A 57671-nucleotide genomic window follows, 5' to 3' on the forward strand; every position below is an offset into this window, starting at 1 on the left:
ATTCATCACGTCAATATCGTGTGCGGCCTTTTGTAAGAGCAAGCCTGTCGTTCGGCTGCGGTCAGCGTGCCAGTCCTTGAAGTAGTAGTCGCCGCCGTTTCCCACGAAGTGCCGGCACCAGATTGCACGGACCTCGCCGATCAAACCATCACGAATAACCTGGCGAAGGATTCGGACAACGGCCATGTGGCGCATATTGTGTCCAACGTACAGCGGGGTCTTTGTGCGGAATGCGGTCTCAAGCACGCGATCGGCACCTTCAATGGTGATGGCGATGGGCTTTTCCAAGTAGACTCCAACCCCGGCTTCTAGCAGCTGGCATGTGATGTCTTCATGAGTGTCATCGGAGCTGGTGACAATTGCTGCATCAATTCCCAGGTCAAGAAGCTCTTCCAGACTTTCTACCCACGGATGGTCACCAAGGATTGCGCGAGCGCGCTCGCGCATTGCGGGGTTGGGATCACACCCGCCTACTAGTTCAGCAGGTACCGAGGAAAGCTGACAGTTTTCGGCAATGGAGCATCGCGCTCCCAATCCAATGATTCCGATGCGCAGTGGTGTGGACATGAAGGCTCCATTCACACAGTCTTCTTCGACTCCCCCATTATGCGCCCCGAAACTACGGCACATAAAAGGATCCGGCCGCCTGCAGTCCACACTCTGCAAACGACCGGAAGTCTTCCGCGCCCCTCTAGGCCTTGTAGGCTCGATGAAGCGCAACAATGCCACCCGTGAGGTAACGATACTGCACATCGCTCCACCCGGCCTCGGCAATCAAGGCTGCAACTTCGGGGGCACCCGGCCAGTCAAGGATCGACTCCGCCAAGTAGTCATAGGCAACATCATCCGAGGAAGCAAACCGGGCAACCAGCGGCATCAGGTACTGGAGGTGCAGCGAGTAGCCCGCGCGCAGGAGCGCCGATGTCGGCGTCGAAAACTCGCAGACAAGCAAACGCCCACCCGGACGCGTCACGCGAGACATCTCTTCCAAGGCGCGCTTCGGATCGGGAACATTTCGCAGTCCGTAGGAAATTGTGACCGCGTCAAAAGTATTGTCCGCAAAGGGAAGGTTCATGGCATCGCCCTGAACGAAATCAACCTCTGGGTGGCGAGCGCGTCCCACTTCAATCATTCCAGCCGAGAGGTCACATGCGACAACGCGAGCACCACTGCGCGCGATCGCTACCGATGAGGCGCCGGTCCCAGCGGCCAGGTCCAAAATATAGTCGGAGGGCCTGGGTTTGAGTGCCGCGGTCAGCGCCTTCATCCACACAAAATTCATCCCGCCACTGAGCAGAGCGTTCATCACGTCGTAGCGCTGGGAGACGTCGTCAAACATCGCAGCTACTTCGTCTTGAGATTTCCCAAGATCGGCGCGGCGCGGCTGAGAGGAAGTGTGTGCACTCATGTGTCTATTTTCCCATTTGTGCGTGTTTTAGGCACACTCAATCGCTCATGGACGTGCAGGGAATTAGCATTGACTCATGCCCTCTCGACATTTCTCGACGATCCCGACGCTGTATTGCTGGGTTGATCTTATTGACCCTTCCAGCGAGCATGGGCGCGCGCCAATCTTCTCTTTGCTTCCCTCCTCCGGGGTATGCGCGTGGATCCGCGACGAGGCCATGGTCGGTTGGGGGAAAGCCTGGGCCTGGAAGCGCGGGAAAGATCGCCCTCCTCTGGTCGAGGCCGGGGAAAATGCTGCGATCACCGAGGCCGCTCGCGTGTGGGATCTCCTGCATGAAAAAGCCCAAGTTCATTGGGGCGAGGGCGCGCGCGACGCTTGGGGAAAGAACCTCCCCACTCTTCCTTTTGCATTTGTATCCTGCGCTTTTGAAGACGATGGTGAGCGCACGATCATCGTTCCGGAATTGACAATCATCACCTCCGGTTCGCAGCGCTTTGTCATCGCTGCTTCAACAGATTCTCGCGTGAAACCCGAATTTGCGCCGCCGATCCGCCAGCACGCTCTTCCTGCGCACCTTGAGTGCGGCCCCGGCGCAATGGGCGAGGAACAGTGGCGCAAGGCTGTTGACGAGGTGATCGATGCGCTGCGCAATGAAGAGGCCGCAAAAGTTGTGATGGCACGCGACCTCACCATCAGCAGCGACAGTGAAATTAATGAGGCCGCCCTCGTTGAGAGTCTTCATGAGCGCTACCCGCAAACCTGGACTTTTTCCGTTGACGGATTGATCGGTGCAACACCGGAAATGTTGGTTTCCTTGAAAGACGGGCACCTTCACTCGCGGGTCCTAGCAGGAAGCTGTCTTCCCGAAGATGCGGAAAAGCTCCCGCTGTCTCTGAAAGATCGCTCCGAACATCTTTTCGCCCTTGAATCGGTTGTCGCAGCTCTTCTGCCCGTTGCCCAGGATGTACGCGCACCCGCGCGTCCCGAGGTCCTCGTGCTCCCCAATATCGCTCACTTGTGTTCTGATGTTGATGCGTCTTTCCCCGAAGGCTCTGTTCTTGATGCTGTCGCGCAATTGCATCCCACAGCTGCGGTGTGCGGCACTCCCCTCGATGATGCTCTCGATCTGATTCATGCTCACGAGCGCATCGAAAGGGGTCGTTACTCGGGACCGGTGGGATGGATTGACGGCGCCGGTAATGGCGAGTTTGGGATTGCGCTTCGTTGCGGTCAGCTTGAAGATCACGGCCGCACCTTGCGAGTCTTCGCCGGCTGCGGAATCATGCCGGATTCGCTGTCGAGCAGCGAATTTGAAGAGACTCAGACCAAGATGCGGCCGATTCTTGAGGTTTTGGGCGTCTAGCCTAGTTCTCCGATTGGAGTTTCACTTGGACGGTGTTTTGAACACCGTCACGCACGTAGGTGACCTTGACTTCTTGGCCGCCCATGTAACGTCGAACGTATCCAACCAGAGATTGTGCCGATGAAACAGTGTTGTCATCAACAGCAGTAATGACGTCACCAGCCCTCAATCCCGCGGCTTCCGCGCCCGAGCCCTGAGTCACTGCTGAGATCTGTGCCCCCGCGCGCGTCTCGTTTCCAACTCGTGCAGCGCCCGTCGTAATGGAAACTCCCAGCCTGGCGTGGTCGACCGCGCCATTTTGGATGAGCTGATTGACAACGGAAACGACCAGGTCCGAAGGAATCGCGAAACCCAGACCAATCGATCCCGCTTGAGAACTCGACGATGAGGACAGTGAGGCGATCGAGGAGTTGATTCCGATCACTTGCCCGTGCTCATTGAAGAGAGGACCGCCCGAGTTACCGGGGTTGATCGAGGCGTCAACCTGAATTGCGTTCGTCGTCACCGCCTGATTGTTTTGCTGTTGAAGCTGATTGAAGGGGTCTTTCGAATTGCCCTGGTCATTCGATTCGGAGGCCTGCACCTGGACGGGACGATTGAGCGCCGAGATAATTCCCGTCGTCACGGTATTTGACAGGCCCAGGGGTGAACCGATTGCCATGACGGGCTGACCGACCTTGAGGTCAGAGGACTGGCCAAATTGCGCTGCGACCAGATCCGAAGGCGGGTTGACCAGGCGAATCACTGCGAGGTCTGTACTTTGATCAGTTCCAACGATTTTTGCCTCGTAGATTCGCCCGTCCGTCAGGGTCACTTGGATCCTTCCGCTTCCGTCGACGACCGAGGAGATGACGTGGTAGTTGGTCACGATGTTGCCGGAGGAGTCAACAATCGCGCCTGAGCCGATGCCGGAAGAGTTTTGCCCAGAGACGTTGATTGTCACGACCGCGGGAGACACGGTTGCCGAAACCGCTTCCCAATCGACTGCAGTTCCAGCAGAGTTTGCTTGTGCTGGCGCGGAAGTCTGGCTGACCAGGGGGGTGGTAACAGAGGAACGCAGATTCTGGCCAAGTACCAGGGTTCCGCCGGTTGCCATTCCGATACTGCAGACCATGGCAAGGAAGAGGGCTCCCCACCCCGGGCCGCGCTTGACCGGAACGGGCGCAAGGGCAACCGGTGCCGCCTCTACAGTTTCTGCGCCAGTTTCCTCTGCCGAGGCGACCGGCGCACTCTGCGCAAAGCTTGCGTTGCCAGCAGCCGGAGTTGCAGGAGCCGGAAGGACAGGGCTAGGAGTTTCCGAGGCGCTTTGCTCGGGTGTTTCATTCATCTGCGGTTGGAAGCGTGCGCCGTCTTCGGGTGTGTTTTCGTCAGTATTCATCGCCAACCCATTTCAATCGTTATCAATTTGTTACATTAGCATGCTACAAGGATCGCAGATGCGCAATATCTTTCGTCGGTCGCGAAATAGGAAGATGAAGAATCTCTAGTCCTTCAACTTGCGAAGCGAGGATCTCTCGAAGCTTGGCAAGTGATGAAATAGTGCGGGTTTTTACGCCGTATGACTTGGCAAGTGCGGGGATATCTGCGCGCTGTGAGACCCCGAAATAGCGCTCGTACACTCCCGCAGATGCTGTACGCCCGTGCTCGAGGCTTTCAAAGATTGAGCCACCGGAATCATCAAGAACGATTACTCGAAGAGGCGGAAACTCTTCACCGCGAGGCAGCCCCAAACCAGAGGCGTCGTGCAAGAAAGTCAGGTCCCCCATCACCGCAGTCACCCCAGAGTAATCTGCACCTTCAAGGCGCGCGCACGCGCTCGCCCATCCAAGAGCGGTCGAGGTATTGCCATCGATTCCCGCCAGCCCTCGATTCGACCAGACCTGAGTAGGGCCGCTGGCGTTTTCGTGGCGGTACGCGATGAGGTCAGCGATACGAACCGGGTTGGAAGCCCCGAGAAAAACCCTTGGACACAGCTGCCACACCATATCCATCACTCCGAGCGCGCTCGGGGTATCCCCATAAGAGGCAATCATTTCCTCGATTCCCGCGCGGACTTCTTTCACGCGTTCACGCAGCGTCTCGAGTAGCAGAAGTTGGCGGGCCTCGTCCACACAATCATTGTCATGAAGAGCTGGCACAACACATGATGCGCTTCCGTGTAGATCGGGCCACTCACCGTAGGAAGCAACAACCACAACTCGTTTACCCGAGGCGCACACAGCCTGAACCGGACGCGACAAGGTCGGACGCCCCGTCACAATGATCTGCTCAAAGCGTCCCGTGACCTCTTCATGGCCAAGAAGCGTCTGCTGGAAAGGAATACGCACATCTTCAGGAACGCCGGTCACCATTGGCTCGGCAAAAACCGGAACCCGCGAGCGAGCGGCCCACTCAAGCACTGTTTCCTCAGCTCCCTGTCCCGCAATGACTACGCTCGCTCGCGCTGGATCAAGAATGTTCTCACTGAGGGGATCGCGAAGAAATTGCGCGGGATAGACCGATACCGCCGAGCGCCGGTTCCCTTCATGGGCCTCGCACACACTCTCGGTCTGGAAATCTTCGGGAACCAGCGGATCACGGAATTCACAATTGATATGAACGGGGCCAGGAGTACCGCTCGGCGCGCCTGCGCTTGCCGCAAGCGCGCGGCAAATGCGATCAGGAATACTCCCCAGTTCTTCTCTCGCGGTCGAGAAGTTCCACTCCCCCACGACGTGAGGCGAGAAAAGTCCCTGCTGCGTCATAGTTTGCGAGGCCCCAACTCCGTGCAGGTCGACGGGGCGATCGGCGCTTATGGCCAGCAGCGGGACGCAGGAGTAGTGGGCCTCGACAATCGCGGGATAGAGCTCAGCAACTGCACTCCCCGAGGTCGTGATGACGCACGCACGCGCGGGGCCTCGTCGCTGCGAAGCACTCGCATCAAGGTTCAATCCCAAGGCGAAGAAGGCGGCGGAGCGTTCGTCAAGTCTGACGTGAACGCGAATCGGACTCTTGGCCTGGGCTTCCAGGCGCGCAAGAGCATAGGCGAAAGGAGCATTGCGCGATCCGGGACAGTACACGAAGTCGCGAACTCCACCTGCGATCAGGGAGTCAATAATGCCTTGCGCTAGAGCTTGTGATGGGAACATGTCTTTTCTTCTATTGATAGTGCGCCATTTCAGCAAGGCGCTCAGCCCAGGACTGAGTGAGGGAGCTGTCAGTTGGTGCTTCGCTCAGCAAAGCCTCATTCAAGCAAAGCTCGGATGGAATCATGCACCCGTCCTGGATGAGCGCGGGGGTGAGCGCAGTGTCCGCTGCTAGCAGATTAGCGGTCCCCAGCCCGCACGCGCGTGGTTCCTGATCCAGAGCACATGCCACTCGCGCCGCGTAATCCAAGCCGAAGCTGGTCTCGAGTGCCGAAGAGATCACCAGTGGCATGGGGAGTTCCTCAACCAGGCGAGTAACCGCACGACCTCCACCCAGGGGTGCCACCTTGATGACAGCCACATCCGCTGCCTCGAGACGCGCAACTTTGAGGGGGTCCTCCGCGCGACGAATCGATTCATCTGCAGCGATGGGAACGTCTTGTTTTCGACGCAGCCATGCGAGGTCTTCAACTGCCATGCAGGGTTGTTCAACGTACTCGAGTCCGCCCACTGCCTCTGCTGCACGATTCAAACGCGCGATCCACGTCAGAGCACTCTCCCGGTCCCATGCCCCATTGGCATCGACACGCACCCGCGCGGATGACCCGTGTCCTTCGGCTAGCGCCTCGGCGACTGCCTCAACGCGCCTGCAATCACGCTCAAGGTCGGAACGCGCATCGGCAACCTTTACTTTCGCACTCATCCACTGGGGTGCGTCGAGTATCCTCTGGCGTGCAGCAGCGGCCTCGATCACGGGAATCGTCACATTGAGTGGGATCTTTGATCGACGAGGCCGCATCTGGGCAATGCGCGCAGCTTCCAATGCGCTGGCAAGCCAAGCAGCAGATTCCTGGGGGTCGTAGTCCCAAAACGGGGCGCACTCTCCCCATCCCTCTTCGCCATGGAAGAGAAGGCCTTCGCGTACATCAATCCCTCGAAAACGCACACGCATGGGGATTGAATAGACGAGTACCCGATCAATCCCCTCGAGTACGCGTCGCGTATCGGAAGGTAGTTGCTCAAGAGAGAGTTCGTGGAGACGGAGCGGCGAAGCATCCGCATGCGTCTTCTCCACTATGTGATCCCTTATCTCTCAACGACTATTGCTGAACGCGGAGCTAGGACCACGTGTCCTGTGCATTCACTTCCGCTGAGAAGATCTTTGCCCACAATCCCGCTCAGTTCAACTGCACGATCGGAATGGTTGAGGAGGAAGAGGAAACCCTCGCGTTCCTGTGCCTCAACTCCTCGAGGAAGATCGGGGAACACGGGGAGGAGCCGCGCGTAGCTCGCCCACATGCGCACGAGGACCGATCGCGAGAGTGCATCGAAGTCGGCTGCGGCATACCACACTGACCCCTGACCAACTCGGTTTCGGCTCAGTGCACACGCTCCCGCGAGGTCTACTCCACCGCCTCGGCCATCAAAGTAGGCCACGCGCTCGACTCCGGCCGAGGAATTTCCTTCACCGAGGCCTCGCCACTCATGTTCGCCGGCGGGCACGATCTTTTCGGCCCAGCGTCCCGAGCGCAGGTCTTTGGCAGCATCTCCAACCAGCTCGATGGTTCGCATGAGAGCCTCGTTGTCGGTATCGATTCCGCACCAGTTCAGGGCAGCGGGAGTTTCTACGGCACCGGAAATCCTGTAAGCAGTGCTCTCGCGAGCATCGTAAGTGCGCCCCTGAGAGGGACCGGTCAAGGTCGAGTGCTCGACAACCTTCACTCCGGCAAGGTCTGCAAGAGAGCCCAAGTATCCGCCCAAAATAGCGCCGCATTGGCTGTCGACAACTGCGCTTGGGGAGGTGATGACTACCTGCGCGCCGCGCTCGGCAGCAACGCGCAAAGCCTGCGCCATGTGGGGGTAGTCGATGAAGACTGCCGGCACGATGATGAGATCGTAGGAGGTGAAGTCGTTATCGACACCCACGACATCGGTCGCGATTCCCGCTTCCCACAGGCTTTGGTGCCAGGACTTAGCGGGCGCGAAGTTCCCCCACGAATCTGTGGGATTTTCAGAACTAATCGGACCGATCGCATAGTGGCGTGCCCACTCGCTCTCCCAGTCAATGACAACTGCAGCGCGGGCACTCATGCGAGTCCCCGTAATAGGCGCCAAAGACTTTAGAGCTTGACCGGTGCTCACAACATCCGTCCAGATCGGCGAATCTTCGCCAGAGTGGGGCACCATCCCAGCATGGAAGGTTTCCGACCCCTTGGCGGATTGGCGCCATTGGAATTGGAGGATTCCATCCGCTCCGTGAGCGAGCCTTGCGATGGTCCACAAAAGGAACTGTCCGGGGCGCTTGGGAGAGTTTTGGGGTCGCCACTGCACCGCGCCGGGGCTCTGTTCCATCAGCAGCCAGGGAGTACCATTGCCGAGGCCGCGCATGACGTCACCCTGCCATGCGATGTCGTGTGCAGCCTGAGGATCTGCGGGGTCCGGGTAGGAATCATCAGCGATGATGTCACACAGTGGCGCCCACTTGCGGTAGTCGAGAAGCGGGAAGGTTCCCATAAAATTCGTCGTGATTGGTCGGTCCGAATAGCGACGAATCACTTCTCGTTCACGTTCCATCTGGGAACGCAGAGCGTAGTCACTAAAGCGACGCCAATCCAGCATGTGCCCGGGGTTGTAGAAGGTGGGCATTGCACGGGGAGGCTGAATTTCTTGGATATCCCTATAGGTTTGGGACCAAAATGCAGTTCCCCAGGCCCGATTGATCGCCTGAAGATCCCCGTATTTCTCCACGAGCCAGCGTCGAAATGCCGCAGCGGACTCATCATCGAAGCTCTCTGCCGTGTGACAGGCGTATTCGTTCGAAATATGCCACATGACGACGCCGGGATGGTCGCCAAAACGGCGCGCCATGGCCTCGGTCAACTCGCAAGCTTTGCGGCAAAAAAGCTCGCTTGAGGGGTTGTACTGCTGGCGCGAGCCGAATCCTAAACGCACGCCTCGAGAATCAACGGGAAGGGTTTGGGGGTAGCGCTGAGCCATCCACACCGGAGGGGAAGCGGTCCCATTGGCCAGATCCACGCCAATTCCAGCGCTGTGGAGCTGATCAATGAGATCCGCCAACCACTCCAGATCGTAGTGCCCTTCTTCGGGTTCAAGAGATGCCCAGGAAAAGATTCCTAGAGATATCAGATTGACTCCGGCCTCGACCATGCGTTCGATGTCGCGCAGGTTGGTGTCGCGGTCCCACTGTTCAGGGTTCCAATCGCCGCCGTAGGCAATCGTATCCATTAACCTATCCTTCCCAGCACCTCGTGGTGGCTCGACAGCGGGACTGACTATCCCTTCACAGAACCGGCAGCCAGGCCCGATTGCCAGTACTTCTGCAAACCAAGGAATAGCACGATGAGTGGCAAAACACCCAAGAGCGCGCCCAGCATGACTGCGCCCTTTTGAGGAGTAAAGTAACTCATCATTCCGTACAAGCCCAGAGTGACGGGCTTGAGTTCGGCAGTGGATACCATCATCAAGGGCAAGAGGAAGTTGTTCCAGGTTGCCACGAAGATGAAGAGGAAGATCGTCACCATTGCCGGCGCCAGTAGACGCAAGACAATCGTGAAAAAGACTCGAGCTTCTGAGGCCCCATCGATGCGCGCGGCCTCGATGAGCTCTGTCGGAACCGAAGAATCCGCATAGACCCGGCCAAGGAACACACCGAAGGGAGACACGCAGCTGGGGATCAGGATTGCCCAGACCGTATCGGTCAGACCCAAGTTATGGAAGACCACGTACAGGGGAATCGTGAGCAGGGCGACCGGCATGAGCAGGCCTGCCATGATCATGGCCATGGAGACATTTCGCCCCGGGAAAACGAATTTCGCCATTGCATAACCCGCTGCGACCGAAATCAAAGTTCCGATGATCCCTGCTGCTGTTGAATAGAAGAGGGAGTTGAGCACCCAGCGCCAGAACAGGCCCTGAGTCCACCCCATCAGCTTCGTGTAGTTGTCTCCCAATTCAAAGTGACCAAACCAGAAGCCGTTGGTGGAAACAAGATCGGCATTCGACTTCGTTGAGGAGAACATCACCCAGATGATCGGCAGAACGAAGTAGAGCATGGTGAAGGTCAGAGCAACGATCGTAACGATTCGAGCGGCCTTCGAGGGTGCGAGTGAACGCGGGGGCATTCCCTCGAGAGAGGGGGTGTACTGACGTCCGTCGGGCAGTGTGTGCGTGGTGGTACTCATCGGACGGTCTTCCTTTGCAAGAGTGCGTAGATCACGGCAAGTCCGCCCGCAACCAGCGCCATAACGATTGAGATTGCCGAGGCCGGACCATCACCACCGGGTGAGATCTGACCAAACATGGTGTTGTAGGCCATCATCATGGGCGTGTAAGCATTCCCCATCCACCTATTGGATGAGTACATGACCGCGGGCTCGTTGAAGAGCTGAATCGTGCCGATGATTGAGAGCAGCACTGCCAGCAGTGCTGCGGAAGAGACCATGGGGATCTTGATGCTTCGAACGATCTGCCAAGAGGAAGCACCATCCAAGCGCGCGGCCTCGTAAAGCTCGTGGGGAATTGCCTGGAGCGCGGCCAAGAAAATCAGCATGTTGTAGCCGGTGTAGGTCCACGTGGTCATATTTGCCATCGAGGCCAGAATGGGGGCTCCCGGTGCCATAAAGTCGATGTGAAGCCCCAGGGAATCGAAGAACTTCACGATGGGCGAGAGTTCAGGGGTGTAGATGTACAACCAGACCATCGCGGCAACAATGCCGGGGATTGCGAAAGGCAAGAAGTAGGTCAGGCGGAAAAATCCTGCGCGGCGGACTAAGAAGGAATCCAGAACAAGGGCGAGGACAAGAGCTGAGATGATCATGAAGGGGATCTGGAAGGCCGCGTAGATCACGACTCGTCCCATGCCCGTCCAGAAGTCGGCCGAAGTGATGACCATGGCGAAGTTATCGAAGCCGACGAATTGATTTTCAAGTTCGCCGCCGCCATAGAGGCCACCGCCGCTTGCAACCTGACGGAAGAAGGATTGGTAGATTGCAACGCAGATCGGAACGGCAAAAACCAAGAGGAACATGATGAAGAAGGGGGCCATAAACGCCCACCCGGTACGCGCATCGTGCCGCTCTCTAATGCGCCGGTTTTGAGTCTGGGACTGCATCTATCAATCACCTTCGATTGTTCGCAGAATTATTGGGTTATATGACGAAGAATACGTAAAGGGGTGTGGTTTCTCCGCGGAGAAACCACACCCCTCCGCGATCAATGATTACTCGGCGACGGGGAGGTTTCCGTCCTTGAGCGACTTCACGGACTGCTCCTGAGCAGCCTTGAAGATGTCGATCACCTTTCCGGAACCGTCACCAGCTGCGGTAGCGGCCTTGGTCATCGGAGCACCAACGCTCGAGAAGAAGGGGATGTACGGGAAGTCAGGTGCCAGGTTGGCGTTTGCCTTCGACAGTTCAGCGAAGACATCCTGTCCGCCGTAGAACTCCTTGACCGATTCCGGGGTCTTCATGGTGCCGGTCGTGGTTGCAACGACGAGGCCCTGGGAAACCAGAGCGTCGACCTGGGTGTTCAGCCAGTTGTTGAACTCCATTGCACCCTTGGGGTTCGCGCAGCCCTTCATGACTGCAACGCCGGAACCACCGTCGGGGCCGGTGAGGGCGCCCTTGCCGAAATCAGGGAGCTGAGTAACTGCCCATTCGCCCTTGTTATCGGTCTTCGCCAGGTCACCGGAGATGAGCGGTGCTTCCCAAGCGGCACCGATCGTGCCGATCAGGGTCTTGTCGGTCAGGGCCTTGGTGAAGGAATCTCCCCAACGCTCGGTGACGAAGGTGGTCTTGTCATCGAGCATCGACTGCCAGAAATCTGCAACGGTCTTGGCGGAAGCATCATCGATCTTGACGGTCCACTTGTCGTTTGCAGCCTTGTACCAGACGCCGCCAGCTGCAGCTGCCTGTGCAGACAGGCCGTACTGTGCTTCATCGGTCTCGAAGGCAGAGATGTACTTGCCCTTTGCAGCTGCGGTCTTGGCAGCGGCCTTGAACTCGTCGAGGTTGGTAGGAACCTTGATTCCCAGCTTGTCGAACTCTGCCTTGTTGTAGTAGTAAACAAGCGGGCCGGTGTCCTGGGGCAGGCCGAAGTACTTGCCACCAACGCCTACCTGCGAGAATGCGCCGGCAGAGTAGTTGGCCTTGTACTGGTTGGCGTACTCGGTGACGTCTTCGAGCAGGCCCTTGGTGAACATTTCGGGGATTTCTGCGTAGCCCAGCTGCGCCAAGCAAGGTCCGGAGCCGGCCTTGACGTCAGTTTCAAGCTTCTTGATCATTTCGTTGGCCTTGCCATCGAACTTGACCGCCTGAACCTGAGTGTCAGGGTGTTCCTTGTTCCACTGTTCAACCAGCGACGAGACCTTTGTCATGCCTTCACCGTCGGGCAGACGGTGCAGGTAGGTAATGGTCGCTGCCTTATCAGCAGATGCCGAAGAGCTTGCGGTGGTATCCGTCTTCGTGCCCGAACCCGAGCACGCAGTCAGACCCATCGCAGCGACTGACATGAGCGCGACGACGCTCATGGAACGGCGTGACATGTGCATATTGTTCCCTCTCCATCGTGGGATGTATGTAAAGTTGACACCTTATGTCAGCTTCATCCATTGCTCTCTTATGCTAACTCACAGATAAGTTGTCTGACACATTTTTATCCTGTGGCTATGCAATTAGTTGATTACGATTTGATAACTAAAGAAGCTGACCTTTTCCCCAGTCAACCCAGCGTCCTTCACCTGCAGCCAATTCAACGAGGATTTGTCCGCCCTGGCCAGAAATCTCACTCGAACGCGGGGCATCTGCATCGTTATAGACGAATGCGAGCGCTGATTCTGGATACCAGGCAACTTCAATATCCGGGTTCGATGAGGACAGAACACTCTCCCATTGATCCTCAGCATGGGCTGCCCACATGATCGCGCGGTGAAGCAAACGACTATTCACAGTCGACCATGTCAGACCCGCAAGATACACACCGCGTCCTGCGCAGAAGTCATGAGCCGAGGCACGAACACTGCCACGATCCATCACCAAAACGTGAGTTGCCGAGTCGGTAACGACAACATCACCGGGATCTTCACCAAAGATGTAGTCCCCATCCAGGTCAGCGGTGATGAAGTGCTCACTCACCGGCTCCTCGTAGTGGTCCTTGGACAGCGACCACGAAATCTCCTGATCAACGCCCAAAACGTCAGAGAGCGCGAAGACGCTTCCACGGCAGATTCCTCCGCGATCAGCATTTCCCTGCGTCCCTACCGAGGCCGTGGGCTGGCCAACGCCGATGAAACCGCCACCGCGAGCAACGAAACGTCGCAGAGTGTCTTGGAGGCGAAGATCTTCCCAGACCTGCCCGCCTGAGAAAGAAGTGTTGGCAGCGCCCGCATTAATGACGACATCCACGTCTTCGAGTGCCTCCATTCCCCCTTCAATCACCTCGTCGAAGGACATGAAACGGACATCGAAGGGCAGGCCCGCAAGTGCCTCAATCACCCCGAGGTAGGTGTGAATCTGCTTGTACCACAGGGCGTGGGCGACCATGTGGGTCTGCCAGGTGCGCAATTTACCCCACGCATTCAAAACGGCAACGCGCACGGGTGCACATGCAGGCTTCTCCCCGCCCGTGGCCTCGTGAAGGGAACGGAACTCCGCAAGGATTTCCTCCACGCGGTCAATGAACTCGGGGAACTTGAGCGCCAAGGATAGGTAACCGCCGTAGCCCATGCGGTCCAGGGGGCTGCGGACGATTGCGCGGCGAGCGGTGCGCCACGATTCGTTGGCCTCGCCCAGGGGATCACCGCCCTCACGGAAGACATCGGGGAAGAAGTAGGGAAGGAAACGCCCCTCGGTGTAGCGCACACCGGGGATATCCGAGATCATGCGGCAGGTCGCAGCCGAGCCGACGGATCCGACAACCGCATCCATCTTGATCGAGGGGAAGTAGGGGCCGTAGGGCTCCATGCCGATCCAGTTGTCCCCGAGGAACATCATGGCCTCGCGGCCTTCCTCGTGAACCTTTCGAACCAGCTCACCCGCCTTCTCGGCGACTCGCTTGGAGGTGAAATCGATCCAGTCTTTGAAGACCGGAGTGGGAGTGCGGAAGGGGCAGTTGTACCAGCCGCCGTCAACAAAGTCCTCAGGAGTCAGCGCGTAGCCGTATTCCTTTTCGAATTCTTCCATCGCCGGGATCGAGACCGAGGCGGAGTAGCCAAACCAATCGACATAGCGTTCGCGGCCTCGGGAATCAAAGGCCAAAGTGAAGTGATAGAAGAAGGTTGTAAAACGAACCACGTCCACCTGGGGGTTGGCTTTAAGCCAGATCGCTAAGGCTTCCTTGACGTGCTCCCAGGTGCGCGGGAAGGCCACATCGAAGGGACGTTCTTTAACGCGTCCTTCCTCAAGTGCCCAGTCGTTCGTCAAATAGTTGTACATCTGGGTCGAATCCCAAACTTGCACTGCGAAGAAGCTCACGGTGTAGACGTGGAAAGGCTCGGGGGAATGAATCGTGACTACAGCGCTTCCGGCGTTCTTGGGCAGGTCCCCAACGATCGGGATGGGGTCAACGATCGGCTTGGCCGGAACATCTTCAACGCTCCACTGTGAAGGATCAACAACCTCGCCACTGGTTCGGTCAATCACCTGCCACCAACGTGATGTATCACACTGAGTATCCGGACGGAACTGAGCCTGGAACCAGCCCTCCATCACGTCAATACTCAAAGGGCCACTTTCCGGCGCCGTATGGGCATTCGAGGACAAATATTGGTGAATGCGTTCGCCTTCACTCTGGTCTGCCCACTCTTCGTCGCCGCGAGCAGGGAAGTATGTGCTGTAAACCTTGGCAAAGGCGCGATCAACCCATTCGGGCAATTCGGTTCCATCTGAATTACGGACAGCGTCGGCGCCGAGCCGCTCAACGAGGGCGCGAACCTCTGCGTCAATTCCTCGTTCGATAGGGAGAGTCAGTCGGCCCGGTCGCGTCGTTTTGTCAGTCATTGTCACTCCATTGTGTTGATATCTAGCCGCTTTGCGCGCAGGGAACAACTTTGCGGACTTTTTCAGCCAGTCCCAAGTTATCTCCTTCTTGGTACGATATTACAAGCACACCGACGTGGTGATGCACATCCTCTACACACTGGAGACACCGATGTCCCTTACGTCAGAAGAAATCAACAGCCAGCCCGAGCTGTGGCGTCGAGTTTGTGAAGTTCCCACCGATGCTCTTCCCAAAGATGGCGAATCAATTGCGGTGATCGGATGCGGAACCTCATGGTTCATCGCCCAGGCCTACACCGTTGCTCGTGAGCGCCAGGGCAAGGGACTCTCGGATGCCTTCACTGCAACCGAATTCCCCTGGGATCGCTCCTACGATCGAGTCGTCTGTCTGTCTCGTTCAGGCACGACAACTGAAATCATCGACATTCTGCGCGGATTGAAAGAACGCGGTGTTCCCAATGTCTTGATCACCGCTGTGGGCAATGGCCCCGCAACCCCCTACGCAGATGTTGAGGTTGTTCTGGACTTCGCCGATGAAGAATCCGTCGTCCAGACTCGTTTCGCCACCACCGCTTTGGCCTACTTCCGCCACAGCTTGGGAGACGATATCGCAAGCGCCGCAGATGACGCTCAGCGCGCACTTGAGTGCGAAATCCCCCAGCGCTGGGTGGACGCCGAGCAGATCACCTTCCTGGGCACCGCGTGGACCATTGGTCTGGCCAACGAGGCGGGCCTCAAGCTGCGCGAAGCTTCGCAGTCCTGGACCGAGGTTTACCCGGCTATGGAATACCGCCACGGTCCCATTTCGATCGCACAGCCCGGTCGCCTCACCTGGGTTTTCGGCCCGGTTCCGGAAGGAATGGCCGATCAGGTTGCTGCAACCGGCGCCGAATTGGTGACCTTCGACGGTGATCCTATGGCTCACCTGGTTGTTGCCCAGCGCCTGGCAGTTGCTCGCGCCGAGGCTCGAGGCCTTAACCCCGATACTCCGCGCCACCTGACCCGCTCGGTGATCCTCAAGTGAGCACTGCGGACCAGCAGCTGGCCATCGGAATCGATGTTGGCGGCACCACCATTAAGGGGGTGCTCGCCGACACCCAAGGAAATATCATTGCCACTTCCGAGGCCGTCGCTACTCCGCGCACCGGTGCCGAAGACGTCGTTGCCGCAGCCGCGCGACTGGCCCGCACCCTGCGCGAGGACTCGCCCGAGGCGCCAGTAGGCGTATGCGTTCCGGGGATTATCAACGAAGAACAAGGAATCGGTATTTTTTCCGCCAACTTGGGGTGGAAAGATGCCCCGCTGGGCGACATGCTCTCCCAGGCCTTGGATTCTTTCGTTCCCCTGGGACATGACGTGCGTTCGGGCGCTTTAGCCGAGGCGCTGTGGGGAGTTCGGTGTTCCTCATGCCTCTACGTTGCGGTGGGGACAGGAATCGCCTCGGGACTTGTCATCAACTCCCATCTGGCGCCTGGCGCCCCATGGGCAGGAGAAATCGGTCAGATCCCTGTCCCCCACCCGGACAATCCTTCAGAAATTGTCCCCCTCGAGCACGTTGCCTCAGCTTCGGGAATTGCACGGCGCGCAATCGAAGCCGGGATCCTTCCCCAGGGCTCGGGCGCGCGCGAGGTCGAAGAACTCGCCAACTCCCATGAGGATTCGTCTCGCCTCGCCCAAGAGATTCTTTCGACCTCGATGAGCCTTCTGGGTGAAGTTCTGGCAACGGTATGTCACCAAGTCGGGGCAATTCCCATCGTCCTTGGCGGCGGGCTGTGCCGCGGCGGCTCTCTTGTCTACGATCCGCTGCGCAACGCTCTGGACAAGGGCTGCACCGTGATGCCCGCTCCCCCGGTTCTCACCGCGGCACTTGGCTCTTCCTCGCAGGCGCTGGGCGCCGCGGCGCTTGCCTTCCAAAGCCACGGAATCGAGGTCGAATCATGATCTGGACTTTCACACCGAATCCGGCCCTGGACATTACGTGGCAGGCCCCCGATCAGACTCGCGGTCAAGTTCATCGCATCACCGAGTATTCCCAGCGTCCGGGAGGCAAGGGACTGAATGTCTCTCGCGTTTTGGAGCAGCTTGGGGTACCCAACCATGCGACGGGCTTCCTCGGCGGGACCACGGGACAAGCCATCGCCTCGTTAATGGAAGAAATGACCACCCAGGTCACGACGCACTGGGTCGACGTTCCCGTTCAAACGCGTCGTTCAATCGCCATGATCGACGGCGAGGCGACGGTGTACAACGAGTCAGGTTTCTCGCTCCCTCCTCATTCTTGGGAAGAGATGCGCGAGCTTTTGAAGGCTTCTTTAAGCGCGTCGGATGTTCTGGTTGTTTCCGGTTCTCTTCCCGGAAACACAAGTTTTGAGTCTCTTGAGCCAATTCTTGAGTCTGCCCGCGAGCGCGGATGCCGGATCATCTTGGACACCTCTGGGCCGTCTTTGGTTCAGTGCGCACGCTGGGCTGATGTTTTAAAGCCCAACCACCACGAGCTCCTTGATGCGACTGGCGCGTCTTCCATTGAGGAAGGGGCACGTACCTTGCTCGAGCTTGGCCCCACATGGGTGTGTGTCTCACGTGGAGAAGAAGGGATGGACCTTTTCTCCGCCCACAGCCACTGGCATGCCGAGGCGGGCGTTGTCCTTGAAGGAAATCCGACCGGTGCGGGCGATGCTTGCGTTGCCTCCTTGGCGCGTTCGCTTGCTCAGGCCGGGGATGACCTTGAGTCCATCATTTCCACCGCAATTGCCGAGGCCGTCGCTACCTCGGCCGCCGCAGTGACTATGCCGGTCGCCGGAGAAATCGATTGTCCGCTTCGCGAGGAATTACTCGCACGTATTACCCCCATTCGTTTGTCTTAAATTCACAAGAAAGTAGGTCACAATGCTTGCTGATACCGCTGTACTCGCACGCGAGTGCGCCGCGCGCAAGGTTGGCCTTGCCGCTTTCAATGTGGTCCTTCTCGACCACGCCGAGGCCTTCGTTCAGGCCGCTGAAAACACCGATCTGCCGCTGGTCCTGCAGCTGTCACAAAACGCAGTGAAGTACCACGGCGGCCGTCTGCGCCCCCTCGGGCGGGCTCTCCTTGAACTCGCAGAAGCCTCGTCCGCGCAGGTTTCAGTGCACCTGGACCACGCAGAAGACACCAACCTCTGCCGCGAAGCGATCGAACTGGGATTCACCTCGATCATGTACGACGGCTCTAAGCTCCCCGATGCACAAAACCGTGAAACCACCGCTGAAATTACGGCTTTTGCGCACGAGCACGGCGTGAGCGTCGAAGCGGAACTCGGCGAGGTGGGCGGCAAGAACGGCGTCCACGATCCTTCTGCACGCACCGATCCCCATGACGCGGCACAGTTTGTTGCCGACACCGGAGTGGATCTTCTTGCTGTCGCAGTGGGCTCCTCACACGCCATGGCAACTCGTGAGGCGGTCCTCGATAACGACCTGATTTCCGCAATTCACCAGGCAGTTCCGGTTCCTCTGGTACTTCACGGTTCTTCGGGCGTACCCGACGAAGGCATGGTTCAGGCCATTCGTGCAGGGATGACAAAGATCAACGTCTCCACACACTTGAATGTTGTCTTCACCGCTGGAGTTCGCGAGATCCTCAACGAGAATCCATCCTTGGTTGATCCGCGCAAGTACGTTGGCCCGGCAACTCGTTTGGTTCAAGAAGAAGTTGAGCGCCTCATGCGCTTGTACGCCCAGGTCTAATAACTGAGCGCTTTTCCTCGCCGCCCAACGTTTGGAATGCGCGTGCGGGTGACGACGATGCCCTCCCCAAATCGGGGAGGGCATCACCTTGTTGCTACTTGATGTACCAGCCGCGGCCTCGCCACAGCCCCTCAAGACCTGCGAGACGCTCGAGGAAGTCCTCCCAGCTTCCACGGGGACCACCAGCCCAGGCGACCTCAGCAAGGCCCGCTAAGCGCGGCAGGAGCATTTCCCACACATCTTTTTCGCGACGGAGGGTCTCACTCCACAGACAGGCCTCGACGCCTTCGATCCCTTCACGACCCACGCCTTCGCAGATCTTCTCTGGATCCCAATCCCACGCATTCTTCAGAGGAAGAATACCGGCCCAGGTGATACCGAGCTTTTGTTCGGGGTATTCCTTCATATCAAAGTAGGCCTTGGGGCCGGGAGACATGATTGCACGCACGCCGCGCGCAACTGCGCGAGCGATAGAGTCACCCTCGAGGTCATCATGCCAGACCTGCACGAGGTCTCCTTCGCCCAAGAGATCCGCTGCTTCCTCCCACGCGAGAGCGCGCTTGCCCAGAGCATGGATGCGTTCGATCTGGCTGCCAACGATGATCGGGTAATCGCCTTCTGCGGTCGAGAAGGACTCATCCCCACCGATGTGGATTCCCGCGGGAGAGAAGGGAGCAAGGGTCTGGACGATTGCTTCGAGGAATGCTTGCGTCGCCGGGGCCTTGGTAGACAGCGTTGAAAAGCCCACTTCTGTGCCCTCATAGAGCGGGGGGCATAGACCGTCAGGGTTGAGACCTTCAATAGCGTGAAGCGCTGCATTGACGTGCCCGGGGATATCGATCTCGGGAATGATCGCGATCATCCGCGAGCGCGCTTCTTCGACCAGCGTTTGGTAGTCCTCGAGGCTGTAGTATCCGCCTTCTTCCCCGCCAACCGCACAATCAGAGGAACGCTCGATGAGCTCAGGGAACTGCGGAATCTCAATACGCCAGCCCTGATCATCACTGAGGTGCAGATGCAAAATATTCAGTCCCAGCTCGCTCATCGCATCCATGACGCGAACGATTGTAGGAACACCGAAGAAATGGCGAGAGACATCAATATGCAGGCCGCGGTGCCTGTATGCCGGGTAGTCAAAAATTTTCACAGCGACGGGCTCGCGGTGATGATTGGCGATCGCCAAAGTGTTGAGCCTTCTCAGGCCTCGTGAAAGCCCAAGTTCGCTGATCGCACTCACCTGCGCCGCGCCGTTGGAAAGGTCCAAGAGGTAGGCCTCGCTGCGCTGCCAGCCTGCCGGGAGCTCGCAGGGGGAGACTGCGGCCTCGAATTCTTCTTCGGTACACAAGACGACTGAAGGGCTGATCTCTGCCCATGTTGCATCGGAGGGATGAGGTTGTGCTTCTTCAATGAAGACTGGAAGAGGGACAAGTCCGGGAATTGCGGACAAAGAGGAGGACATCAATGGACTCCTTTAGGCGGACGCATAATATGTGAACCCCCCTATCCTAAAACGTGCCGGGACCAAGTGGTAGCAGGTCGGTATTCTTGGCTGTATGAGTGCACTGGATTTTGTTTCTGATACTTTCGACGCCCAGCGCTGGCGCGAGGTTGAGGGCTTCGAGCTCACCGATATGACCTACCATCGTGGGATTTCCCGAGGCCCTATCGACGGTGCCCCCAAAGGCGAGGATCTGCCCGTCGTTCGCATCGCTTTTGACCGTCCTGAAATTCGCAATGCATTCCGTCCTCATACGGTTGACGAACTCTACCGGTGCCTTGATCATGCGCGAATGACCGGTGACGTCGCTGCCGTCATTCTGACGGGCAATGGCCCCTCCCCTCGCGACGGCGGTTATTCGTTTTGTTCGGGTGGCGACCAGCGCATCCGCGGCAAGGATGGCTACCGCTATGAAGTTGAGGGAAGCGAGGCCTCGGCGCAGGTAGAAAAGAGAAGGGAACAGATTGATCCCGCGCGGGCGGGGCGACTCCACATCCTCGAGGTTCAACGCCTGATTCGAACGATGCCCAAGGTCGTTATTGCCGCTATCCCCGGGTGGGCAGCGGGAGGTGGACACAGCCTCAATGTCGTCTGCGATCTCTCTCTTGCCTCGCGTGAGCATGCAGCCTTCATGCAGACCGATGCAAATGTTGGCTCTTTCGATGCCGGATACGGTTCAGCGCTCCTTGCACGCCAAGTGGGAGATAAACGCGCTCGCGAGATCTTCTTCCTTGCTCGCCGCTACGATGCGGATACGGCCGCGCAATGGGGCGTCGTCAACGAAGCGGTTCCCCATGCGCAGCTGGAAGAAACTGCACTCGAGTGGGCTCGCATCATTGCAACAAAATCTCCTCAGGCCATCCGAATGTTGAAGTTCGCTTTTAATCTGGCAGATGACGGGTTGGCGGGACAGCAGGTCTTTGCAGGGGAGGCAACGCGGATGGCCTACATGACTGACGAGGCTCAGGAAGGCCGAGATGCTTTCATTGAGCACCGCGAGCCAGATTGGTCCCCCTATCCTTACTATTTCTAATAAGACTAATCTTTCAGTACCTCTTCAGGGTCTACGAATCTAAGACAGGGGTTGCGATCCATGACATTTTTAGCTGAATTTCAGGGAAAATTACAGCTCTGATACACTTGTGTATCCCAAAACCTTGACAAACCCTATAAACTAGTACTGCCGTTAACATAAAGTGCGTGTTAGTGGTGCACACTCCCATCGTGCATTCCACTTAGAACGAAAGGGCCTATGTGAGAATTCACTTAGGAACGCGATCCTCCCACAGGGCGCCGTCGTATCGACAGGCTCCCCGGGTTTCGCGCGCCCTGATTCTCCTCACATCGGCAGCAATCGGTTCATCTTTCACGATCATGTCCCTGCCGTGGGCACCAGCCCTGGCAGATGTAGATCTCTTCCCCTCAACAACCGTCTCAGTAGCTCCTGGCAATGGGCATATGAACGCAGACAAGACCGACGAGGTCTATGCTGCTGCCCCTTCAGCTGATTCAACAGAGCCGGCAAAGACTTCGCATACTGCTTCCGTTGGGGTTCCTTCCGACGCCATCGTCTTAGACGGGGACTCCGAACTCGGGAGGCGATTCGCGCGTACTCCCTACGAAAAGGCAGAGATCGTTGTCGAAGGCGCTGAGTTCGCACCCGAAGAAAAGCTCCCAAACCAGACTCCCGCAGTGACTTTGGACGAGCTCGACCCCGAGCCGACCCCGCAGGGCGATCCTTCTATTGGTGATTTCACCGGTCACGAAGGCCAGACTTGGGCCGAATCCCATGCAATTCCGTCGGCTAATGCGACCTCCATCAAAGAAATCGACGAGCTGAATTCGATCCCCACGATCGACTCCAGCCTTTCGACTCCGGAAATTCTCGTCGCTTCGGGTGAGATCCGGACAATGACTTTTGAACTCAGCAATGTCGGTAACGACGTGCGCGAGCTCGAAATTGAAGGCGTTTTCTCCAGTAAGGCGCCGGGCGCCCAGACCTTGACCTGGACCCTCGAATGCACGACGGATGGCGGAGCCACCTGCCCGAACTTCACGGATGAGCGTTCCGCTGCTTTTACCTCCGATAAGGAAGTTCCTCTCTTCCACTCGGTGGTCAATATGCCTCAGGATTCGAAGATTTCTATCGTCGCACGCATTCGCCAGAGCGCACCCAGTTGCTCGCCAGATTCGTCTAGCGAAACAACGACTAAGTTCCACTGGAAGCGCCTGAGCAATGATGAATCGCGCTGGACCGAGCTGGAACTCAGTGGTCAGCTGAGCTGCCCCGCGCCCATCCCTTCAACGACGCCGACTCCGTCTCCCTCTGCGTCTGTAAGCACTTCGGCGCCCACACCAACCCCAACTGCTACGCCAACGAAGAAGGCAAGTCCCACCGCCTCCCCGAATACGCGAGTTCCAGCAACCGTTTCTCCGACTCACCAGAATCCGGGGCGTGTGATCGTCCAGCCCAGGCCTCGTCCGAATGCGGACCACCGTACTCCGGCCCCCGCCCGCGTCGTTCGAGTGTATTCACCGCAGTCGCCGAACCGTCCTAGCGCTCAGAATTCTTCACGAAACAACGGGACGGCTGCGAACCGCTCGCAATCTCCCCAGCAGAACAGCAATCGTGCGGCTCAGCGCAGTACGAATGCTCCGATTGCACCGATCAGTCCCGCAACTGTGGCCCCTTCGGCTTCTGCCGCGTCTACTTCCGCTGACGCAGGCGCAGTAAATCCCCCGTCCAGCTACGCATTCAACGCTGATGGACGCCGTGGCGGCCTTATGAGCGATGTTGAAGCCAACAGTGCTGTCGCGGTTGCCGCGCTTCTTGTCACTGCTGCGGCTGGGGCTCTTGCTACTTTCCACAAGGGAAAGTAACCCAGAAACTTTTCCTCATCCGATCCAGGGGATAAAAACTGCCGTCCACACCTCACCAGAGGCATGGACGGCACTGTTTTATCAGTTGTAGAGTCTCAGCGACGGTGGAACTTCGATCGCATCACGCGCGCGAGTGCGATCTCAGCAAATGCATCGACAAGCATGGCCCCACCAAAAACTCCCGCAAAGATCTTCCATCCAGAGCGAGGCTTGGGGGTTTTCACTGTCGAGACAAGCATGGACGCACCGACAGCCGCCTCCAAGGTGGCAAGCGTTGAGATGATCCATGGGCGCTCAGAAACGACTGCCATATAGGCCTTTTGAATCGCCGTCTGCGCATCCTCAGTGCTGGTCATCATGATGTCAACACTTCGTCCGATCGCATTTGAAATTCCGCGAGCGGCATGCAGGACCGCACCCTCAACATCGCTTGCTTCGATGGTCCCCGAGAGGAACTCGGCGACGCCATGAGGAAGAGCGAGAGCTTGGACGACCCCAGTGATTGCCTCCGCGCCGCGGAGTTCTTGAGCTGCCAGCAGTGCATCAACATCGGCTCCAGGAACGTGGGCCGCAATCTCGCGCAATGCGGGACGGTCCCCTACCAGGTCGACGACGGCCGGATCAACGGCCTCGACAGAGGAAGAACCAACAACGATGCGAACCGTCATTCCCCAGTTATAGGTGAGCACATGCTCGAGGTGGTCGTCGGTAACGAGGTAGAGATGCAAATCGCCGTCGGTCATGGTCAGAGAGACCAAGGGGAGGTCACCGAAGTTCCATCCGGACTTCTCTTCCGGAATCTCAGCGAGGAGAGCGCGATAACCGTCCTCGAGCTCGATGTCAGCAACGTCAACACCTTCAAGGGCTGCAAGCAAAGGCACTGACGAAGCGGGGGTGCGGCCGATCTCGACAATGCGGACCGGAGTTTCAGTGTCCTCGACCTGGTCGGGAAGGAAATCAGCGAGCGGGCTCTCATTCTGAGACAGTGCGTCAGCGTGTTCAGATCCCAAACGAACTTCGGCGTTGAAGCGCTGGGCAAGATCCTGGGCAAGCTCGGTGACCGTAAGACCCGGCACAGCCTCGGTTGATCCTTCAGTAATAGTCGCAACGCAGCCATCTGCCACTGCGACGTTGAGTCCTAGGAGTTGGGGGGTGGCTTCAAACCATTCAAGCTGGACCAGAACATCCTTCTCGCGAAGTGCCTGGGCAACCTCGGCGGGATCAAGCTGGGAAGCGATCATCATGCCCTCAACGCGGGTCCATGGTGCATCAGTCATCTTTGTCTTCCTTCCGTCAGACCCTCGGTGGTCCTTCGACTTGGTTCAAGTCTAGCGTCTCTATTCTTCGAAATTGACTGTGGCTCTACAAATTGGGATGGACGCGTCTTGAACACAAAATTTGAGTCGCCGCATTCAAAATAAAAAGCAAGGTGGGGGCACCCTTGAGGTACCCCCACCAGATGTGCTTGCTCAGAAGCGATCAGCGCATCTTGGTGCCGACCGAGCCGAGGCGCTCAGCAGCTTCAACGACGCGTGCAGCCATGCCGGCTTCCGCTTCCTTGCCCCATGCGCGGGGGTCGTACTTCTTCTTGTTGCCGACCTCACCGTCAATCTTGAGGACGCCTTCGTAGTTGGTCATCATCCAGTCGACGACCGGGCGGGTGAAGGCGTACTGGGTGTCGGTGTCAACGTTCATCTTGATAACGCCGTTGGCAACTGCCAGTGCGATCTCTTCGTCGGTCGAGCCAGAGCCACCGTGCATGACCAAGTCGAAGGGACGGTGATCCAGACCGTAGTGAGCGGCGACCTCTTCCTGGATGGTGCCCAGGAGTTCGGGACGCAGCTTGACGTGGCCGGGCTTGTAAGCACCGTGCACGTTGCCGAAGGTCAGAGCGGTGATGTAACGGCCGTTCTCGCCCAGGCCCAGAGCCTCAACGGTCTTGATGGCATCTGCGGTCGAGGTGTAGAGCTTCTCGTTGATTTCGCCAACGACGCCGTCTTCTTCGCCACCCACGGCGCCAACCTCGATCTCGAGGACGGTGTGGGAGTCAACTGCGAGCTGGAGCAGGCGCTTGGCGATTTCCAGGTTCTCATCGAGGGCGATAGCGGAGCCATCCCACATGTGGGACTGGAACCAGGGCAGACGACCTGCCTTAACTTCCTCGGCCTCCATGTGCATGAGCTGCTCGGTCCAAGAATCCAGGTTCTGCTTTGCGCAGTGGTCGGTGTGCAGTGCGATGGTGACGTCGTAGTTCTTTGCGACCTCACGCGCGTAGGCAGCCATTGCCAGAGAGCCGGCGATACGGTCCTTGACGGTGGAACCTGACCAGTATTCAGCGCCACCCACGGAAACCTGGATGATGCCATCGGATTCGGCATCAGCGAAACCGCGAAGTGCAGCGCTCAGAGTCTGAGAAGAGGTCACGTTAATTGCCGGGTACGCGAACTTTCCGTCACGCGCACGGTTGAGCATTTCGTTGTAAACCTCAGGGGTTGCGATGGGCACAGGAGCCTCCTAATTGATGACAACATCTGTCAGGAATTATTCTCCCACATTTGTGCCGGAAGATCACCGGACTATTGGCCCCATCGCGTGATCTTTTCGTGACATATTCCCCAGTCAGAAAGAAGTCACGCGGATTTGCGGCTCAGTAGTGCGACATGACCGGAGTTCCAATCTCCGACCATTGATAGACCCAGCGTGCTTCGTCAACGGGCATATTGATGCAGCCGTGCGAGCCTCCCGGGCCACTCCAGCCAAAGGAGCTCTGCCAAGGAGCACCATGGAAAGCGTAAGAACCGGTCCAATAGGTCACCCACGGGACACCCTTGGCACAGTAGGGCCAATCCGGAGTACAGCCCATGTCTTGTGCTTGGTACTTGAGGTAAACGTTGTACAGACCCGTCACGGTCTCATGGCCAGGAGAACCCGGAACAATTGCGACTGGACCATGAACCACCGTCGCACCTTCATAGGCAGTTACAGAGTTGTTTCCGAGGTTAATCTCGAGCCACTTCTCTCCCGGTGCTGCTTGATACACCAGCTTTTCTGCGCCATCTGCGATCAGTTTGCGCTCATAAGTCGCAGGAGTCGTGTCGTAGCTGAACTCGCCTTTAAATTCGCGATTCGCCTTGAGCGATTCAATAACAGAAGACGAGAGGGCATCAAGGTCCTTCACCTTGCGACCATCAACAGCCTTCTTCGGGGTTTGGACAATATCGCCAGCGGAATTCACGTTGTGACGACCATTCACAGGCTCGCGATTGGTGCTTTCCCCCTGAGTGCGAACCCACTCACGTACGCGCTCATCGTCAATCGTCGGCTGATTCAAGGTGCCGTTTTCGGCGGCCGAGATCTTGACCCAGCCAACGCGAGCCTTCGCGTCGGCCTGGATCACGTCCTCACCATCGGAGATCTCAACGGGGATCTGCGCCAGCTTATTTGCGCTATCGGCAATCCCCTGCGCCGTGCGGTCGTCAACGACGGGAGACAGATTCGAGGCCGTAAGTTCGAGGTCTCCCCCACGCAGCATGCGAGCGGCCTCGCCAAGGGCTGAACGAAGTTCTTCGTAGGCAACTCCACGGCCGGCCTGCGAAGAGGTTGCCACGAAGGATTCCTGGTCCTCCGCGGGATGCACGCTGGCATCAACGACCGGTGTCCCCAGGGAAGAGGCAACCTTATTCGACAGCTCCCTGAGCTTGACGTCGTCGACTGTGACTGCAGCGGGGACGTCGTGATGAACTGCAAGCGCCTTGAAACGTTCCAAGATGCTCTTATTCGGAGCAAGAGCTTGCTCAGCGCTCCCCTGAGAATCAACGGTCATGCCCATGTCAGCAAGCGCAAGTTCAGTGGAGTGCCCTTCAACCTTGAGGTTGACCTTCATCCCGGCGGCTCGCTCATCGACCATGGAGACAATTTCATCGCGAGTCATTCCGGAAACGGATTGTCCAGCGACGGTCACATTGGGCAGCGCACGCGCCGAGTAGTGCACTGCATAAGCGACAGCCACTGCGATCAGCGCAACGAAGAAAAACCCCAGCGAGACGCCGAGGATCAGAGGCTTGCGCGATCGGGAAGAAGTATGTTCAATCATCGTCCCTATCCTACCGATTTCACATTGTTTTCGCGATAAACTCACAGCTTCACGCCCACAAATTCTTCCCGCGCATAGCTGATTGTTTCCTGGTACCCTATTTCCGCTGGTCAGGGGGTACCGTTAAAGAAGGCGGTACCGGGGAGGTAAAAAGTGAGTGACCTTCGTCTTCTTGTTGTTCCGGGGGGCACTTCCCCGGCATCTGTAGCAATGGCGCACGCTTCTTTGCACAAGCTCGTTGAGCTGCACGAAGAGCGCGAGGTCGACCCCAACCACCCAGCACCACGCACCGTTGTCGTCATCCGCGATCCCGCCCAAGTGCCACCTTCAAGCCTGCGCGCGGCGGCGACTACGCCTCGTGAAGCATTCCCACCCGAGCTCTATCCCGAACTCGCCGACCGCATCGACGATCCCAACCTCTTTGACGGGATCGATCTTGTCCTCGCTTCCTCAGGATCCTCTGGCGAACCCCAGTTGGTCGGGCTCTCCATCGAGGCACTCTTGGCCTCGGTCAAGGCCTCGCATTCCGCACTGGGAGGTCCCGGACGCTGGATCCTCGCTCTTGCCTCGCACCACATTGCGGGCGCTCAGGTCCTCATGCGCGCGGCAGCCACAGAGATTTCTCCTCAAATCGTGGACTGCACCCACGGATTCAACCCGCAGGATCTGCTTCCGGCCATTGCAGGTGCTACCTCCGACCCCGAACTTCCGGGCTATCTCTCCTTGGTCCCCACCCAGCTGGCAACATGCCTCGATGCTGGAGGCGAGGTCCTCGCGGCCATGGCGAAACTTCACGCCATTCTCATCGGCGGTTCCCGCTTAGATCCAACTTTGCGCGCCCGCGCAGAAGAAGCGGGCCTCCACATCGTTGAATCCTTTGGAATGACGGAAACCTGCGGCGGCTGCGTCTACGATGGTGTTCCCCTCCCCGGAGTCCTAGTCCGCACGCTCGAATGGGATGGAGCCACCCGCATCGCCATCGCGGGTCCCGTGCTATTGACTCGCTATCTAGCCCAGGACACTCCCTTCCACGACGAACTCGGCACACGCTGGTTCATCAGCGGAGATACCGGAATGATTGACGCGGGTGGACGCCTGAAAGTCATGGGGCGCGCAGACGATGTGATCATCTCCGGAGGCCTCAACATCCCGCCTATTCGGGTTGATGATGCTCTCAAGAACGTGTCCGGAGTTAAGGACGCGTGGTCGGTGGGACTTGATGATGAGAAGTGGGGCCAAGTCCTCTCCTGTCTGGTCGTCCCCGAGGCGCAGACTTCTTTCCCACCCGACCCAGACTTCGTTGAGCATTGGGGCCACAAGATCCGCGAGGAGGTCGCGAACCAGATCGGTCGCCCGCAAGCACCTCGCCGCGTCATTTTCGTTCCCGAGATCCCCCAGCTCTCATCGGGCAAGGTGAACCGTCTTGCAGCGCGCGCCCTTGCCGAGTCTCTGACCGGCAGCGATTCAGAGTGGCGCCGATGAGTCAGGCAAGGCCGGGCGGGGCGACTCTTGCGGACTGGATTGAAGGGGCCAGGCTGCGTACTCTTCCCGCAGCCGCTGCCCCCGTCATTGTGGGTGTGGCCGCCGCCTACGCTCTGGGCAGCTTCCACCCGCTCCGCTCTTTCCTCGCACTCAGCGTCGCACTGCTCCTCCAAATTGGAGTCAACTACTCCAACGATTACTCCGACGGGATCCGTGGGACGGATGACCAGCGCAGCGGTCCCCAGCGCCTCACCGGGTCGGGGCTTGCTCGGCCTCGAACTGTTTTAAGCGCAGCACTGGGATGCTTCGCGGCGGCCGGCGTACTCGGATTGATCTTGGTCGCACTTAGCGCAGCGTGGCCCCTCATTGCAGCCGGTATCGCAGCCGTTGCCGCAGCCTGGTTCTACACCGGAGGCAAGCACCCCTACGGCTACATGGGCATCGGGCTATCCGAACTCTTCGTCTTCGTCTTTTTCGGCCTCATGGCAACGGTCGGGACGACTTGGACGCACACCCCTCAAGCTCCCTGGTGGCTGTGGCTCATGGCCTCATGCTTGGGATTACTCTCGGTTGCCATGCTCATGGTCAACAATATCCGCGATATCCCAACAGATAGCGTGAGCGGGAAGAAGACTCTTGCCGTGCGTTTGGGACAGCGAGCCTCGCGCTGGATCTTTGCACTGTGTCTTCTCTTCCCCATCACAGTTTTTGCCGCTCTCCCCCAAGCCGTCGGTACTCCTGTGATTGTGTGCATTCTCGCCTCGATTACGTGGATTTTGGCGATTACTCAGCCTGCGTATCTGGTCCTCAGCGGCCTGCGTGGGAAGGGACTCATCATGGTCCTTAAACACACGGGTTTCTTGACCTTGGGCTGGGCCATCTTCGTGAGCGCCCTTTTGGTCTCCAGTACATTTGCGTGACCGCCTGCTTTACACTCGACGTATGGTTCGCGTTCTTTTTGTTATCGCCTGGTTTGCTGCATCCGTTTATGCAATTTCGGACTGGGCGACAACTCCTGCGGACCGTATGCCCTTGAATTTGCCGCGAATGACCTGGCTCATCATCTTGGTCGTGACGGTTCCATTCCTCTCGTTGGGTGCGCTTGCGTGGATCATCCTCAAGGCTGTCGCGAATGCGGAACAGCGTCAGGAACAGGCCTCTCCGAAAGCCCCCGCAGCGCCCGATGATGATCCCGAGTTCCTTTTCCGCCTCGAACGCGATCTTCAGATGAAACGCAAGCGCGAAGAAGAGAAGAAGAAAACAGAAAACCCCTCCACCGCAGACGATGGAGAGGATTCTGATCCAGGTAAGGACGAAGACCCGACGCCTAGCGCTTGAGCTGAGCCTCAGATACTCCCGGAACCATGTCCGAGGCCTGGGAGAGCAGGTGCGCAGCGGGCTCCGTGTAGGTCATTCCGACCAGCACATCGTCGTCGAAAATCAGTGATGTCAAGGACGCAAGAGAGCACTGGCGCGACAGCGGCGAGTGCCCCAGAGGCTGGTGGCGGATCAGACGCTGAAGCGAAACGATCGGCATCTGGTGCGAAACCAGCAAGGCCTCGTGGCCGCGAGCTTCTCGCAGTGCACGGGCGACCGCGCGGGTCATGCGCTGTGCAGCGTGGGCGTATGATTCTCCCCACGATGGACGCAGAGGATTGACGTAGTAGCGCCAGTATTGCGGTCGCGCTAAAATCCATCGATTTGCATTTACCGCGACGCCCTCGAAAACGGATTCTGCTTCGATCAGGCGGTGATCGTGTTCGATTTCGAGATCGTAGGCCGAGGCCGTGGGTGCAGCTGAGAGTTGTGCGCGCAGCAGGGGCGAGGCGACAACGTGAGTGATATCCGCGTTGGTATCCACCAAGTAGTCGGCGACGGCCTCGGCCATTTGGTGACCGAGGTCGGTAAGGCCATAGCCGGGAAGGCGGCCGTACAAAATACCGTCTGGGTTATCGACTTCTCCGTGGCGCATCACATGGATGACGGTCTTCATTTCACAAGCCTTTCGTGGCTCCCATCATCGACACGCGGGCAAAACGCGAGAAGAGGAGGGAATGGAGGAGATATGCCGAAGGGCCCCACCTGTGGAGGGACCCTTCAAGAAGATCACTTCTTGTTGCGACGCTGGTGACGCGTCTTGCGCAGCAGCTTGCGGTGCTTCTTCTTCGCCATGCGCTTGCGGCGCTTCTTAATGACGGAGCCCATGGGGTTCCTCCCTCGAGTGTGTAGGTGCGGCAGAGGTGACTACCGCCTGACGTCAGGTGCCAAAAGGCACAGCAGGTTTATATTACCCGTTAATCCCCGCAACGCGTTCATCGATGTGATCAGTCAGACCGGCACGGATCAGCTGTCCCACAGCTGATTCGGGCACGCGGAAGCTCTTACCGACGCGAATTGCCGGCATCTCTCCACTGTGAATCAAACGATAAACAGTCATCTTCGAGACGCGCATAATGTCCGCCACCTCAGATACCGTCATAAAACGCGGGGCAGAGTGCTGATCCATTGATGACTCCCAGACGTGCAAAGATTATTTCCGTCCTATGATACGTGATTCACTCCCCCAAAATGCAACTTTCTCCACTTCAATTTCATTCAATTACTTCAGCCACCTGTGTCACGTTATTCACAAACGTTTCAGGCGTTAGACTTTTGGGGCACTAGGATGAGTGTTAACGAGTGAAAACGGGAGGTGACATGGCTCGTTCTAATCGGCGTCAAGGCGCGCGTCGCGGGATACCCCGTCGACATTCTCCTAGCTCCCATGCTCGGGCTCTTGAGCACCGTTCGAGTGACTATTCGACCGCGCCACTTGCTTCCGAAGATCGTCCCTCTCCCGCCGTTGTTTACCCGCGTGGAGTGAGTCCTCGGGTTCTTGAAGACTCGGGACCATGGATGCGCTTCCGCGTATGGTTTGCTCGTCAGGCTCGTTATTCTCCCGCTCGGCTGGCATTGATCGTCTTCGTCATGCTCATTGCCTTTATTACTTCGCTTCTTGCGCTCCCCATTGCAACGGCCTCAACGGAACGCGCACCCTTCATCGATATTCTCTTCACGGCAATTTCTGCCGTCTGCGTCACCGGCTTAACTGTTGTCGATACCGCAACATATTGGTCACCCTTTGGCCAGTCAGTCATCGCATTGGGTATTTTCATTGGCGGCTTGGGGGTCGTCACCCTCGCAACTATTTTGGGCTACGCAGTATCACGCCAGCTCGGCCTTACCCAGCGCATGCTCGCAACAGTTGAAACAAAATCAAGTGGCATGGGGCAACTGACAGCGCTCCTCAAAGCTGTCATCTTTACCTCCTTAAGCGCACAGATCCTTCTCACCTTCGTTTTCCTCCCGCGCTTCATCACTCTTGGCCACGACACACTTGTGGAATCTTTCTTCCACGCGATGTTCATGGCAATTTCGGTTTTCAACAACGCTGGTTTTGTGATCCTTAGTGGCGGCCTCACCCCCTACCACAATGACTGGTGGATGCTCGGACCGATTATTCTGGGAACCTTCGTGGGCGCTATCGGTTTCCCGGTAATCCTTGATCTTTCACAGCATTGGCGCACCCCGTCGAAGTGGGCGCTCCACACGAAGCTCACACTTTCGACCTACATTCTTCTCACCTTCGTCGGGACCATTACCCTTGCGATCACCGAGTGGACAAACCCCTCAACTCTGGGTGACCTCGATGTTTCCTCGAAGCTTCTTAACGCGCTTTTGGGTGGAGTGAACGCTCGCTCATCCGGGCTCTCCGCACTCGATGTCGGTCAGATGCGCCCCCAGACCCACTTCATCCAAGACATCCTCATGATGATCGGTGGCGGCTCCGTGTCGACTGCAGGTGGCATCAAAGTGACAACCTTCGTGGTTCTTTTGCTCGCTGCTGTTGCAGAGGCACGAGGAGATCGCGACATCGAGGTCTTCGGCCGTCGCATTTCCCACGGCGTTCTTCGTCTCGCGGTTGCGGTCACTCTCATGGGTTCGCTCCTCGTCGGTCTCTCGACGGTCATTCTGCTCTCGCTGACCGGCTACACCTTGGATGTCGTCCTCTTTGAATCGATATCTGCCTTTGCGACAGTGGGACTTTCAACGGGGATCACTCCCGCGCTCCCAGCACTAGCGAAGTACGTACTAGCCGCGCTCATGTTTGCCGGACGCACCGGAACAATGACGCTTGCTGCTGCTCTTGCTCTGCGCGATCGGCCTCGTGCCATTCGCTTCCCCGCAGAAGCTCCCCTCATCGGCTAGGCCCAGCCCGGCCTCGTTGCCTATTGCCTCCAACCAAAAACACGCGCGCGTGGGAGAATACGACTATGGCAGAAGATAAGGACCTCTCATCGGGAACCCTGGTTATCGGCTTGGGACGCTTTGGCTCAGCCGTCGCGCTGACCCTAGAAAAGCTCGGATACGAGGTATTGGCGGTCGAAAAAGACTCTCGCCGCGTCCAGCAGTTTTCCGGTCGCATTCCCGTTGTCGAGGCCGACGCATCCTCAATGGAAGCACTCAACCAGTTGGGTGCGCGCGACTTTCATTCGGCAGTCGTGGGTATCGGTTCCTCTCTGGAAGCTTCCGTTCTCATCACGGCAAACCTTGTCGACCTGGGCATGACCAATATCTGGGCGAAGGCAATCTCGCGCGAGCACAGCCGTATCTTGCGTCGCATCGGCGCACACCACGTTGTTGCCCCCGAATTCGATGCCGGTCAGCGCACCGCTCACCTCGTGGGTGGACGCATGATCGACTACATCGAAATGGATAAGGACGGCTTCGCAATCATGAAGCTGCGTCCCCCTAAAGAAGTTTGTGGCTTCACCCTAAGCGAGCTTGATTTGCGAGGCCGTTACGGCGTGAACGTGCTGGGCATCCTTCGTCCCGGCGCGCCTTTCGAATATGCGGATTCCACGACGCGCATTAATCGAGAAGACGTCATCGTTGTCTCGGGTGATACGCGTCTGCTGGAGTACTTCGCCAATCGTCCGTGATCTATTGCGCCTAGTAATTTTTCTGTCTGCGTCCACAACTGGACGCAGATGCACCCGGCGTGGTTTAGCGTAGGGACATGGCTAAAGAGAAAAGCGTTTACCGGTGCAGCGAATGCGGGTGGACCTCACCCAAATGGGTCGGACAGTGCCGCGAGTGCCACCAGTGGAACTCGATGGAAGAATCCGGTCCCACTGTCCAGGCTCCCGGAACAACTCTTGCCACCACCCCGCGCCAGCCTGCACTGCCCATCAATGACATCAGTGCAGAGAAAGCACGCAGCAAAGCCACCGGTATCGGGGAATTTGACCGCGTCCTCGGAGGCGGGATTGTCCCCGGGGCCGTCATCCTCCTTGCCGGAGAGCCGGGTGTTGGCAAGTCGACGCTTCTCTTAGAGGTTGCCTCGACCTGCGCCGGTGCGGCCCCGGTCCTCTACATCACGGGGGAAGAATCCGCCTCGCAGGTTAGAGGCCGCGCGGAACGCATCGGCGCACTCCACCCTCAGCTTTTCCTTGCCGATGAGACATCACTATCCACGGCGCTTGGCCACATCGAAGCAACGAACCCTTCCCTTGTCATTGTTGACTCTGTCCAAACGCTGCAATCGGATCAGCTCGATGGCGGTGCGGGAAGCGTGGCTCAGGTAAGGACTGTTGCCAGCGCGTTGATCCGCGTTGCCAAGGAACGCTCCATCCCGATCCTTTTGGTTGGTCATGTCACCAAGGATGGCGGAATCGCGGGTCCTCGTTTGTTAGAGCACCTTGTCGACGTCGTCTGCCAATTCGAGGGGGACCGTCACACGCGGTTGAGGCTGTTGCGGGCCGTTAAGAACCGCTACGGTCCCACCGATGAAGTGGGCTGTTTCGAGCTCAGCGACACCGGAATTATCGGGCTGACAGATCCTTCTGGCTTATTCCTCTCACAGTCACAATCTGCCGTTCCAGGCTCTTGCGTCACTGTCACTTTGGAGGGGCGCCGCCCCCTCCCCACTGAAATCCAAGCTCTCGTAGCCCATACCTCGGCTGGGTCCCCACGTCGAACAACGGTTGGCGTTGACCACTCGCGCGTGGCCATGATCTTGGCAGTCCTGCAGGCGCGGCTCGGAATTGATACTTCTGATTGCGATGTCTACGCCTCGACGGTCGGAGGAGCTCGAATCAGCGAACCCGCTGCGGATCTTGCTACTGCTATCGGCATTGTCTCGGCGGTCAGGGGGACTCCCACTCGCAGCGCGCTCATTGCTTTCGGCGAAGTTGGTTTGACGGGTGAAGTACGCGCCTGTACCGGAGTGAAACGACGCGTTCAAGAAGCTGCCCGCTTAGGATTCACAACCGCGATCATTCCTGCACAAGGATGCGAAGAGGCCATGGGAGTGGATGGCATTACTGTCTTACCCATTTCTGATCTGGCAAGTGCACTACGGGCCGCAATCCGCTGAGTTTCTTCGCTCATTGCAAGAATCCGTCTAATACACTTAGAGCAGGGATCACGCATTGAAAGGCTGGATTCATGACATCAGATGCCGCACTCTTGCGCAGCGCATTACAGGACATTGCGCCCGGAACTGCGCTAAGAGAGGGTCTCGAACGCATTCAGCGCTCCCACACGGGCGCACTGATCGTCCTCGGCTTTTCTCCTGAACTCCAAGAGCTGTGCTCAGGCGGCTTCGATTTGGACGTGGAATTCACCGCATCTCGCCTGCGTGAATTGTGCAAGATGGACGGCGCAGTCATCATCGACCCAACGAATTGGCGAATCCGCAAGGCAAATGTCCAGCTTTTCCCCGACCAGTCCATTCCGACCGATGAATCGGGAATGCGTCACCGTACTGCACAACGCACCGCCTATCAAACGCACCTTCCTGTTCTTTCGGTTTCCGCGTCCATGCGTTTGATCTCGATCTACGTCGGTAAATACCACCACATTGTCGAAGAACCCGAAGCTTTGCTCTCGCGTGCAAATCTCGCGGTCGACACCTTGGATCGTTACAGCCAGCGTCTCGATGAAGTTTTGCAGACGCTCACAATTCTCGAAATGCGTGATTCAGCGACCATTCGCGATGTCGCAACCGTCATGCAGCGCATGGAAATGATCCGCCGCATCACGTCTGAAATTAACGAGTACCTTGAAGAACTCGGTTCGGAAGGACGTCTTCTCGCCCTGCAGGTTGATGATCTGGTTCGCGGAGCCGGGTCGGAGCGCGCTCTGGTCCTGCGTGATTACATCAGGGATTCTTCGGCCGTGGCGACCGCCGAAGCCGCTTTGTCTGAGCTTGCCAGTGACCGTCTTGTCGATCTTGCGGCTATCGCAAACGTTCTGGGGCTTGGCGTCTACGACCCTTCCGATCTGGACCGCATGATCCAACCCCGAGGCGTCCGGGCTCTCTCCTTGGTCCCCCGTCTCCCGTGGAATGTCATCAAGGAAATCACCAGCCACTGGGAGAATCTTGCGGATCTTCGCGAAGCCAGCGTCGAAGACCTTCAACAAATCGAAGGTATTGGCCCCTACCGCGCGAAGCTCATCCGTGAAACTCTTGAGAATCAGTTCTCAATGGCGGCAACGGGAATCGTCGGCTGGTAAAACGCAGCTGCTTATTCGTGTTCGCCCTGCTGCGACTCTCCCTGCGACTGCGCTGATTCGGAAGGCGCAGGCGTCGCCTCGGTAGTGGCTGGCGCGGGCTGCGTAATTGTGAAGACTCTCTCGTCTCCAACGGTCTTCCCATCGAGCATCAATTGCACACGATAGGTACCAGCAGGAGCGGGATCGGTCGCACCATCAGAGTTCCCATCGCGAGGAGTGCACCCCGAGTAGAGTCCTCCATCCCAGCTCAAACCGCCATTCCAGGTGTCCCCCGGTACCAAAAGCAAAGTGGCACTCGTGCGATCACGCTGGCATTTTGATCCGTCGTAAACAGTCTCATCGCCGCTGAGAATCTTCAGATCGATCTGTCCGAATTCAAAGGAGCAAGCAACCCCTGCTCGGTTTTCGATCGCAACAGAAACATTTTGCGTTTGCCCAACCAAAGTGCCTGATACAGATGGACGAACCGTTAGATCCGCCGGTGCACACGCAGGGATCCGGACGCGTCCATCGGCATCAACGATGCCATCACTGCTTGCAGTTTCTCCGTCTTTCAACGAGGCCGCGCCCGTCGCTGTTGCTGTAGGGGTAGGCTGCGCACTGGTGGGCTGTGGTTGGGGCTCCGTCTCTTTGGACTTCGTCAAGGCCGAAACTCCCTTTGCGATCCCCCAAATAAGAAGCGCAACAATGAGAAGTAAACCCAGTCCCGTGACGATTCTTCTCACCCACAGCGAGGTCGGAACCTGCGCAGGCCGGGCAGCACTTCGTTTCTTCCCCTGCTGGGAAGGAAAGCGACCCGAGGGACGCACGGGCCTCGACGAGGATCGTCCAGAACGCTGTGCCATTAGATCGCCCCCTGCGACTTTCCACTACCGGCACCCACGCGGCTCGAAGCCCCAAGTGTTCCCTTGGCTCCGTGTGCTCGTTGTTCGCCTTCCTTGGCGTCATCCTTCGGATCGATGACACACCAGCGTTCAACAATGATCCCGGCGATCCCCCACGCACAGGCACCGAGTGCACAAATCAGGCCGCAAATTGCCGCATAAACGCTGGCTTGAGCTTCCCAACGCGTAAAGAAAGCAAGAGACATCCCGACCATAATTGCGCTACTGAGGATTCCCACCAGAGCGCTCGCGCGTGCAAACATTGCGATTCTCAAGGCTGCAACGGCATCAATCCACGTGGTCTTATGAGCACGGAAGCGACGAACCTGCAGGCCAAGCCACACGAGGATTCCTGCAACAACAACGAAAACCAACGCGAGTGCGGGGTGAATGATCCACGGGCCTTGTCCCAAGCGAATCGCAACAGCAGTGGCTGCAGCTGCAAGCGCCGAGGCAGCAGCTGCCTCGGCGACAAGAAGAACAATACTCAGCGGTTTCATGAGTCCTCAGGGCGACGACGGAAGACAGGAATCTGGCCGGTCACACTGGGACGGATCGTCACATTGCGACGAACACTTGAGGAGGGAGTCTGTGGTCCCGTTTCCTGTGCCGGCCCCTGATCGATGGTATCGGCAAGTTTGGGATCCAGCACGTGGCTGTAGCGCGGGGGAAGACTGGGTTGAGGGGTCGGAGTCGCCTCGCGAGGGGTCAGTGCGCTGGAGTCATCGACCACGCGAACGTCCTCGGAGAAAGTCCAGCCCGGAAGTGCGCGCGTTGCAGGGGTGCGCCGCGAGGCCGCAGCGTCCTGTGCTTGAGCGTCTCCTTGAGCCTTGGTTTTCTCTTGCGCCGAGGCCTGCTCGGGTCGGCGGGAGAAAAGTGAGCTTCGGCGGGGCTGCTGGGCGTCGGCCTCGGAAACGGGGGAGGTCTGCTGAGCGGCCTTCGATGCTGAATCCTGGGATTCGGGCGCGCGGTGCGAGGGCTTAGCGCGGTGCGATTGCGCGGCCAAACGATCCGTGCGAGCACGGAAAGGACGCGGGGAATTAGCCGTGGAAATACCGGTTCCTTCTTCGGTCACAGGACGCCAGCGAGGACGGCGCTTCCTGCGGCTCAAGGGAACTTCAGCAGTAATCGGCGAGGTCGAGGGAGAAGGCTCTTCCTGCGGATCCGCGCTTTGAATCGTAGGAGGTTCAGGGGCGACCTCAAGGGAGGCGCTCGGGATCTCCGACTCACGGCTCTGCACGCGCTCGAAGAGGGGGCGGCGCACCACCGTGGACTGTTCGACATGAGCCGTGGGAATGGGGCGACGAGGCGCCAAAGAGACCATTCCTTCAGTGAGCTGGGTCGAAGCGGAGCTATCTGTCTGACCGGAAAGACGAGAAGGCTTCAGCGGTGGAACGTTCAGCGGTGCGGGTGCCGGGAGCTGGCGGCTTGCGAGCTGAATGGGCGCTTCATTCGATGAAGCTATGCTGGGCGGAACGAGTGAATCAGCTTCATGCGACGGGCGATCACCGGTTGTGGGCTCAAAAGACGCTGCAGTCGTGGGGGCCGACGTTACCGAAGGCTGCGAGACTGCAGGCTTTGACAGCTCAACGTGGCGAGACTCGACCGAATCCACCGGGGAACTCCAACGGTTCCACAGCTGTTTCCAGACGAAATCCGTCCCTTCATCGTCGGGAGCCAGATCGGAACGAGAGGCCTCGGGAAGCATGTCCAAACGGCTGGGACGTGCTGAGATACCATTCGTCTCAAGCTTGAGAGGACGAAGCTTTTCGGCCTGTTCCAGACGGGGCAGACGCAATTTTTCGAGCAATTCGTCTGAATCAGCGATGACCGACTCAGGGTCTTCCATCCAGTCGGCAACCGCGTCGAGAATTCCACCTCGGTCGGGAGCCTGGGCAATGAGATCTGCAAGAGGGCCGTATCCGGAAAGCTCCGCATGTTCGTCTGCCATGAGCCACGGGGAAAGGACAAAGGCTCGCTCGTGTGCTCGAGGATGAGGCAGCGTCAGGCGCGGATCATCCGAGGTCATTCCCTTGATATCGATGACGTCGATGTCGATGGTGCGCGCGCCCCACACCTCATGGCGCACGCGTCCCAGGCGCGCCTCGAGTTCGTGGATGCGATCAAGAAGATCCAGGGGAGCAAGAGAAATTGTTCCCAGAGCAACGCCATTCCAATAATCCGGCTGGGCATCTTGACCCGGCCGCAATACCGCACGGGTACGTACCAGCGGGGAAACAGTGGTGATACCAACGTCATCCCACTGGGAGATTTCCTCGATGGCCCTCTTCAAAGTGACGGGAACATTCCCAAGATTTCCGCCAAAGGCAAGGACTACGTCACACGTCACAGGGCGATCATCGACAGCGTAGGCACCGCGGTGTGAGTGTTTGACAGGCTCCGCGGGGATTTCAATTTCCGGGGCAGCTTCGCTTACCGGGGCAGTGTCTGCCTCCGAACTGGGAGGCAGAATCGTTTCAACGCCAGCACTGGGGGTATCACACTCTTCATCTGCGCCAGTTTCAGGCGCAATCGGGCCGCTGGGCGGCGCCGGCTTCTCTTCTTCCGAAGTCGGCCCATCGAAAGGAAGATCATGAGAAGCCGCAACGAAAGGTAGGGGGATATTTCCCTTACGGATCGTCACCGAGACATCAGCGAAAGGAACATCAATGGGAGCATCGGGCTTGTGGATGGTGACTTCGACGCCACGCACTCGTTCATCTTCCATTGCGACGTCTGCAATCCGATGTCCCAGCGTTTCGATCAGGCGAACCGAAGGGCCTCTGAGGATTGCGTGCGCTTTTTCAGCGATTTCCGCATAGGAGACAGTGTCGGCAATATCGTCACTGAGCGCTGCTTGATCGGTGTCGACCCACAGGAGGATGTCAGCCGAGAAAGATTGAGGAGCATTCCACTCCTTCGTGAGGACTCCATGGACAGCCTGCGCTGAAATGCCGCGTAATGCGATGACATCGAGCTGTCCCACCGTGCCCTCACCTCCCTGCACGCACAAGCCTCGCTTGTTGGTCTATGGCATGGACCCTGACAGCCCACATCCCGTCTGAAAGTGCGCGCCGAGAAATATCGAGAGTTGCTTCGTCTCGGTCCGAAAGGGGGGACTGACCGAGGAAGCGTTTCCGGGACGCACCTATAAGAACAGGGTACCCAAGCTCCGCAAAAATCCGGAGCGACGCGACGAGAGACCAGCATTGTTCGTTATTGAGTGAGAAACCCAGTCCGGGGTCGACGATGATGCGCTCAGGCTCAACACCGGCCTCGAGAGCGTCGCGAACCTGGCTTGCCACGCGCTCACGCAGCGCCACGGCAATGGGTTGGTCCCCGTAATCGAAGGATTCTTCGGGCATTCCGGGAAGCGCACGATAGTGCTGGATCACGTAGGCGCACGAGGTTTGGGCAACCGCAGCGTTCATCTGCGGATCCCAGCGCCCCCCGCTGACGTCATTAATGATTGCAGCACCCGCATCTGCAGCTCGGCGAGCAGTGATCGCGTGGAGGGTATCAACCGAAACGACAATCCCCGCCTGAGTCAGGCGTTGGATGGTCGCACCGATGCGTTCCCACTCCTCGTCCTCGCTGATGCGCTGAGAATTCGGACGCGTCGACTCGCCGCCAAGGTCAACAAGATCGGCGCCGGCTTCGACCATCTGGACCGCGTGCTCAAAGGCAGCGCCCGGATCAAAGAAACGTCCCCCATCGGAGAAGGAATCAGGAGTCACGTTGAGGATTCCCATGACCAGCATCCGGTCAGTAGGAAGCGTGATTCCTTTGGGAAGACGAGGCGGACGCGCACCGCCCGCGAGCGCCCAAGCGGATGCGGCCTCGTTGGACGTCATCGACGGACCCCTCCCAAGGCCAAAGACATCATTTCCGCCCGGGTCGCATCGCGCTTGACGATCCCGCGCAGAGCGGAAGTTACCGTTGAGGAGCCGGGCTTGGAGATACCGCGCATGGTCATGCACATGTGCTCGGCCTCGACAACGACGATGACGCCCTGCGGGGCAAGAACTTCATCAATCGCGTCCGCGATCTGCGCGGTGAGGCGCTCTTGGACCTGGGGACGACGAGCGTAGCCCTCGACAACGCGCGCGAGCTTCGAAAGCCCCGTCACGCGGCCACCCTTGGGGATGTACCCCACGTGCGCGTGTCCGTAGAAAGGCAGAAGGTGATGCTCACACACGGAATAGAAGGGAATATCGCGGACCATGACAATCTCATCCGTCCCCACCTCGAAGGTGGTCTTCAGGTGATCGCGGGGATCCTCTTCCAAACCGCTGAGCAGCTCGCGCCACGCGCGCCCCATCCGCGAAGGAGTATCACGCAGGCCTTCGCGCGTGATGTCCTCTCCCACTGCCTCAAGAAGAGCGCGGGAAGCGTCTTCAACACCGTGCTGGTCGTAGGTCACTGAGCATTCTCCTCGGGCTGCACTCCCCCGGCGGGATCATCAAGCGTCATCGCGGGTTCGGCCGGAGCCGCACTGGGATCCGAATTCGGATCAAACTTCGCGCGGTCACCACCGGGCATCTCGATGGGGTTGCCCATGACTGCACCCTCGATGGCAGCCTCTTCGCCATAGTTCCACACGGGACGCTCATCTTGCTTGATGACATCAGCGAAGATCTCAGCGAGCTGGGCTTCGTCCAGGGTTTCTTCTTCAAGAAGACGCTGAGCGAGGCGGTCCAAGACGTGACGATTCTTCGTGAGGATCTCCCAAGCTTCGCGGGTTGCCGCGTCCATGAACTTGCGAACTTCTTCATCCACGATGGATGCCAGTTCGTCTGAGTATGCGCGCTCATTCCCGCGGCCCATTCCATACCCGGTCATGGGATCGGATTCGTCCGCGCTCAGTCGCACATTACCGATGCGATCGGACATACCGTATTCGGTGACCAACGCGCGTGCCTGCGCGCTGGCCTTTTGGATATCGTTCGAGGCGCCGGTGGAAGGATCGCGGAAGACGAGTTCTTCGGCGACGCGGCCACCCATCGCGTAGACCAAATCATCGAGGATTTGGTTCCTGGTCTTGGAGTAACGGTCCTCGGTCGGGAGCACCATGGTGTAGCCCAAAGCGCGACCGCGCGGAAGAATCGTCACCTTCGTGACTGGGTCCGTGTATCGAAGAGCAGCAGCACACAGGGCGTGGCCACCTTCGTGATAGGCGGTCACCAGCTTGTCGTGATCGTTCATCACACGGGTACGCTTCTGCGGGCCGGCGATGACGCGGTCAATGGCCTCGTCAATGGCACGGTTATCGATCAGGTCAGCGTTGGAGCGAGCGGTCAGCAGCGCGGCCTCGTTCAAGACATTGGCAAGGTCGGCGCCGGTGAAGCCCGGGGTTCGCTTAGCGATCGTGTGGAGGTTGACGTCATCGGTCAGCGGCTTACCTTCGGCGTGAACACGCAAGATGGCCTCGCGCCCCTTGAGATCAGGGGCTTCAACCGCGATCTGACGGTCAAAGCGTCCAGGACGCAGCAGCGCCGGGTCAAGAATATCGGGGCGGTTCGTTGCCGCGATAAAGATCAAATTCGAGGAATCGTCAAAACCATCCATCTCAACCAAGAGCTGGTTCAGAGTCTGGTCGCGTTCATCGGAGCCGCCGCCATACCCCGAACCACGGTGGCGACCGATGGAGTCGATTTCATCGACGAAGATAATCGCGGGGGCAACCTTCTTGGCGCGTGCAACCAAGTCGCGCACGCGCGAGGCGCCAACACCGACGTACATTTCGAGGAACTCGGAACCGGCAATGGAGAAGAAGGGAGCATCGGCCTCTCCCGCAACTGCCTTTGCCAGCAGAGTCTTACCCGTTCCGGGAGGACCGTAAAGCAGGACGCCTCGGGGAATGCGGGCTCCAACCTTGTGGAACTTTTCGGGTGCAATCAGGAATTCGCGAACTTCTTCGAGTTCTTCAACGGCCTCATCTTCACCTGCAACATCCGCGAAGGTGACATTTGGACGTTCTTGGTTAAATTCCTTCGTGCGGCTCTGGCTGAAGGGACCCATCATCCGCCCGCCGCCAATTCGACCCATGAAGAACCAGAAGAGGCCCATGACGATGAGCAGCGGCAAGACCATGACCAGGGTCGAACCCAGAAGCGAAGACTGTGGATAGTAGGCGTTCCACCCGGTTGTTGGCGAGGCCTTCTCTACTGCATCGACGATAGCCTGCGACTGCGTGCGCGCGTAGGTGAAGGAGATCGAACGCCCAAGGCTGCGCTCACGATCATTGGCCCCGGCGGCCTTGTGCGTCCAAGGGTCCTTGAGCATCAGGTTGACCTGCTGCGTGCCGTCATTGACGCTCACGCGCTCAATCTGGGCTTCCTTCAGGATCTGAAGGCCTTCGGAGGTATCCACCGACTGGGGCTGGAACCACGTCCACAAGAAGAACAGCGCGATGATGAGGGGCAGCACGGGAATTGCTGCAAGCCCCCAGGCGTTCTTCTTTTTCTTGCTCTGAGTGTTATTTGCCATGGAAGCCCCTTTCAGCCGCCATAAACATGCGGCGCCAAGGTCCCGACGAAGGGAAGATGACGGTAGCGCTCTGCATAGTCGAGGCCGTAGCCCACGACGAATTCGTTGGGGATATCAAAACCGACGTACTTGACGTCAACATGGACCTTTGCGGCTTCAGGCTTGCGCAGGGCCGCAGCGATTTCGACCGATGCTGCGCCGCGAGTCAATAGATTCTCACGGAGCCACGACAGCGTCAGACCCGAGTCGATAATGTCTTCGACAATCAGGACGTCCCGGCCATGCACATCTGCGTCGAGATCCTTAAGGATGCGAACCACGCCGGAAGACTTTGTGCCGGTCCCATAGGAAGACACGGCCATCCAGTCCATTGCCAGCGGAGTGTGAAGATTGCGTGACAAATCAGCCATCACCATGAGAGCGCCCTTGAGAACGCCTACTAAGAGAAGCTCTTTGCCTTGATAATCCGCGTCGATTTGCGCAGCGAGTTCACGCATTCGGCGAGATAGTTCGTCCTCGGTAACCAGAATGCGCTCGAGCGCATCTCCCATGTCCTGTGCGTCCACAGTTCCATGTCCTTTCGACTGCTAGTCCAGATAATAAGAGTGCCACATGTGCCCTACGGGCTGCTCAGTGACGCGGTCTTTCTCGCTCTTGGCGCAATGGCTGCAAGATGAGCCTCGCGTCTTTTCCTTTTCCCGCGCGCGTGAGCGTCCCTTTGGGAATCGAGAGGGGGCCTTGCCCGCTCCAGCGAGTGATGAGCGCATCGGCCTCTTCGAGGTGAACCAGGGAGGGTGCTCCCACTGCGCCGAGATAGCGATGAAGAACGCGCCTGCGCACTGCTTGGGGGATTTCTTTGAGTTCTGCGACCCGAAGTACCCCGATTCCCGAGGCCACCCCGGCCGCCGGCGCTTCCGACCTTGGTCGCCGCTCACCGGCCGGAACTTCCGACCCTGATCGCATTTCCCCAGCCGAAGCCTCCCACGCACGCCGCCAGACTTGCTCTGCCCACTCATCGAGAGCCTCGTCGTCTGCAGCGGAAAGCTCAGCCGTGCGGGCAAGGGAAGGAACCGGGTCCATCCCAAGGCTATTCGCGAGGCTGGGGATCGCCTGCTCGCGCACCGCACTGCGGCGCAGCGCACTCCCGTCAGCAGCTCGCCACGGGCCGTCCATCTTGTTCGAGGGGTCATCAACCCAAGGAAGCTCAAGCTGGCGGCATGCACCTAGAGTCTCGCTGCGGCGGCAATTCATCAGGGGGCGCATCCACACGATGCTCCCGGCGTCATCGCGAACACTCATCGCGCGCAGGGAGCCGACTCCAGAGCCTCGTGCAAGGCGCAAAAGAACAGTCTCGGCCTGGTCGTCCATCGTGTGTCCTAAGAAGACGGCGACCCTCTCGCCCAAAGTCTGGGCGTGCGCGGCAAGTGCACTCCGGCGGGCCAAGCGAGCCGAGGCCTCAGGACCACCTGGGGCGTCGACGGTGACGCTCACCCACGAACTCTGCGCGCCCAAGGAGGCCATCACTTCGCATGTTTCTTGGGCCTCGCGATCCGATCCTGGGCGGATCCCGTGATCAACGCTGAGGGTATAAGGGGTGGATCCAGTGCGCAGGCAGTGGTCGATGACGACCGCTGCGAGAGCTGTGGAATCTGCGCCGCCCGATACTGCGATCAGAATCGCGTCGCAATTGGCAAGCGCCCAGTGCACGTGCTCGCGCACGGCCAGAGAGAGGCGTCGCACATCCCCCGTGGGGTTTGCGGGAATAGATTTCACTGGAAGCTCGGCCACATCCGCGGGGTCAAAATCGATTCAAGACCGGGGCCTGCAACAACCTCGCGGACATAGCTCGCCATCTCGCGGCGAGCCTGGATGACCCCCTGCGGAACAAGCCCGCCCAAAAGGGTGACAAGCGCTCCGTCCACCATGAAATCAGCCGGGCGGTGAGCATCAATCCATTTAACGGAAGACAGGTCCTTCGGAGTCAATGAATCCATAAAAACATCAATGATGCAATCACGGACAAGAAGCTGGCGAGAAAGCTCTTGCGCATCAATCGGATCAATCGACGCAACCGGAACAAGTTCACGGCAGTATTCCTCAAAGAAAGGCGTCCGCGAAGAAAGCCACACATCAACGGCCCCGCGCAAAGCAACCCACTTTGCCCAGTCTCCCAAGTCAAACTTTCCGCGGATGCCGGCCTCAAGAACATTCGGAGCAACGATGCAGGCGGCACCGCCGTTGGGACCACTCACACTCAAAGAACGCCTCGCAAGGACTCCGAGAGCGCCCCGGGCGGTGAGGATCCTAGGTGCGCTTTGCAGCTGAACTCCCCAGTCCTCGGCGAATTGCGCCCACAGACGCATCGAAGCGCGACGCTCGACGAGAGGAAGAGAGACCTCAACCGGCGAAAACTCAGCAAAACGGCCAATGACGCCGGGAAGGCGCTTGTTCGCCCACTCCTGGCCGCGCTTCAAACGAGAAACTATCGCCTGCGCCGAAGCGAAAGACGCCTGGGGGCCAGAAAAAATGCCCAAAGCAGAGACCTGCGCGATTTGTGTCAGAGTGGGATAGATCGGCATGTCTCTATGCTATCGAATCGGCCCGTCACATTTCGGCGATTGCGGTGACAAAATTGTCCAGATAACCGCGAGTTGCATAGGCGCCATCATTGGGAACCTTGTCGAAACCGATGACGAAGATCACCGGGTGCCCCTTCGAGGTCGAGACAACTCCCGCGAGTGAGGACACTTCCGCCAAAGACCCCGTTTTTGCCTGTGCATTGCCCGCGACCATGTCATCGGTGAGGCGATTTGCCAAAGTCCCCTGAACTCCAGCCCACGGAAGATTACGCACAACGCGCGGCGCGACGGGTTGGGTGGCGTCGAAGCCCTGGGAAAGGATTGCTGCCAAAGTCTTCGGGTGAATCCGATCGTTCGAGGAAAGCCCCGAGCAGTCCTCCAAAGAAAGCTGATCGGTAGGAATTCCGCGCTCACTCAGCGTCTTCTCGAGGGTCTGGACCGACCCGGCGAAGCTTGCTTCCCCACCGGATTGGCGTGCGGCAAAGTGACAGTACTGGTCAGCCAAGGTGTTATCCGAGTGATAGAGCATCCAGCGAATCTGTTCGTCGACGCTCGCGGACTGCACGGAAGCGATCCGGGTTGCGCCTTGGGGGGCTGGGCCTCGGACCCCGAAATCAACATCGATTCCCTGCGCGCGAAGCTTCTGCGCAAAAACTTCAGCGACGTTCGAGATCGAGTCCGCGTAGAACTCATTCGATTTGGGGTAGGTGCGCCCCGCGTCGATCGCGTAGGGGGCGAGCTGGCCTTCGTAGCCCGCAACCTGCTGTTCGCTCCACGAGGCCGGGCGCGCGGTATCGGCAAAAAGCGCGGGGGCCGCGTGCAATTCGACATGCGAAATGCCCTTAGACATCAGGGAACTCGCCGTATCTTTTGCCAGGGTTTCGAGGCCCGCACGGCCACTGACCTCGATGGAATTGGTTCCCTCGCCTAGAAGAAGATCGCCCTCGCCCTCGAGGTAGATATTGTCGTTATCCTGAGCGACCGAGGTCGTCAGATGCGAATTTGGGTCGAGGTGGGACAGCGCAGTGTAGGCGGTAAGGATCTTGGTGATCGAGGCCGGGGTGTGGGCGCTATTCGCGTTGTACTCGTAGAGAGTGTTCCCGCTTCGCGCGTCAACGACCATTGCCCACGCGTTCCAGCCGCCTTCTTGTGCGGCGGCAACGCTAGGCGCCCATGCTTCTTCGAGCTCGCGGCTCGTGGGGGCTTGACTATCCCCCTGTCCCTGTGGAACATTCAGTGTCGGAGCGGGCACAGCTGACGCTGTGGGGGCAGCAGATGGTGCGGGTGCTTGAGAAAGTGTGAAGATGCCTGGTGCGGCATCCTGCACATCTGCTACAAAATAGGCTGCGATCAGCACTGCGGCGCTCGATGCGCCTACAATCGCAGCAGTAGTCCCACGTCGCATGTAGGGGTTGTCCTTCCGTCAATGACCTAGGAACACCCTAATGCTTCGGGGGGTAAGAATACGTAATCGACATCCACGTGGTGGATCAACGACTCAGGAGGGCTCGAATGGAATTCGACGTGACCATCGAGATTCCCAAGGGGAACCGTAACAAGTACGAGATCGATCACGAGACTGGACGCATCCGCTTGGACCGTATGCTCTTCACCTCGACTCGATACCCCGATGACTACGGTTTTATCGATGACACGCTGGGCGAGGACGGGGATCCTTTGGATGCTCTTGTTCTCCTCGAAGAACCCACTTTCCCCGGCTGCGTGATTCGCTGCCGCGCCCTTGGAATGTTCCGCATGCGCGACGAAAAGGGCGGTGACGACAAGGTCCTGTGCGTGCCCGCTTCGGACCAGCGAGCCGCGTGGCGTACCGACATCGAAGATGTCTCGGAGTTCCACCGCCTGGAAATCCAGCACTTCTTCGAGGTCTACAAGGACCTCGAGCCCGGCAAGAGCGTCGAAGGCGCGCACTGGGTGGGCCGAGAAGAGGCAGAAGAAGAAATCCGCCGTTCCTTCGAGCGCGCAGAGACAGAAGGCTTCAACGCTCACTGAGCGTTTAATCGTTCTCCCAACGGGATCGGGGCTGGTGTTCACTAGAGCACCAGCCCTTTTCTGTTTGCGGCAACGACACACGAAGTCGGCAAATGACACAGGCTATAACGCATGACATTCACCAACAACCTGTGGAGCACCCTTCACGCACCAGCCCGCTGCCTCCACGTGGCCTCGCTGTCTCGTCCCCGGTCAGCCCGGCGCGGCCTCGTCCCCTTTTCCACACGAAGTCGGCAAATGCCACAGGCCATCACCCACCCCAGACACGCATTTCCCCTCCCTCCACACAAAGTCAGCAAATGACACAGGCTATAACGCATGACATTCAGCGACTTCATGTGACTTTTCTGAGAAGGCCAACGGGAGCAGCTGCGCACTCATCGCTACTCACGCCAAGCAGCCAAGACTTATCCATAGGGTGTACACGCAATCGGCGTTTTCCACAGATTTTTCCAAAGCTCGCACGTTTGGACGCCGCTATTAAACACTGGATAGATGAACGAAGCAGAGACAGAAGAATGCGTACTCGCCCGATCAACACGAGAAGTCCATTTAGCGCCGACAAACGGAAGTTCTCACTCGCAGGTCAGAGTAAAGCGTGGTTTTATGCTGACCATTTCCTCTGGGCTCCCTCGGTGGGAAGTTAATCAACGCATCGATCGTGCTCGTATTGCTTCGCTCTCACAATCACGAGATCCGCGGATTGTATTCGTTGGAACCAGCTCGCTTTGTATCCAGGGCGTTCCGCTGTGGTCATCAAACCATGACATCACCTTTTGGTGTCCTCAGCCCTATCCGAATTCCACACTCCCACCTGTGCGCTACTCGGGTTTCACCATTCCAAGCGTGAAGGTTCGAAAGTTGCGCAGGCCTCCGCTGACAGACCACCGGTTAACCGAGAAAGGTATTCAAGTAGAAGACAAATTGGATGCAGCTCTTCGCCTCGCTATGGGGTCGCAGCACTTTGAGGCTTTTGTTGCCATGTGCATGGTGCTGCACACCGAATCGGATTTTTCGCTACAGCGCGTAGGGGACTCTCGTATCCGCGAGAGCAAGCTGCGTGAAGAGCTTTCTCAACGATTATCTGCTGCTCAGGAAAACGGCTGGAAGTATGGAATATCCACTGCGAAGCTCATTGTGAAGAACGCAGATGCAGGATGCGATAACCCCGCCGAAGCGGCAATGCTCTACGCGATTCGAAGCATCTATAGCGGTCCTGTACTGACACAGTTCGAGATTAATGGCAGTACAGGAAGGCACTTCATTGATTTCACTCTTCCAGAGAAAGACGTCGCGATCGAATTTGACGGAATGAGCAAACTGGGAAGTACGAATGAGGATCTCTACCGCGCAAAACAACGGTGGATTCGTCGAGAACAGGATCTGCGCGACTGCGGATGGAATGTCATTCGATACTCTTGGGAGCAGCTAAAGAACCTGCCTCGCCTTCAGATTGATCTTGCCCAACGGCTTGATTTGCTCGAGGCCATACCAACTACCTCAAGCCAGCTGTGGGACGCGGGGTATATCGATTGACTCCGTCGACAGTCTTCGCCACCGCTTTATTCTTCAGATTTTTTCGCATTCGACACGCGAAGTCGCCAGGTTTCACCGAGCCAAACTTACGTCAGAAGATCACTTTCCCAATCTCCACACGAAGTTGGTGAATGCCACAGGCTATAACGCATGCCATTCACCAACTTCATGTGACAGCAGCGAACGAACGCCCTGCTGTGGAAACAACGAGAGCATCACGAGCAGCGCCGCGGCCCACGACAATTTGGCCAAGGCAGATATAACGAGGCCCGGGCGCCTTCCCCCAAGCGCCCGGGCCTGTTGCACAGCCACCTCCACACGTTGCCAACAAATGTCACAGGCTATAACGCATGACATTCACCAACTTCGTGTGGCATTCAGGGATGAGCTGGCGGCACCTGACACCACACAAGCGCAACCCGAACAACCACAGCAAGCGCGAAGTGCCCGCTTCACTTGTACAAGCGAGCGCTTCACTTGTGCGGCAAGCCCTTCGATTCAAGCCACTTCGACGCAATCGCGGAGGCAGACTGCGCCTCGGCAGTTGACTGTCGATTCATCTCAATCAAGTCCTTGGCGTCCATAGCCGCGCTGACCTTATTGATCACAGCGGCTGCATCCTGGTTGATCTTCGTAGAAACGACCGGCACAACGTGCGATGCCAAGAAGAGGCCCTTCGGGTCCTTGAGGACCGTCAGGCTTCCGTCTGCAAGCGCGGGGTCGGAAGAGTAGATGTTCGCCAGCTGAATCGAGCCATCGTTCAGCGCCTTTACCGTCAACGGTCCGCCCGAGTCTTCGATCGGCGTAAAACCAACCTTCACACCGTATTCCGATTCCAGTCCCTTCGGCCCATACGGACGCGTCGCAAGCTCAGAGTTACCGCCAAGAGTGATCTGTCCGGCGCTCGCCAGGTCACCAATTGAGCTGAGAGAGTGCTCGGAAGCGAAAGCAGTGGTAACAACATAGGAGTCTTGGTCGGTTGCGGGGGCTTCGTCCAATACGCGCAACCCCTTGGGCAGCGCTCCGCCCAGCGCCTGGTAAACCTCAGTATCCGTACGAGCACTCGCGTCTTTATCGAAGTACTGGAGCAAGTTGCCTGTGTATTCCGGGAAAACATCGATCGAACCGGATTCCAGTTCGGGCATGTAGACCTCGCGCTGACCGATGCGCAGCTGACGCTCGACCGTGAAGCCTGATCCTTCGAGCGCTTGGGCATAGACCTCGGCCAGGATTTCATTCGAGTAGTAGTCTTGGGAGCCAACCACGATCTTTGACGAGGCCGCGCTTCCCTTCGCTTCTTCGCCACCTTCCAGGGACTTCCCAGTGCTGCATGCGGTGAGTACAACGGCAGTGAATGCCGCTACCGCGGCGGCGAGAACGGAGCGTTTCATTGTCTTTCCTTTGGTTTTGCCTGCTGAGTGTAGAAAAGCCTGTAAGCGTATGCGATGAAGTTATAGAGTTTGTAAATCCGAATGGGTTCTGGAGCGCAGAAGACGCGTGAGCCCTGCAAGTATGGCGTCGGTAATGAGTGCCAGCGCAACAACAACGATCGCGCCTCCGATCATCTGTCCATAATCGCGTGTCTTCAGTCCCGTGTAGAGGAAACGTCCCAATCCAAGGTTCGCTGTGTATGCAGCCAGTGTGGCCGTCGCGATCACCTGGAGTACCGCTGAGCGCACACCCGCAAGAATCAGCGGTGCGCCCGCTGGGATCTCCAGCTGTGTGAGGATCTGTCCTTCAGTCAGGCCAATCGCTCGCGCTGCATCGGATGATCCTTGAGAAGAGATCACACCGGAATATGCACCTGCGATAATCGGCGGGATTGCAAGTGCAACCAGAGCAATCAAGGGGGCTTGCCAACCGATTCCAAGCCACAAACCAACCAGGGTGAGAAGGCCAAGAGTAGGCACCGCACGCGCGGCACCGGTCCCGATCATGACGAGGTTCTTCCAACGTCCGGTGTGCCCGATATACAGTCCGATTGGCAATGCGATGAGTGTCGAAATAGAAACAACAGCTGCAACGAAGACGATGTGCTGACCCACTCGTTCGAGAATCCCGGATGCCCCTAGCCAATTGTGTCCATCCGCCAGCCATTGAAAGGCTTCAAATAGGAGGTTCATTGCCCTCGCCTCCACGGTGTCATTAGCGCTCCCACGCCGACTGCAAGCACGTCCAAAAGCAGAGCCAAGGCAATCGTCATCACCAGCCCGGCCAAGACTTCAACGGTCAGACCGCGCTGGAAGCCATCGGTAAACAGAGTTCCCAGCGAGCGCACACCGATGAACGCACCAATCGTTACCAGAGAAACCGTCGAGGTAATCACCACTCGTGTCCCAGAAACAATCACGGGAACAGCCAAAGGAAGCTCAACCGTACAGAATCGGCGGAGACGCGACATTCCCAGCGCATCGGCGGACTCGAGGACGTCGACAGGAACAGCGGCGAAGGCCTCGGCGCACTGACGGATCAGCACGGCGATTCCGTAAATCGTTAGCACAACAACCATGTTGACCCGCGAGCGAAGAGCAACCCCCGACAGAACAGGAATGACAATCAGGAGTGGCAACGAAGGCACCGCGTAGAGAACTGTCAGGAAAGAGAGAACTACACCCCCGACGCCTTTTGAACGCTGCGCCCACGCTCCAATGGGAACTGCAATCAGCACCGAAGCAATAATCGCGGGCACTGCGATGGTGAGATGGGTGAGAGTGAGCTCACCGATGAGTGCCCAGGAACCGGAGAGCCAATTCACGCCCGCTCCCCTTGCGCGTCGTTTGCCGAGGCCGTACCGGGTTTACCCGCTTGAGATCCACCGGGTGCGCCCTCCAAAATTCGTTCACGCTCGCTGATTGCGGAGGTTCCAAGGAACTCGCGAACAAAGTCATTGGCTGGATTTAAGAGAAGATCGCGCGGAGTGCCTTCTTGGGCAATCTGCGCCCCCTCGCGCAGGAGGACAATGCGATCACCCAGCAAGATGGCCTCGTCAATGTCGTGGGTGACGAAGAGGATCGTGGTGCCCAAGGACTTCTGAATGCGGCGGAGTTGGCGCTGGAGGTCAGCGCGGACCAGAGGGTCGAGGGCTCCGAAGGGTTCATCCATCAGAAGGATGTCGGCACGGTTTGCCAGCGCTCGTGCGACGCCGACGCGTTGGCGCTGGCCGCCAGAAAGCTGCGCGGGATAACGCTTTGCCATTGAGGGGTCGAGGCCGACGAGCTCCATGAGTTTGAGCGCATCGGCTCGCGCGCTTGCCTTTGAGGCGCCTTCGAGAACTGGGACGGTCGCAATGTTGTCAACGATTGTCCGATGCGGGAAGAGGCCCCCGTCTTGAAGGACGTAGCCGATAGAGCGGCGAAGAGCGACAGGATCTTCGTTGGCGACGTTTTGCCCTCGGACGGTGACTGTGCCGGATGTTGGCGTGACCATACGGTTGACCATCCGCATGAGCGTGGTTTTGCCGCATCCTGAAGTCCCTAGGAACACTGTTGTTGTGTGCGGCGCGATCGTTAAAGCGAAATCTTCAACCGCTCGCGTATCCGGAGGATATGTCTTTGAAACAGTGTCGAAGGTGATCATGGGTCTCTCTTCGCAACGAAACAAGGGCGGCGCGTGACTGCCATTTTGCGGTGTCACCATTAGGAACGAATGGTCAGAGCAAGTTATTTCTGTTTCTTGCTAACTTGAGACAGCTCACAAACGGATCTGCTGCGGCTACCTCGACGCAAGAGGCCTGCTGCCACGCCACCCGTCTAGCTACCTCGACGCAAGAGGCCTACTGCCGTACCACCCATCTAGCTACCTCCACACGAAGTCAGCAAATGCCACAGGCTATAACGCATGACATTCACCAACTTCATGTGACGCAGCGACCAAACGCCCTGCTGCGGAAACGACAAGAGCATCACAAGCAGCGCCGCGACCCACGACAATTTGGCCAAGGCAGATATAACGAGGCCCGGGCGTCTTCCCCAAGCGCCCGGGCCTGTTGCACAGCCACCTCCACACGTTGTTGCCAAATGTCACAGGCTATAACGCATGTCTTTCTCTAACTTCGTGTGTCTTTTGCTGGGCCGAGCTCTTTTGCCGGACGAGCCCTTTCCTAGGCCAGCCTTTTGCTGACCTACCAAGCCACTTGCCCCGCCTCCACACGTTGTTGCCAAATGTCACAGGCTATAACGCATGACATTCACCGACTTCGTGTGCGAATTAGCGGAGCAGCAAGCCAACGCAAACCGAAGCCCACCCCCGCTCACACCGTCACGCGACGCGAACCGCGTATGGCAGCACTGCGCTCCAACCGTAGATCGAGGTGATTCGAACAGGAACACCGAAGGTCGGCGCCTCGATGATCTGGTTGTTGCCCAGATAGATCGCGACGTGGTCGATATTGCCGCCGTCCCAGTTCCAGAAGATCAAGTCACCGGGCTGCGCCTGGCTGACGGGCACGCGCGTTCCCTCGGAGTACTGCGCCTGCGACCAGTGGGTCAGATAGATGCCCTGTGACCGGTAGGCCATGGTGACCAAACCGGAACAGTCATAGCCCGGTCCTTCGCCCGCCCACACGTAGGGTGCACCGAGCTTGGACTTTGCCCACGCGATTGCGCCCGCTGCGGCATCTGAGTTTCCGCCGCCACCGCCGGAGTACGAGGGTTCACTGTAACTCGGCGCTGCAGGAGCGGGAGCGACATACGAGCTTTGCTGGCGCTGCGACTGTGCTTGGCGAGCAGCCTCGGCAGCAGCGGCAGCCTGGCGCGCAGCTTCAGCGGCCGCGGCCTGACGCTGAGCCTCGAGGTCGGCCTCGCGCTGGTTGATCAGTTCAACCGTCGTATTTTGCTTGCGTGCCAGCTCCTGGACCAGCGCATCACGGCGCGCCGCGGTCATGGTCTGCGCGCTTGCAGCTGCACTTGCCGCGCTCTGCGCTTCGGCGGTGCGAGCCTCGACCTCTGCGGTCGCGGCGGCCTGCTTGGCCTGCGCTTGGACGGCCGCGTCATTCATGACATTGGCGACCTGCTCCAAAGCTGCGACCTTTTGCATTTTGACGTTTGCCGAGGCCGAGAAGGAGTCGAGCGTTGCTTGTTTCGTTTCAACCGTGCGCAGTCCGTCGGCGGAGAGGTACGGTGCAAGAGAGTCGAGCGAAGAGCCGCCTTCACGGTAGGCCGTCTGGGCGATGGAAGCGATTTCTTTCTTCCCTGCCTCGTAGTCGGCCTTTGCCTTGTCTGCATCGGCCTGTGCCTGGCGTGCGGTTTGAGTGGCTTGGTCGAGTGCGTAGCGCGCACCGTTGAGTTCTTCCGCAGCACTTTGCGCTTTTTGAAGTGCGAGCTCGGCTTCGGTCTTCACGCTTGCCAGTTCTACTTCAATCTGAGCGACCGACATTTTTGCTGCGTCTTCAGCTTCACGAGCTCGTGCAATGTCATCTTCACTGGGAGTTGCAAGAGCAATGCCGGGAGTTGCTGCAGCGAGCGAAGCAAATAGCACGGTCACGCTCAATGCGCGTAGGCCGCGACGCTTTGTCTCAATTCTCACTGGTCCACCTGTCGTTGCACGCCGGGATAAGGGCGTTCGTCTCTTCTTATACAGGATTTGAGGTTAGTTCACTTCGGCACCATACGCAACAATATTTAACCGAAGCCACAGAAATCACGATCACAACAATCGCAACATTAGTCACACAAATCCCTCTCACCCCCGAGTTTTCCGCATAAAATCGATACACAACCCATCACCAGCAGGAGCAAGAATCATGGACGACATTGAACTCCCCGACGCGCCAGCCTCTCCCGAGAGCTTCAACGGCCTCGTCGATGAGAAGGTTCTTGCCCCTTGGGGAGAAGCCGGCCCCGCGCCAAGCGACCACTGGCGCCAAGACGTGCTCGGCGCCGACTACGAATCTCGAACCATTCCCCTGATGGATGATGACGCGGGCCCCGTTGTTGCGACCCTTGTTCGCTACCGAGGCCACGCTCCCTTAACACCCACCTCCTCCCCATCCGCGCCCGCACTTTCGCCTGCGCCAACAACTTCGCCTACCGACGCACACTCCACGTCCAGCGAAACTACACCGCAGCCCCCGCGCTTTGTACTCCTTTATATCCACGGTCGAAACGACTACTTCTTCCAACGCGAGCTCGCTGAAGACATCGCGGGCTGCGGCGGAGCGTTCTATGCGCTCGACCTGCGCCGCTATGGGCGTTCACTGCGCCCGGGTCAGCGCATGGGTTTCGTTTCAAACCTCAGCCTCTACGATGAAGACATTTCCGAGGCTCTCGACCTCATCCGCGAGGACTACCCCGATCTGCCGCTTGTCCTTATGGGACACTCGACGGGCGGACTCTTAGCAACCTTGTGGGCAAACCGTCACCCGGGCGCCCTCGATGGCTTGATCTTGAATTCTGCCTGGCTTGAAATGCAGACCATGGCTTCGATGCGTTCAGCTGTTGCACCAATCCTCGAACGAATCGCTTCACGCAATCCCATGTGGGCGGTGCCCGGAGGAGATGGCCCCGACCACTACGGCCGTTCCTTGCGTGAAGGGTGGAATGCTCTTGACGTTCCTCTTCCCGATTCGCTTGCCGCGCATCCTGATGATCCTGCAGTCAAGGGCTGGAGTTACGCCCTCGAGTGGAAGCGCCCCGGCTCATACCCGGCCTACGCAGCGTGGCTTGAGGCCATCTTGGATGGTCACGAAAACGTCGCGAGCTCAGTACACCTGGACATCCCTGTGCTCTCAATGATGTCAACGTCGAGCTATTTCGGCGAAGAGTTCAGCGAGGCAGTTTTCTCCAGCGACGTCGTTTTGGATCGCGAGGTCATTCTTGAGCGTTCCGCGCGACTCGGCCCACTGGTGACAATGGCGAGTTTCCCCGGCAAACACGACTTGCTGCTCTCGGACCCGCAGGTGCGCGCAGAAGTTTACGACACGATGAATCGTTGGATCGGCGCGTTTATCCCATTCACGGGAAACTAAGCGACGGACAAAGTCCTGTCAACAAACGACGCTTAGCCTTCGCGCGAGTACTCGCGGATAATCTCGCGATTGACCTCGGCTAGCGACTCTCCCAAGGTCGGCCCTTCTTCGCCGCCCAGGTGCCACAGCGCCCACGCGTCTCCGCCGACTTGAAAGTGCACTAAGGCTTCTTGTGGGTCAGTCCAGGTTTGCTCTCCCGCACGCAGGAGCCCATCTGCCGTGAACTCGCAATTCGCCTGCGGAGCCTCGAGGAGGATCGCGGGCACGTCCTCGGCAATGATCTGCCCCAGGACACGCAGCGCGGCCGCATCGCGCGCAAGAACGGGGATTCCCGCCTCACGTGCGCGAGCAAGTTCTTCGGCTTCTTCCTCACTGACGAGGCCGGCGCCGGTTTCCTCATTCACCTGCGGTGCCGCGTGGTGATGGGGATCTTCTACCGCGCGCTCGATGACATTTTCGGCGTCTGCACCATATTCGAATACTTCGTCGGCGTCGAACTCGCGCTCGCTCGTCTCCGCGTGCTCGGCGGGATCAGCTTCTTCGGGGAACTCCGCCTCGGCCTCGGCGAGCGGGTGCACGTTTGTGACGGTTACTTCCGGGATTGACGAGGCAATCGCGGGCACGTCCTCGGAGCGGCCGACGAGCAGGTGGGGGGCGTGGGCGTAGGTGCGCGGACCAACGGCGTGCACTTCAAGGAAGGAACGCCCATTGCTCATTTCGCGCAGGCTCATCTCGTGGACCTCAACACCTGAGGCAGCGAGAACTTCCAGGGCAGGACGCACGGCCGGGTCGATGCTGCCGACAACCATGACGAGGCGCGGGCCAGCGCCGGGCGAGGGCGGCATGGAATCGCGGAAATGCAGCCATCCGGACTTGAAAGCTGCAACACCACCGGGATACTCGCGGGCCAAATCAGACCACGACAAGGCGGCAGTGCCCGCGAGGCGCGAAAGGGACTGAATCAGAGTATCGGAGTCTAAAAAGTCAAGAATTTCGACAGAAACAACCTGGCCCGAAGGGTCCAAGGCGGTCAGGCGCGGGGCCTCGTTTTCAGGAGAGCTTT

Annotated in this window: 50 protein-coding genes (2 of these 50 only partly in view); 17 read left to right on the forward strand and 33 right to left on the reverse strand. The window is 58.3% G+C overall.

Annotation, left to right across the window (positions count from 1 at the left end):
* Window positions 1-567 carry the start of a Gfo/Idh/MocA family protein gene (locus ACWNMW_RS03495; protein WP_449490038.1) on the reverse strand. Its footprint begins 618 nt before the window's first position, so only the first 567 of its 1185 coding nucleotides appear in the window; it begins with the start codon at window positions 565-567; its stop codon lies off the left edge, out of view.
* 124 nt (window positions 568-691) lie between these two features.
* On the reverse strand, window positions 692-1408 hold the full coding sequence (locus tag ACWNMW_RS03500) for a class I SAM-dependent methyltransferase (RefSeq protein WP_314211938.1): 717 nt from the start codon (window positions 1406-1408) through the stop codon (window positions 692-694).
* A 76-nt stretch (window positions 1409-1484) separates the two neighbouring features.
* On the opposite strand from ACWNMW_RS03500, the gene ACWNMW_RS03505 reads away from it, so the two are divergent.
* Window positions 1485-2771: an isochorismate synthase gene (locus ACWNMW_RS03505; RefSeq protein ID WP_449490039.1), complete on the forward strand. Its 1287-nt coding sequence runs from the start codon at window positions 1485-1487 to the stop codon at window positions 2769-2771.
* A gap of 1 nt (window position 2772) precedes the next feature.
* Here the strand turns inward: ACWNMW_RS03505 and ACWNMW_RS03510 are convergent, their stop codons facing one another.
* The 8 genes from ACWNMW_RS03510 to gnpA form a co-directional block, all read right to left on the reverse strand.
* Window positions 2773-4149 carry a S1C family serine protease gene (locus ACWNMW_RS03510; RefSeq protein ID WP_449490040.1) on the reverse strand — a complete coding sequence of 459 codons (1377 nt, stop codon included), beginning with the start codon at window positions 4147-4149 and terminating at the stop codon, window positions 2773-2775.
* Between the two features lie 43 nt (window positions 4150-4192).
* Window positions 4193-5899: a 2-succinyl-5-enolpyruvyl-6-hydroxy-3-cyclohexene-1-carboxylic-acid synthase gene (menD, locus tag ACWNMW_RS03515; protein WP_449490041.1), complete on the reverse strand. Its 1707-nt coding sequence runs from the start codon at window positions 5897-5899 to the stop codon at window positions 4193-4195.
* 10 nt (window positions 5900-5909) lie between these two features.
* Window positions 5910-6971, reverse strand: a complete 1062-nt coding sequence (locus tag ACWNMW_RS03520; protein ID WP_449490042.1) for an o-succinylbenzoate synthase — start codon at window positions 6969-6971, stop codon at window positions 5910-5912.
* A gap of 11 nt (window positions 6972-6982) precedes the next feature.
* Window positions 6983-9142: a beta-galactosidase gene (locus ACWNMW_RS03525; RefSeq protein WP_449490043.1), complete on the reverse strand. Its 2160-nt coding sequence runs from the start codon at window positions 9140-9142 to the stop codon at window positions 6983-6985.
* 47 nt (window positions 9143-9189) lie between these two features.
* A complete protein-coding gene (locus ACWNMW_RS03530; RefSeq protein WP_314211943.1) occupies window positions 9190-10098 on the reverse strand; it encodes a carbohydrate ABC transporter permease in 909 nt (302 codons plus the stop codon).
* On the reverse strand, window positions 10095-11027 hold the full coding sequence (locus tag ACWNMW_RS03535; RefSeq protein ID WP_314211944.1) for a carbohydrate ABC transporter permease: 933 nt from the start codon (window positions 11025-11027) through the stop codon (window positions 10095-10097). The genes ACWNMW_RS03530 and ACWNMW_RS03535 overlap by 4 nt, the downstream gene beginning before the upstream one ends.
* Before the next feature lie 108 nt (window positions 11028-11135).
* Window positions 11136-12464, reverse strand: coding sequence for an ABC transporter substrate-binding protein (locus ACWNMW_RS03540; protein ID WP_449490044.1), 1329 nt, complete (start codon window positions 12462-12464; stop codon window positions 11136-11138).
* 145 nt (window positions 12465-12609) lie between these two features.
* On the reverse strand, window positions 12610-14910 hold the full coding sequence (gnpA, locus tag ACWNMW_RS03545) for a 1,3-beta-galactosyl-N-acetylhexosamine phosphorylase (protein ID WP_449490045.1): 2301 nt from the start codon (window positions 14908-14910) through the stop codon (window positions 12610-12612).
* A 151-nt stretch (window positions 14911-15061) separates the two neighbouring features.
* Between gnpA and ACWNMW_RS03550 the strand changes: the two genes are divergently transcribed.
* From ACWNMW_RS03550 to ACWNMW_RS03565, 4 genes are read left to right on the forward strand one after another with little or no spacing between them, the layout of a single operon-like run.
* Window positions 15062-15934 carry an SIS domain-containing protein gene (locus tag ACWNMW_RS03550; RefSeq protein WP_034502342.1) on the forward strand — a complete coding sequence of 291 codons (873 nt, stop codon included), beginning with the start codon at window positions 15062-15064 and terminating at the stop codon, window positions 15932-15934.
* Complete coding sequence (locus tag ACWNMW_RS03555) at window positions 15931-16851, forward strand: ROK family protein (RefSeq protein ID WP_449490046.1); 921 nt, start codon at window positions 15931-15933, stop codon at window positions 16849-16851. Before ACWNMW_RS03550 ends, ACWNMW_RS03555 begins: the two co-directional genes overlap by 4 nt.
* Entirely contained in the window at window positions 16848-17774 is a 927-nt protein-coding gene (locus ACWNMW_RS03560; protein ID WP_449490047.1) for a 1-phosphofructokinase family hexose kinase, read from the forward strand. The genes ACWNMW_RS03555 and ACWNMW_RS03560 overlap by 4 nt, the downstream gene beginning before the upstream one ends.
* A gap of 22 nt (window positions 17775-17796) precedes the next feature.
* Window positions 17797-18633, forward strand: coding sequence for a class II fructose-bisphosphate aldolase (locus ACWNMW_RS03565; RefSeq protein WP_072456644.1), 837 nt, complete (start codon window positions 17797-17799; stop codon window positions 18631-18633).
* 94 nt (window positions 18634-18727) lie between these two features.
* Here ACWNMW_RS03565 and ACWNMW_RS03570 read toward each other — a convergent pair whose 3' ends face one another.
* Window positions 18728-20092 carry a family 20 glycosylhydrolase gene (locus tag ACWNMW_RS03570; RefSeq protein ID WP_449490048.1) on the reverse strand — a complete coding sequence of 455 codons (1365 nt, stop codon included), beginning with the start codon at window positions 20090-20092 and terminating at the stop codon, window positions 18728-18730.
* A gap of 94 nt (window positions 20093-20186) precedes the next feature.
* Between ACWNMW_RS03570 and ACWNMW_RS03575 the strand changes: the two genes are divergently transcribed.
* Together ACWNMW_RS03575 and ACWNMW_RS03580 are read left to right on the forward strand one after the other, a co-directional pair.
* Window positions 20187-21164 (forward strand): 1,4-dihydroxy-2-naphthoyl-CoA synthase, encoded by a 978-nt coding sequence (locus ACWNMW_RS03575; RefSeq protein WP_034502351.1) that lies wholly within the window; start codon window positions 20187-20189, stop codon window positions 21162-21164.
* A gap of 425 nt (window positions 21165-21589) precedes the next feature.
* On the forward strand, window positions 21590-23011 hold the full coding sequence (locus ACWNMW_RS03580) for a hypothetical protein (RefSeq protein WP_449490049.1): 1422 nt from the start codon (window positions 21590-21592) through the stop codon (window positions 23009-23011).
* Window positions 23012-23106: 95 nt separating this feature from the next.
* Here the strand turns inward: ACWNMW_RS03580 and ACWNMW_RS03585 are convergent, their stop codons facing one another.
* The 3 genes from ACWNMW_RS03585 to ACWNMW_RS03595 all read right to left on the reverse strand — a co-directional run bounded on the left by ACWNMW_RS03585 (window position 23107) and on the right by ACWNMW_RS03595 (window position 27104).
* Entirely contained in the window at window positions 23107-24288 is a 1182-nt protein-coding gene (locus ACWNMW_RS03585) for a hypothetical protein (protein ID WP_449490050.1), read from the reverse strand.
* Between the two features lie 202 nt (window positions 24289-24490).
* The gene (gene fbaA, locus ACWNMW_RS03590; protein ID WP_034502361.1) at window positions 24491-25516 is read right to left on the reverse strand and encodes a class II fructose-bisphosphate aldolase; all 1026 of its coding nucleotides are present in this window, start codon (window positions 25514-25516) and stop codon (window positions 24491-24493) included.
* Between the two features lie 142 nt (window positions 25517-25658).
* Window positions 25659-27104, reverse strand: coding sequence for a L,D-transpeptidase family protein (locus ACWNMW_RS03595; protein ID WP_449490051.1), 1446 nt, complete (start codon window positions 27102-27104; stop codon window positions 25659-25661).
* 153 nt (window positions 27105-27257) lie between these two features.
* Between ACWNMW_RS03595 and ACWNMW_RS03600 the strand changes: the two genes are divergently transcribed.
* Genes ACWNMW_RS03600 through ACWNMW_RS03610 form a run of 3 tightly spaced genes read left to right on the forward strand, consistent with a single transcriptional unit; the run spans window position 27258 to window position 29924 of the window.
* Window positions 27258-28586, forward strand: a complete 1329-nt coding sequence (locus ACWNMW_RS03600; protein ID WP_449490052.1) for an AMP-binding enzyme — start codon at window positions 27258-27260, stop codon at window positions 28584-28586.
* Entirely contained in the window at window positions 28583-29506 is a 924-nt protein-coding gene (locus tag ACWNMW_RS03605; protein ID WP_449490053.1) for a 1,4-dihydroxy-2-naphthoate polyprenyltransferase, read from the forward strand. Before ACWNMW_RS03600 ends, ACWNMW_RS03605 begins: the two co-directional genes overlap by 4 nt.
* Before the next feature lie 22 nt (window positions 29507-29528).
* Entirely contained in the window at window positions 29529-29924 is a 396-nt protein-coding gene (locus ACWNMW_RS03610) for a phospholipase (protein ID WP_295895166.1), read from the forward strand.
* Here ACWNMW_RS03610 and ACWNMW_RS03615 read toward each other — a convergent pair.
* The 3 genes from ACWNMW_RS03615 to ACWNMW_RS03625 form a co-directional block, all read right to left on the reverse strand.
* Window positions 29914-30579 carry a histidine phosphatase family protein gene (locus ACWNMW_RS03615; protein ID WP_299059205.1) on the reverse strand — a complete coding sequence of 222 codons (666 nt, stop codon included), beginning with the start codon at window positions 30577-30579 and terminating at the stop codon, window positions 29914-29916. The two genes, ACWNMW_RS03610 and ACWNMW_RS03615, sit on opposite strands and share 11 nt — an antisense overlap.
* 113 nt (window positions 30580-30692) lie before the next feature.
* Window positions 30693-30791, reverse strand: coding sequence for a 30S ribosomal protein bS22 (locus ACWNMW_RS03620; RefSeq protein WP_003792170.1), 99 nt, complete (start codon window positions 30789-30791; stop codon window positions 30693-30695).
* 82 nt (window positions 30792-30873) lie between these two features.
* Window positions 30874-31092 carry a helix-turn-helix domain-containing protein gene (locus ACWNMW_RS03625; protein WP_009408561.1) on the reverse strand — a complete coding sequence of 73 codons (219 nt, stop codon included), beginning with the start codon at window positions 31090-31092 and terminating at the stop codon, window positions 30874-30876.
* A 191-nt stretch (window positions 31093-31283) separates the two neighbouring features.
* Between ACWNMW_RS03625 and ACWNMW_RS03630 the strand changes: the two genes are divergently transcribed.
* From ACWNMW_RS03630 to disA, 4 genes are all read left to right on the forward strand, one after another.
* Window positions 31284-32834: a TrkH family potassium uptake protein gene (locus ACWNMW_RS03630; RefSeq protein WP_448750435.1), complete on the forward strand. Its 1551-nt coding sequence runs from the start codon at window positions 31284-31286 to the stop codon at window positions 32832-32834.
* 65 nt (window positions 32835-32899) lie between these two features.
* On the forward strand, window positions 32900-33568 hold the full coding sequence (locus tag ACWNMW_RS03635; RefSeq protein WP_034502375.1) for a potassium channel family protein: 669 nt from the start codon (window positions 32900-32902) through the stop codon (window positions 33566-33568).
* 77 nt (window positions 33569-33645) lie between these two features.
* Entirely contained in the window at window positions 33646-35004 is a 1359-nt protein-coding gene (gene radA / locus ACWNMW_RS03640; RefSeq protein ID WP_449490054.1) for a DNA repair protein RadA, read from the forward strand.
* A 71-nt stretch (window positions 35005-35075) separates the two neighbouring features.
* Window positions 35076-36146, forward strand: coding sequence for a DNA integrity scanning diadenylate cyclase DisA (disA, locus tag ACWNMW_RS03645; protein WP_034502381.1), 1071 nt, complete (start codon window positions 35076-35078; stop codon window positions 36144-36146).
* A gap of 11 nt (window positions 36147-36157) precedes the next feature.
* Here the strand turns inward: disA and ACWNMW_RS03650 are convergent, their stop codons facing one another.
* From ACWNMW_RS03650 to dacB, 10 genes are all read right to left on the reverse strand, one after another.
* Window positions 36158-36991, reverse strand: a complete 834-nt coding sequence (locus tag ACWNMW_RS03650) for a phage prohead protein (protein WP_295893026.1) — start codon at window positions 36989-36991, stop codon at window positions 36158-36160.
* Window positions 36991-37530, reverse strand: coding sequence for a DUF3180 domain-containing protein (locus ACWNMW_RS03655; protein WP_295893028.1), 540 nt, complete (start codon window positions 37528-37530; stop codon window positions 36991-36993). Before ACWNMW_RS03655 ends, ACWNMW_RS03650 begins: the two co-directional genes overlap by 1 nt.
* Complete coding sequence (gene folK / locus ACWNMW_RS03660) at window positions 37527-40016, reverse strand: 2-amino-4-hydroxy-6-hydroxymethyldihydropteridine diphosphokinase (protein ID WP_449490055.1); 2490 nt, start codon at window positions 40014-40016, stop codon at window positions 37527-37529. The genes ACWNMW_RS03655 and folK overlap by 4 nt, the downstream gene beginning before the upstream one ends.
* 7 nt (window positions 40017-40023) lie before the next feature.
* Window positions 40024-40884 carry a dihydropteroate synthase gene (gene folP / locus ACWNMW_RS03665; RefSeq protein WP_295893032.1) on the reverse strand — a complete coding sequence of 287 codons (861 nt, stop codon included), beginning with the start codon at window positions 40882-40884 and terminating at the stop codon, window positions 40024-40026.
* Complete coding sequence (gene folE, locus ACWNMW_RS03670; protein ID WP_034502385.1) at window positions 40881-41453, reverse strand: GTP cyclohydrolase I FolE; 573 nt, start codon at window positions 41451-41453, stop codon at window positions 40881-40883. The genes folP and folE overlap by 4 nt, the downstream gene beginning before the upstream one ends.
* A complete protein-coding gene (gene ftsH / locus ACWNMW_RS03675; RefSeq protein ID WP_449490056.1) occupies window positions 41450-43519 on the reverse strand; it encodes an ATP-dependent zinc metalloprotease FtsH in 2070 nt (689 codons plus the stop codon). The genes folE and ftsH overlap by 4 nt, the downstream gene beginning before the upstream one ends.
* 11 nt (window positions 43520-43530) lie before the next feature.
* A complete protein-coding gene (gene hpt, locus ACWNMW_RS03680; protein ID WP_072456682.1) occupies window positions 43531-44085 on the reverse strand; it encodes a hypoxanthine phosphoribosyltransferase in 555 nt (184 codons plus the stop codon).
* Window positions 44086-44149: 64 nt separating this feature from the next.
* Window positions 44150-45292 carry a tRNA lysidine(34) synthetase TilS gene (gene tilS, locus ACWNMW_RS03685; protein ID WP_449490057.1) on the reverse strand — a complete coding sequence of 381 codons (1143 nt, stop codon included), beginning with the start codon at window positions 45290-45292 and terminating at the stop codon, window positions 44150-44152.
* Window positions 45289-46098 (reverse strand): hypothetical protein, encoded by an 810-nt coding sequence (locus ACWNMW_RS03690; protein WP_449490058.1) that lies wholly within the window; start codon window positions 46096-46098, stop codon window positions 45289-45291. The genes tilS and ACWNMW_RS03690 overlap by 4 nt, the downstream gene beginning before the upstream one ends.
* 25 nt (window positions 46099-46123) lie before the next feature.
* A complete protein-coding gene (gene dacB / locus ACWNMW_RS03695) occupies window positions 46124-47503 on the reverse strand; it encodes a D-alanyl-D-alanine carboxypeptidase/D-alanyl-D-alanine endopeptidase (protein ID WP_449490059.1) in 1380 nt (459 codons plus the stop codon).
* Window positions 47504-47610: 107 nt separating this feature from the next.
* Between dacB and ACWNMW_RS03700 the strand changes: the two genes are divergently transcribed.
* Window positions 47611-48108, forward strand: coding sequence for an inorganic diphosphatase (locus tag ACWNMW_RS03700; RefSeq protein ID WP_034502401.1), 498 nt, complete (start codon window positions 47611-47613; stop codon window positions 48106-48108).
* Window positions 48109-48954: 846 nt separating this feature from the next.
* Window positions 48955-49644, forward strand: coding sequence for a hypothetical protein (locus tag ACWNMW_RS03705; RefSeq protein WP_449490060.1), 690 nt, complete (start codon window positions 48955-48957; stop codon window positions 49642-49644).
* Window positions 49645-50117: 473 nt separating this feature from the next.
* On the opposite strand, the gene ACWNMW_RS03710 is transcribed toward ACWNMW_RS03705, so the two are convergent.
* From ACWNMW_RS03710 to ACWNMW_RS03730, 5 genes are all read right to left on the reverse strand, one after another.
* A complete protein-coding gene (locus ACWNMW_RS03710; RefSeq protein WP_449490061.1) occupies window positions 50118-51035 on the reverse strand; it encodes an ABC transporter substrate-binding protein in 918 nt (305 codons plus the stop codon).
* Window positions 51036-51095: 60 nt separating this feature from the next.
* Complete coding sequence (locus tag ACWNMW_RS03715) at window positions 51096-51767, reverse strand: ABC transporter permease (RefSeq protein ID WP_449490062.1); 672 nt, start codon at window positions 51765-51767, stop codon at window positions 51096-51098.
* Window positions 51764-52399 carry an ABC transporter permease gene (locus ACWNMW_RS03720; protein WP_449490063.1) on the reverse strand — a complete coding sequence of 212 codons (636 nt, stop codon included), beginning with the start codon at window positions 52397-52399 and terminating at the stop codon, window positions 51764-51766. Before ACWNMW_RS03720 ends, ACWNMW_RS03715 begins: the two co-directional genes overlap by 4 nt.
* Entirely contained in the window at window positions 52396-53220 is an 825-nt protein-coding gene (locus ACWNMW_RS03725) for an ABC transporter ATP-binding protein (RefSeq protein ID WP_449490064.1), read from the reverse strand. Before ACWNMW_RS03725 ends, ACWNMW_RS03720 begins: the two co-directional genes overlap by 4 nt.
* A gap of 681 nt (window positions 53221-53901) precedes the next feature.
* On the reverse strand, window positions 53902-55167 hold the full coding sequence (locus ACWNMW_RS03730) for a C40 family peptidase (RefSeq protein WP_449490065.1): 1266 nt from the start codon (window positions 55165-55167) through the stop codon (window positions 53902-53904).
* 217 nt (window positions 55168-55384) lie between these two features.
* On the opposite strand from ACWNMW_RS03730, the gene ACWNMW_RS03735 reads away from it, so the two are divergent.
* Window positions 55385-56608: an alpha/beta fold hydrolase gene (locus ACWNMW_RS03735; RefSeq protein WP_449490066.1), complete on the forward strand. Its 1224-nt coding sequence runs from the start codon at window positions 55385-55387 to the stop codon at window positions 56606-56608.
* Between the two features lie 32 nt (window positions 56609-56640).
* Here ACWNMW_RS03735 and ACWNMW_RS03740 read toward each other — a convergent pair whose 3' ends face one another.
* Window positions 56641-57671, reverse strand: partial view of a hypothetical protein gene (locus tag ACWNMW_RS03740; RefSeq protein WP_449490067.1) — the 3' portion only. 187 nt of this gene lie beyond the right edge of the window; the window shows 1031 of its 1218 coding nt (coding positions 188-1218); the start codon falls outside the window, past its right edge — the gene reads right to left on this strand; its stop codon occupies window positions 56641-56643.

This window comes from Actinomyces sp. Marseille-QA0893, assembly GCF_976954355.1.

Bases quoted from the DNA above. Each gene is read 5' to 3' on its own strand.
- ACWNMW_RS03500 (WP_314211938.1), bottom strand. From the start codon at position 1,408: ATGAGTGCACACACTTCCTCTCAGCCGCGCCGCGCCGATCTTGGGAAA.
- ACWNMW_RS03505 (WP_449490039.1), top strand. From the start codon at position 1,485: ATGCCCTCTCGACATTTCTCGACGATCCCGACGCTGTATTGCTGGGTT.
- ACWNMW_RS03510 (WP_449490040.1), bottom strand. From the start codon at position 4,149: ATGAATACTGACGAAAACACACCCGAAGACGGCGCACGCTTCCAACCG.
- menD (WP_449490041.1), bottom strand. From the start codon at position 5,899: ATGTTCCCATCACAAGCTCTAGCGCAAGGCATTATTGACTCCCTGATC.
- ACWNMW_RS03525 (WP_449490043.1), bottom strand. From the start codon at position 9,142: ATGGATACGATTGCCTACGGCGGCGATTGGAACCCTGAACAGTGGGAC.
- ACWNMW_RS03530 (WP_314211943.1), bottom strand. From the start codon at position 10,098: ATGAGTACCACCACGCACACACTGCCCGACGGACGTCAGTACACCCCC.
- ACWNMW_RS03535 (WP_314211944.1), bottom strand. From the start codon at position 11,027: ATGCAGTCCCAGACTCAAAACCGGCGCATTAGAGAGCGGCACGATGCG.
- ACWNMW_RS03540 (WP_449490044.1), bottom strand. From the start codon at position 12,464: ATGCACATGTCACGCCGTTCCATGAGCGTCGTCGCGCTCATGTCAGTC.
- gnpA (WP_449490045.1), bottom strand. From the start codon at position 14,910: ATGACTGACAAAACGACGCGACCGGGCCGACTGACTCTCCCTATCGAA.
- ACWNMW_RS03550 (WP_034502342.1), top strand. From the start codon at position 15,062: ATGTCCCTTACGTCAGAAGAAATCAACAGCCAGCCCGAGCTGTGGCGT.
- ACWNMW_RS03560 (WP_449490047.1), top strand. From the start codon at position 16,848: ATGATCTGGACTTTCACACCGAATCCGGCCCTGGACATTACGTGGCAG.
- ACWNMW_RS03565 (WP_072456644.1), top strand. From the start codon at position 17,797: ATGCTTGCTGATACCGCTGTACTCGCACGCGAGTGCGCCGCGCGCAAG.
- ACWNMW_RS03570 (WP_449490048.1), bottom strand. From the start codon at position 20,092: ATGTCCTCCTCTTTGTCCGCAATTCCCGGACTTGTCCCTCTTCCAGTC.
- ACWNMW_RS03575 (WP_034502351.1), top strand. From the start codon at position 20,187: ATGAGTGCACTGGATTTTGTTTCTGATACTTTCGACGCCCAGCGCTGG.
- ACWNMW_RS03580 (WP_449490049.1), top strand. From the start codon at position 21,590: ATGAACGCAGACAAGACCGACGAGGTCTATGCTGCTGCCCCTTCAGCT.
- ACWNMW_RS03585 (WP_449490050.1), bottom strand. From the start codon at position 24,288: ATGACTGATGCACCATGGACCCGCGTTGAGGGCATGATGATCGCTTCC.
- ACWNMW_RS03595 (WP_449490051.1), bottom strand. From the start codon at position 27,104: ATGATTGAACATACTTCTTCCCGATCGCGCAAGCCTCTGATCCTCGGC.
- ACWNMW_RS03605 (WP_449490053.1), top strand. From the start codon at position 28,583: ATGAGTCAGGCAAGGCCGGGCGGGGCGACTCTTGCGGACTGGATTGAA.
- ACWNMW_RS03610 (WP_295895166.1), top strand. From the start codon at position 29,529: ATGGTTCGCGTTCTTTTTGTTATCGCCTGGTTTGCTGCATCCGTTTAT.
- ACWNMW_RS03615 (WP_299059205.1), bottom strand. From the start codon at position 30,579: ATGAAGACCGTCATCCATGTGATGCGCCACGGAGAAGTCGATAACCCA.
- ACWNMW_RS03620 (WP_003792170.1), bottom strand. From the start codon at position 30,791: ATGGGCTCCGTCATTAAGAAGCGCCGCAAGCGCATGGCGAAGAAGAAG.
- ACWNMW_RS03625 (WP_009408561.1), bottom strand. From the start codon at position 31,092: ATGGATCAGCACTCTGCCCCGCGTTTTATGACGGTATCTGAGGTGGCG.
- ACWNMW_RS03630 (WP_448750435.1), top strand. From the start codon at position 31,284: ATGGCTCGTTCTAATCGGCGTCAAGGCGCGCGTCGCGGGATACCCCGT.
- ACWNMW_RS03635 (WP_034502375.1), top strand. From the start codon at position 32,900: ATGGCAGAAGATAAGGACCTCTCATCGGGAACCCTGGTTATCGGCTTG.
- radA (WP_449490054.1), top strand. From the start codon at position 33,646: ATGGCTAAAGAGAAAAGCGTTTACCGGTGCAGCGAATGCGGGTGGACC.
- disA (WP_034502381.1), top strand. From the start codon at position 35,076: ATGACATCAGATGCCGCACTCTTGCGCAGCGCATTACAGGACATTGCG.
- ACWNMW_RS03650 (WP_295893026.1), bottom strand. From the start codon at position 36,991: ATGGCACAGCGTTCTGGACGATCCTCGTCGAGGCCCGTGCGTCCCTCG.
- ACWNMW_RS03655 (WP_295893028.1), bottom strand. From the start codon at position 37,530: ATGAAACCGCTGAGTATTGTTCTTCTTGTCGCCGAGGCAGCTGCTGCC.
- folP (WP_295893032.1), bottom strand. From the start codon at position 40,884: ATGACGTCCAACGAGGCCGCATCCGCTTGGGCGCTCGCGGGCGGTGCG.
- ftsH (WP_449490056.1), bottom strand. From the start codon at position 43,519: ATGGCAAATAACACTCAGAGCAAGAAAAAGAAGAACGCCTGGGGGCTT.
- ACWNMW_RS03690 (WP_449490058.1), bottom strand. From the start codon at position 46,098: ATGCCGATCTATCCCACTCTGACACAAATCGCGCAGGTCTCTGCTTTG.
- dacB (WP_449490059.1), bottom strand. From the start codon at position 47,503: ATGCGACGTGGGACTACTGCTGCGATTGTAGGCGCATCGAGCGCCGCA.
- ACWNMW_RS03700 (WP_034502401.1), top strand. From the start codon at position 47,611: ATGGAATTCGACGTGACCATCGAGATTCCCAAGGGGAACCGTAACAAG.
- ACWNMW_RS03710 (WP_449490061.1), bottom strand. From the start codon at position 51,035: ATGAAACGCTCCGTTCTCGCCGCCGCGGTAGCGGCATTCACTGCCGTT.
- ACWNMW_RS03715 (WP_449490062.1), bottom strand. From the start codon at position 51,767: ATGAACCTCCTATTTGAAGCCTTTCAATGGCTGGCGGATGGACACAAT.
- ACWNMW_RS03725 (WP_449490064.1), bottom strand. From the start codon at position 53,220: ATGATCACCTTCGACACTGTTTCAAAGACATATCCTCCGGATACGCGA.
- ACWNMW_RS03735 (WP_449490066.1), top strand. From the start codon at position 55,385: ATGGACGACATTGAACTCCCCGACGCGCCAGCCTCTCCCGAGAGCTTC.